The following is a 56,993-nucleotide window of genomic DNA, read 5'->3' as shown; positions in this document are numbered from 1 at the left end:
CCGCCATCTGCCACAGCCGGTCCTGGGCATGGGCATAGCCGAGGCCGAAATAGACATCCTCGTCGCTGGCGCCATAGCTGCCGAAGATATGCGGCACATTGGCATTGTCGCGGACAATCTCAACCGGTGAGGACAGGCCGGGCAGGGCGAGTTCCTTGTCATACTCGGGCAGCGACTGCGCGGCGAGGTAGTAGATCAGCAGGGCGGCGAGAACGCTCAGCAGAATCAGCCCCGCAGCAATGCGCAGAAGCCAGCGGAAAAGATGTCCCATCAGCGGTTGTTTCCCATTGGGTTTTTGTCATTTACACCGGCCGGCAGATTGCGCCCTGCGGCGGCGGTGGTAGGGTTGGCGACAACATATGCGAAGACAGATCAAGGGAAAAGCAGATGGCAAAAATCGCGTTTCTGGGCCTCGGCGTCATGGGCTATCCGATGGCCGGGCACCTGCAGGCCGCGGGCCATGAGGTCACCGTCTACAACCGCACGGAAGCCAAGGCCAAGGCCTGGGCCAAGGAGCACGGCGGCCATTTTGCCGCCACCCCGCGCGCCGCGGCCTCCGGGGCGGAGTTTGTGATGGCCTGCGTGGGCAACGACGATGACCTGCGCTCGGTGTGCTTGGGGGCGGATGGCGCCTTTGCCGGCATGTCCAAGGGGGCGGTGTTTGTCGACCACACCACGGTGTCGGCCAAAGTGACGCGCGAGCTTTACGCAGCAGCGCAGCAGCACGGCGCCGCCTTTGTGGATGCGCCGATTTCCGGCGGCCAGGCCGGCGCGGAGAACGGCGCGCTGTCGGTCATGTGCGGCGGTGATGAGGATGCCTATATGCGCGCTGAGCCGGCGATTGATGCCTATGCCCGCATCTGCCGCCGCATCGGCGAGAGCGGTGCCGGGCAGATGACCAAGATGTGCAACCAGATCGCCATTGCCGGTCTGGTGCAGGGGCTGAGCGAGGCGCTGCATTTCGCCGAAAAGGCGGATCTGGACGGGCGCGCGGTGGTCGAGGTGATCAGCCAGGGCGCGGCGGGCAGCTGGCAGATGGCGAACCGCTATGAAACCATGCTGGACGATCATTTCGAACACGGGTTCGCGGTGGACTGGATGCGCAAGGATCTGGGCATCTGCCTGGATGCCGCGAATGAAACCGGCGCCAGCCTGCCGGTGACGGCGCTGGTCGATCAGTTCTACAAGGATGTGCAGAAGATGGGCGGCGGGCGCTGGGACACCTCGTCGCTGTTCAAGCGGCTGCGCCAGCTGGGCTGAGCAGAAAGAAAAATGGCCTTTCCGGCTGGAAAGGCCATGCCTCCGGCGGGGATATTTCAGGCCAGAAGAAAGCGCGGGTCCTTGCTGGCCTGGACCGCGTCCTCAGGGGATGATGCGGGTGTATTTGGTGCCTTCCAGGGTGGCGCCCACCCGCAGGCCGGCCTGGCCGAAGACGGCGGCGAGCACCGGCGAGGTCAGCGTATTGGTGTCGGCGGTCAGCGAATTGCCCTCGTCGCGGATCACGTATTCCACATCGGCCCCTGCGGCCCAGCCGGAGGAGCGGCGGAAGCCGGCCAGCGCGTCCTCGGTCATGAAGAACAGCACATGGGCATACTGCTGGGCGCCGATCTGCAGGCCTGCGTTGCCCTTGACGGTGGAATAGTAGTCCACGGTCACGCCGTTGATCCGCAGCGCGCCGCGGCCATAGGCGCCGCCAAAGACAAAGCCGGCCTCAGTGACCAGCGGCATCACCAGCATCCCGGTCGACTTTTCGGCCAGGGTGCGGGTGTTGGGGAACTGGCTGTACATCTGGTTCAGCGTCGCGTCGACGCGGGCGTCGATGGTTGCGGCGTTGCTGTTGCCGACGCCGTTGCCGCAGGCGGCGGTGACGCCGGCACCGGCCAGGGCGGCCAGGGCAAAGCCGCGGCGGGTCATGCGGGAAGAGGAAAAACTGCTCATTTCTCAGGTGCCTGTTATGATTTTCTGCAAGGCCGGTTTGGCCCGGCTCTGCGCTTGTGTATACGCGGAAAACCGCTGCCTGTCATCAATAGCAAAGCGGTTATTGGCGGCTTCCCGCTGAATTGATCCGGCGCCGGTGTCAGCCGTTCAGCAGCTTGGCCGCGGCCGGGGCGAAATAGGTCAGGATGCCGTTGCACCCGGACCGCTTGAACGCCATCAGGCTTTCCATCATCACTTTCTCGCCGTCAATCCAGCCGTTCTGCGCCGCGGCCTGGATCATCGCGTATTCGCCGGAGACCTGATAGGCATAAGTCGGCACGCCAAAGGCGGATTTCACACGGTGGCAGATGTCCAGATAGGCGATGCCGGGTTTGACCATCACCATGTCGGCGCCTTCCATCAGGTCGCGCTCGATCAGCCGCAGCGCCTCGTCGCTGTTGGCCGGGTCCATCTGATAGGTCTTCTTGTCGCCCTTCAGCGCACCGGACGCCCCGACCGCATCGCGGAACGGCCCGTAATAGGCAGAGGCGTATTTCGCCGCATAGGAGAGGATCGCGACGTTGTGGTGGCCGGCCTGCTCCAATCCCGCGCGCATCGCACCGATGCGTCCGTCCATCATGTCGGACGGGCCGATGATGTCCGCCCCGGCATCGGCCTGGGCCAGGGTCATCTTGACCAGCGCCTCCACCGTTGCGTCATTGACGATCTCGCCGTCCACCACATAGCCGTCATGGCCGTTGATATTGTAGGGATCCAGCGCCACGTCGGTCATCACCGCAATCTCCGGCGCCGCGTCCTTGATGGCGCGGATCGCGCGGTTGGTCAGGTTGTCCGGGTTCCAGGCCTCGGCGCAGTCCTCGGTCTTGAGCGAAGCGTCGGTATAGGGAAACAGGCAGATGGCCGGGATTCCCAGCGCCTGCGCCTCGGCTGCGGCTGCGGCGATCCTGTCGACCGAGCGGCGCATCACGCCGGGCATCGAGGCGACCGGTTCCTCAACGCCGTCGCCGTCGCGGACAAACACCGGCCAGATGAAGTCGGACGGGGTCAGGGTGTTTTCCTGCACCAGATTGCGGATCGCCTGGCTGGCGCGGGTGCGGCGCAGGCGGGCGGCGGGAAAGGGCGCGACGGTGGGCTTCATGGCGGTCTCTCGTTTTGGCTGGCCCATGGGTGGCATGGAAGCGGCCCCGGGAACAAGGGGCACATTCGCCGCGCCGGAAAACTTGTGCAACCTGCGGGGCTTGCCTGTGCGCGCTTCCCGGTTGATATAGGTCCGGTTGACGATATTCCGGCCCGGAGATCTGCGGGCGCAAGATGGGGGCTGGCGTGGATCTGCTTCACATTATCTATGAGATGATTGAGCTGCGGTCATTCTCCAACCTGTGGTACTGGATTTCGCTGGCGGTGCTGTGGTCCTCAGCCAGCCATTGGATCCTGGGGGTGCCCTATGACATGGTCTACAGGGCGCAGCGCAAGGGCGGCCAGGCGGAACAGGACCTGGAGGATATCGCCCGGGTCAACGTGAACCGGCTGATGTATATCTCCGAAGTGTCGGGGCCTTGGCTGGTGGCGCTGTCCTGTTTCCTGCTGTCCGGTCTGGCGATGCTGGGCTTTGTCTATCTGCTGGAAATCGCCCAGGCGGTGTTTCTGCTCGCCTTCCCGATGGCGGTGGTCGGGGTGATCAGCTATTTCACCGCCCGCCGCATCGCGCAGGAAAAGGCAACGGGTGAGGCGCTGCGCAGGCGCCTGGCCTTTTGCCGCCTGTATATCCAGTTCATCGGCGTCATATCCATTGTGGTCACCGCGTTCTGGGGCATGTATCAGAACCTGACGATCGGAGCATTGTGACAGGCGGCGCGGCAGGCGGCCGGGCAGGTGCCGGGCCGGCGCGCCTGGCGGATTTCTGGAGAGGATAACGCATGGCACAGCGTGCAATCACCATGGGCGGCGCGCCCGAAGGGTTCGACGCCCGGCTGATCCTGAAAGAGGTTCAATCCTCCGGCGCGCCGGTCCTGCATGTGGCGCGCGACGACAAGCGGATGGAGGCGATGCGGGCCGCGCTGGCCTTCTTTGCGCCGGAGATGCCGGTTTTCGTGTTCCCGGGCTGGGACTGCCTGCCCTATGACCGGGTGTCGCCCAACGCAGACATCTCCGCTGCGCGGATGGCCACCCTGGCGGCGCTGGTGCACCAGATGCCCAAGCAGTTCGTGCTGCTGACCACGCTCAACGCCGCCAGCCAGCGGGTGCCTGCGCGCGATGTGCTGCGCGAGGCGGCCTTCACCGCCCGGGTTGACCAGCGGATTGATGAGGACGCGCTGCGCAGCTTCCTGGTCCGCATGGGGTTCACCCAAAGCCCGACGGTGATGGAGCCGGGTGATTATGCCATCCGCGGCGGCATCATCGATATCTTCCCGCCGGGCGAAAGCGGTCCGGTGCGGCTGGACCTGTTCGGCGACGTGCTGGACGGTGCGCGGCGGTTCGATCCGGTGTCGCAGCGCACGACGGAAAAGCTGGAGGTGGTGGAGCTGGCGCCGGTCTCCGAGGTGATTCTGGATGAGGCGGCGATCACCCGGTTCCGGCAGAATTACCGGATTGAATTCGGCGCAGCCGGGACCGACGACCCCCTCTATGAAGCGGTGAGCGCGGGGCGCAAGCATCAGGGGATCGAGCACTGGCTGCCGTTTTTTCATGAGAAGCTGGAGACCCTGTTCGACTACCTGCCGCGGGCCTCGGTGACGCTCGATGACCAGGTGACGCCGGCGCGTCTGGCGCGCTGGGACAGCATCGAGGACCAGTATCAAACCCGCAAGCACGCGATGGCGCAGAAGGGGCGGATCGACACGGTTTACAAACCCGCGCCTCCGGGGCTGCTGTACCTGGACGATGCCGCTTGGGAGGCGGCGGTGGCGGACATGCGCGTGGTGCAGTTCCATCCGCTGCCGCAGGCGTCCGGGCCTGGCACGGTGGATGCGGGCGGGCGCATCGGCCGCAACTTCGCGCCCGAGCGGCAGCAGGAAAACATCAGCCTGTTCGGGGCCTTGGCCGCGCATATTAAAGCGCGGATGCAGGAGGGGCCGGTTTTGGTCGCCTCCTACTCCGAAGGTGCGCGGGAGCGTCTGACCGGGCTGATCGAGGATGAGGGCCTGGCGGAAGCCATTCCGGTGATGGACGGAACCCGCATCGGCAAGTCCGGCCTGCATCTGGCGGTCTGGGCGCTGGAACACGGGTTCGAGGCGCCGGGCCTAACGGTGATCTCCGAACAGGACGTGCTGGGCGACCGGCTGATCCGGGCACCGAAGAAACGCCGCAAGGCGGAGAACTTCCTAACCGAAACCCAATCGCTCACCCCCGGCGATCTGGTGGTGCATGTGGACCACGGCATCGGCCGCTACAAAGGTCTGGAAGTGGTGACGGCCGCGGGTGCGGCGCATGAATGCATCCTGCTGGAATACGCCGAACAGGCCAAGCTGTACCTGCCGGTCGAAAACATCGAGTTGCTGTCCAAATACGGCCATGAGGAAGGCCTGCTGGACCGGCTTGGCGGCGGCGCCTGGCAGGCGAAGAAAGCCAAGCTCAAGGAACGCATCCGCGAGATGGCGGACAAGCTGATCCGCATCGCGGCGGAGCGCGCCCTGCGCAAGGCGCCGGTGATGGACCCGCCGCCCCACGCCTGGGAGGAGTTCTCCGCCCGCTTCCCCTATCAGGAGACCGACGACCAGCTGCGCGCCATCGAGGATGTGATGGAGGATCTGCACTCCGGCCAGCCGATGGACCGGCTGATCTGCGGCGACGTCGGATTTGGCAAGACCGAGGTGGCAATGCGCGCGGCCTTTGTCGCGGCAATGTCCGGGCTGCAGGTGGCCGTGGTCGCGCCGACCACGCTGCTGGCCCGCCAGCACGCTGCCTCCTTCAAGGGCCGGTTCCGCGGATTTCCGTTGGAAGTCAGGCAGCTATCGCGCTTTGTTGCCGCGAAAGAGGCCAGCAAAACCCGCGAGGGGCTGGGCAAGGGGACGGTCGATATCGTGGTCGGCACCCATGCCGTACTGGCCAAGAACATCAAGTTCCAGAACCTCGGCCTGCTGATCATCGACGAGGAGCAGCACTTTGGCGTCGCCCATAAGGAGCGGCTGAAACAGCTGCGCAGCGACATCCATGTGCTGACCCTGACGGCCACGCCGATCCCGCGCACGCTGCAGCTCAGCCTGACGGGCGTGCGGGATCTGTCGATCATCGGCACGCCGCCCGTCGACCGCCTGGCCATCCGCACCTATGTCAGCGAATTCGACAGCGTCACCATCCGCGAGGCGCTCCTGCGCGAGCATTACCGCGGCGGCCAAAGCTTCTATGTGGTGCCGCGGATCACTGACCTGCCGGAGGTCGAGGAGTTCCTGAAAGCGCAGCTGCCGGAGCTGACTTACGTCGTGGCGCACGGCCAGATGGCGGCGGGGGAACTCGACGACCGGATGAACGCCTTCTACGACGGCAAATACGATGTGCTGCTGGCCACCACGATTGTGGAAAGCGGTTTGGATATTCCAACTGCCAACACGATGGTCGTGCACCGCGCCGACATGTTCGGCCTGTCGCAGCTCTATCAGATCCGGGGCCGTGTCGGGCGCTCCAAAACCCGCGCCTATGCCTATCTCACCACCAAGCCGCGCCAGCGCCTGACTCCGGCCGCTGAAAAGCGCCTGAGGGTGCTGGGTTCGCTCGATACGCTGGGCGCGGGCTTTACCTTGGCCTCGCAAGACCTTGATATCCGGGGCGCCGGCAACCTCTTGGGGGAGGAGCAGTCGGGTCAGATGCGGGATGTCGGCTACGAGCTCTACCAGTCGATGCTGGAAGAGGCGATTGCCAAGATCAAGGCGGGTGAGATGGAAGGGCTGTCGGATGCCGACGACCAATGGGCGCCGCAGATCAACCTGGGCGTTCCGGTGCTGATCCCCGAGGACTATGTGCCGGATCTGGACGTGCGCCTGGGCCTTTACCGCCGTTTGTCGTCGCTCTCGACCAAGGTGGAGCTGGAAGGCTTCGCGGCGGAGCTGATCGACCGTTTCGGCAAGCTGCCCAAGGAAGTGAACACGCTGATGCTGGTGGTGCGGATCAAGGCGATGTGCAAACGCGCAGGGATCGCCAAGATGGACGGCGGCCCGAAGGGCGCAACGATCCAGTTCCACAACGACAAATTCGCGTCGCCGCAGGGGCTGGTGGACTTCATCCAAGGCCAAAACGGGCTGGCCAAGGTGAAGGACAACAAGATTGTCGTGCGCCGGGACTGGAAGAAGGACGCCGACAAGATCAAGGGCGCCTTTGCCATTGCCCGCGATCTGGCAGAAAAAGTCGTGGCCGAGAAGAAGAAGGCAAAGGCCGGGTAACGGGTGCCAGGGAAATTCAAATTTCCTTGGCAAATTTCGTTCTCAAGAAATTTTCTCAGCCGCAGCAGTTGTCTGGCGCCATGGCAGCCTGAGCACAGAAGCAGGAGGCGCCCACGGCCCGGTCAGCGCGTGCCAGCGCCAGATCCAGTTTCTGCTTTATGTGTTTTATCTCAATATCTTCTCCGCGGGCCTTCAGGCAGTCGTGCAGGCCCTTGAGGCTCCAGATATTGTCCGGATGCACCGAGGCGCGCGGCAGGCTGCCGTCCAGCCCGAGGTCGGCGCGGTAGACCGCTTCGGCCTCTGCCACCTGTCCCTGCTCAAACAGCAGCGCCCCCAGTGCGTGGCGGGTGGGCTGCATCCAGCCCCAGGGTTCATCGTAAGGCAGGTTGTCATCGAGCTCCGCTGAGCGGCGCAGATGGACAAAGGCCGTGCCGTAATTGCCCTTGCGGTACTCGATCTCGCCGCGCAGCATTTCCGCTGCGATGTCAAGCAGATCCACGACGCGGTTGTTGTGGAGAAGCCGGGTGTCCGGCACCCGGGCCTTGGCCGCTAGGAACTGCTGTTCCTCCGCTTCAGCCTCCGCCACGCGGCCCGTTGCGGCAAAGGCGATGGCGCGGGCGTAATGCGTATTGGCCGTGAGGGTCCGGTACAGTTCCTGGTCCGCAGGCGGCTCCAGCGCCATCGCCTCCTCCCAGCGCCCGAAGCGGACAAGAATATGCGGGTGCATCGCCATGTAGCTCTCGAAGTAATCCGCCATCGGCGGGCTTTCGATCCGCAGCATGTCTTCCGGCGTGGTGTCCAGAATGCCCTGATTGGCCGCAAGTGCAGGTTCGATCTGGCCCAGGAACATCGCGCCGAAAATGACGAAGTGGCAGTTGTGCTGGCGGTAGCCGGTATAGATGTTGAAGGCGCCTTCGCGATGGTAGTATTTGAGGTCTGCCTCAATCGCCTTGAGGTTCCAATGCACCACGCTGTGGTAGTCGCCGCACAGCACGTCGATATGGGTCGGCATATGCACCAGATGGCCCGCATCCGGCACCAGCGTGCGCAGCACGTCGGCAGCCTTCAGCGCCTTTTCCGGCGCCGGCGACATCTCCATCAGATGCACATAAAGATGCAGCAGGCCGGGGTGCTGCATGGCGCCGGGGGCGTTGTCCATCGCCCATTCCAGAACCTCCTGCGCTTCCAGCGTGGCGGCGCCGTCGGCGGGCTTGCCGGCTTTCAGGTCCCACATCTGCCAGGGCGTCAGGTTCAACAGGCTCTCGGCATAGACCGTGCGCAGGTCCAGGTGATCGGGGCAGGCGGCAAAGGCCGCGCGCATCGCATCGGCAAAGGCGTAATCCCAGGCGTGCATGTCCTCCACCGCCTCGCGCTGGGGATAGCGGGCCTGCAGGGCGCGGATCAGCTGCTGTTCCGCCTCAGAGCAGCCCTCGATGCAGGCCTGCGCCGATCGGGCCGCGTCATAGGCCTCCGCCAGCGCCTTGGCGCGGCCCTTATCGTCGCGCAAGGCCCAGGGCAGGTTGTAGTTCGGGCCGGCCGCATAGGCCACGCCCCAATGGGCCATGGCACAATCCGGGTCATGTTCCAACGCGCGCTGGAAACAGGCGATGGCTTCTTCGTGATTGTAGCCATAGGTCCAGATCAGGCCGCGGTCGAACCAGCGCTGCGCCTCGGGCGAGCTGGTGGTCACCGGGCAGGAATAGCAGCCGAGGTCATAATCGTAGCCCATGAAATAACCTCCCCAAATGATTGGAGAGGTTAGGGTTTGGCTTGCGCGCCGGCAAGGCCGTTATTCGGCGGGCAGCCGCGCCTCGGCCTTGGCCATCTGCAGCATCAGCACAAACGCAAGCGCCGCCATGGTCAAGAGGCCCGCGCCCAGCGGCAGCAGGGAGCCGTCGAACAGCAGCCCGACCGGGGCCGCAATGGCCGCGGCCAGAACGGTGGAGATCGCCCCGATCACCGAGGCCGCCATGCCGGCGATATGGCCCATCGGCTCCATTGCGATGGCATTCAGGTTGCCCAGCGTGGTGCCGGCCAGGAAAAACACGCTGGTCTGCCAGGCGATGAACAGGCCGAACAGCAGCCCGCCCGGCAGCGGGGTGGAGCTAAGGAACAGCATGGCGGCAGAGGCAACCATCTGCGCCGCCAGCGACCAGGTCACGATGCGCCGCATCCCGACCCGGACCACGATGGCAGCGTTCAGCAGGCTCGCTGTCCCCGCCATCAGCGCCACAAAGCCAAACCAGAACGGGAAGCTTTCGGCGCGGTCAAAGATCACGTCATAAACCGGCTGCACCATGGTCAGCATGGTGAACAGCATACCCAGGCACAGGGTCTGCACCATGATCGACAGGCGCACGGTGGGATGGCCCAGCATCTCCGTCACCGCGCCCAGCAGCAGAGGCAGGCGGAACGGGCGGCGGTTTTCGCGCGGCAGGGTTTCCGGCAGGCGCAGCCCCATCCACATCACCACGATGACGGCAAAGATGGCGAAGGCCAGAAAGATGCCGCGCCACCCGGAAAACGCGATGATGCCCGCGCCCAGCATCGGCGCGAAGGCGGGCACCAGGGTAAAGATCATCATCGCAATCGACATCAGCCGCGCCATTTCCCGGCCTGCGTACAGGTCGCGCACGATGGCGATGCCGACGATGCGCGGCCCGGCGGCCCCCAGTCCCATCACCACACGCGACGCCAGCAGCAGCTCCAGCGAGTGCGACCGCCAGGCAACGGCGGCGGCAAGGATGTAGAGCACGGCACCGCCGGCAATCACGCGCTTGCGGCCAAAGGCATCGGACAGCGGCCCGGTGAAGAAGGTGCCGATCCCCATGCCCAGCACAAAAGACGTCAGGACCAGCTGCGCTTGGTTCGCGTCGTCCGGGCTCAGCGCCGCGCCGATCTCGGGCAGGGCGGGCAGCATCGCGTCGATTGAAAAGGCAATGGTGGCAAACATCATCGCGATCAGCGCGATGAACTCAGCCTTGGCCATGCCATGGGCGGGGGACTGTGACATCTGAAACCTCTAACAGCTCTTCAGAGGGTTCCGGCGTAATAGGGCCAGTCTGGGAGCCGTCCGGTTCCGCTACCATAAACCAGCCAGCCGTGCCAGCGCCCGGTTGCACAGGATCCTGTGCATAGTTGCGATGCTAAGGACTTTTGCGGCCGCCTATTCGCCGTCTTCTGCCTTCAGCTGCTGCAGGATGTCTTCAATGACCTGCTTCCACAGCTCCGGCGGCTGGGCGCCGGGCACTGCGTGCTGGCTGGCGACAATGAAGGTCGGGACAGAGGTCACGCCCATCTTGCGGGAATGCGCGTCGCGGTCGCGGATCACCTGCACATCGCTGTCGCCCTCCAGCAGGCGGGAGACCACATCCGCGTCCATGCCGGCGTCTTGTGCGATTTCCGCCAGAACGGCGTGGCCGCCAATGTCCCTGGCATCCACGAAATAGGCCTTGAACAAGGCATCCACGACCTGGCTCTGCTTGCCCTCAATCCCGGCCCAATGGATCAGCCGGTGCGCGTCCAGCGTGTTGGGGGTGCGCTTCATGCCCTCGAAATTGATGGTCAGCCCGGCCTTCTCCGCGTGCTCCACCACCGGCGCGTAGGCTTTGATCGCGGCCTCTTTGCCGCCGAACTTGCGTTCCAGGTAGTCGCGCCGGTCCATGCCCTCGCGCGGCATGTCGGGGTTCAGCTGGAACGGGTGCCACTCGATCACGAACGGATGGTCCGGCACTTCGGCCAGCGCCTTGTCCAGATGGGTCTTGCCGATATAGCACCAGGGGCAGATCGGGTCTGACAGGATGTCGAGCTTGACGGCGGGCATTTGGGTCATCCTTTGAACAGGGCGGGCAGGGCGCGGCGCAGCAGTTTGCCGTTGGCGCCGGTGGGCAGCGCGTCCAGGTGGACATAGGCGCGGGGCTGCTTGTAGCGGGCCAGGCGGCGGGATGCAAAGGCCTGCAAGTCTTCCGTCTTCAACTCTTCGGGACCGGTATAGAAGGCGGCGATGACATAGGTGTCTTCCTTCACCTCCACCGCGGCGGCGCCGGCCTGGGTGATGCCCGGATGGGCCGCCAGCGCGGTTTCGACCTCGATCGGGGAAACCCGGTAGCCGCCCGCATTCATCATGTCGTCGCCGCGCCCCAGATAGCGGATCTGCCCGTCTGGCGACATCGCGCCCTGGTCGCCGGTCAGGAACCATTCGCCCTGGTAGCGGGCCGCGGTTTCCTCCGGCGCGTTCAGATAGCCGAGCATCAGCCCGGGGTCGGAACGGTGGATGGCGATGGTGCCTTCCTCGCCCATCGGCACCGGCCCGTCAGCGCCGGTGATTGCCACCCTGCGGCCTGGCTGCGGCCGGCCCAGGGCGCCGTCCTGCGCCGGGTGCGAGGGGGACGCGGAAATGAAGGTTGAGCATTCCGACATGCCAAACGCCTCGTACAGCCCGCGGCCGGTGGCGGCGGCCCAGCTTTCGTAAAGGTGGCGTGAGAGCTTTTCACCTGCGCAAAGCCCGTGCCGCAGGTCCGGCAGGTCCAGCGGGCCGCCGCGCAGCATCTTGCGGTAGACCCCGGGGGCCGCGGCGAAAAGGGTCGCGCGGTGCCGCCGCAGCAGCTCCGGCAGGTCTTCGGGCGGGGTTCCGGGGGCCGGGATCAGCGCCGTCGCGCCGGCGGCCCAAGGGTCCATCAGCCCGGTGCCCAGGGTGTAGGTCCAGTTGAAGGCACCGGCGTGCAGCAGCCGGTCCTGTTCGGTCAGCCCGTACCAGCCGTCCACCATCATTTGCCGTGCCCAAACCGCCCTGTGGGCATGCGCCACGGCGCGCGGATTTCCGCTGGTGCCGGAGGTGTAGACCACGTAAGCCAGCCTGTCCGGCTCTGCGAAGGCATAATCGCAGGGGGCGAGCCGGTGCATCTCCAGCAATCGCGCGGTGCTGATCTGCACCGGGTGACTCGCACAGGCCACTGCCGGATCCCGCAGAACCGCCGCAGGCTTCAGATCCGCGATGATCCGGGCGGTTTCGACCTCCGTCAGCTGGGCCGAGGCAGGCACCGGCACCAGCCCGGCGGCAATGGCGCCGAGATAGGCCACCGGAAACTCAACCGTGTTCCCGAGCCGCATCAGGACAATGTCGCCAGGGGCCAGGCCAGCCGCCAGCAGCCCGGTTCCGGTACCGCGCACCGCCGCTTCCAGCCGGGCAAAGCTCCAGTCATCGCTTCCATCACCGGTCAGAACCGACAGCGCGGTCTTCTCCGCCAGGCGCCCGGCATGGCGCAGCACATGGGCAGCCAGGTTGAAGGGAGACGGGCAGGGCGCGAACGGCCCCTGATCAAAAACAGACAGCATGGCAAATGGCTAGCCTGCGCTGTCCTGCGTTGCAAGGCGCGCAGGTGCGGCTTATAGAGTGCGTATGACTGGCCGTGACCCGAAATCCCTGATCACCATCGCCCGTGCCAACGGCGGCGAAGACGACGCAGAGCCGCTGGATCTGGGCGCCCGGGTGCGGGAGCTGCGCAAGGCGCGGGACTGGACGCTGGAACATGCGGCCAATCAGGCCGGGCTGGCGCGGTCCACCCTGTCCAAAATCGAAAACGGCCAGATGTCACCGACTTACGAGGCGCTGAAGAAGCTGGCCGTGGGCCTGCAGATCTCGGTGCCGCAGCTGTTCACCCCGCCGCAGCGCGATCAGGTGAACGGGCGGATGACGGTGACCAAATCCGGCGACGGATCGGCCCATGCCACCGCCACCTACGAGCATGAGCTGCTGGCCGACGGGCTGACCCGCAAGCAGATGCTGCCCTACCGGGCCCGGGTGCGGGCGCGGTCGATGGAGGAATTCGACGGCTGGGTGCGCCATGACGGCGAGGAATTCCTGTATGTGCTGACCGGCGTGGTCAAGCTGTACACGGAATTCTATGAGCCGATTGAGATGCGCCGCGGCGACAGCGCCTATTACGACGCGGCCATGGGGCACAACGTCATCTCCGTCAGCCCCGAAGATGCCATGATCCTCTGGGTAACATCGCTGGCCTGACGGCCGGGCGCTAGTGCTTGCGCCCGTCCAGCTCTCTCAGCAGGCTTTCGATGTAGAGGAAATCATCCACCTCCTCCCTGGCTTCATTCAAGGTGAGGTGATGGGTTCGGGCCAAGTAGGCAACGAATTTGTCCCGGTCATCCAGTATGGATGGCGCATTGCTGGCTTTCAGGTGCGGAAAGCGCTGTTTGATGCGGGGCATCCTGTCAATCCAGCTGGCAGCTGCTGCTTGTACAGGCATCGGGGGGCACTCCCTGACAAACGGTTTATGATTTTTTGGACCCCCATCGTATCACTTTTCCGGCAAGTTTGTAACGGCCCGCCGGGGCCGCCGGATCACCCCTGCCGGGCTCGGCGGGTTTCTGCCGTCGCGGAGGGCGCGGCAAACAGACGGGTCAGCACAATGTGGCCAATGCCGACCGCAATCAGCTGCATCGCGATGAACATCGGAATGTGGCCCGGATAGATGCCTGCGAAGGTGTCGGTGAAGCCGCGGGCGATGGTCACCGCCGGATTGGCAAAGCTGGTGGAGGACGTGAACCAATAGGCGCCGGTGATGTAAAGGCCAACCAGCGGTGGAACGGCGTCGGGACGCGACCGCAGCCCGCCGAAGATCACGAACAGCAGGCCAAAGGTGGCCAGGATCTCGGAAAACCACTGACCGCTTCCGGTGCGGTGCATGGTGGCGGAGCTTTGCAGAATTGCAAGATCGAACATCGCATGGCAGGCCCAGACGCCCAGGATGCCGCCGGCTGTCTGCGCCAGCATATAGGGGGCCGCCGCGCGCCAGGGATGCTCGCGGCGCAGGGCAAAGGCAAGGGTCACCGCCGGATTGAAATGGGCGCCGGAAACCGGACCCAGGGTGGTGATGATCACATAGAGCATACAGCCGGTGGCCACGGCATTGGCCAGCAGCGCCAGGGCCACGTTACCGTCCGCAAGGGTCTCCGCCATAATGCCGGACCCCACCACACCAACCAGCAGCATCGCGGTGCCCAGGCCCTCGGCCAGAAGTTTCTGCGCGGTCATGCGATCTCTCCAATCCGGTTGAGCTGCTGCGCCAGGTCCGCTGGCGCCATGGTTTCGAACGGCATCTCCAGCAGCGCCTTGGCGCGCTTTTCCAGCGTGGCATAGGCGGCGCGGAAGGCGGCGTCCCAGTCCGGCTGCTGGGACGCTGCGGGGTCTTCGACACCCCAGTGGGCGCGCACCGGCGCGCCGGGCCAGATCGGGCAGGTTTCGCCGGCAGCAGAGGCGCAGACGGTAATCACCACATCCATCTCCGGCGCGTCCTCGGCGGCGAACTCATCCCAGCTTTTGGAGCGGGCGCCGGCGGTGCCGTGGCCCAGTTCCGTGAGCAGCACCAGCGATTGGGGATGCACCTTGCCGGTCGGGTTGGAGCCTGCGGAATACGCGCGCACGCGGCCTGCGCCCAGCGTGTTGAAAATCGACTCCAGCAGGATGGAGCGTGCGGAGTTGCCCGTGCAGAGGACAAGAATGTTCATGGATGAGGACCGTGCTTGAAGGTTAGTAGGAAGATGTCGCGCGGCCGATATCGTCAACCCGGTGCTGAAGCGACAGGCGGTCGAGCGTATCAAATGGCAGCGCCACAAAGGCTTTGATGCGGTTGCGCAGGAGACCAAAGGCCTGCTGGAAGGCAAGGTGGCGTTCGGCGTCGGTGCCGGTGGCCTTAACCGGGTCGGCCAGGCCCCAATGGGCGCTCATCGGCTGGCCGGGCCAGGCCGGGCATTCCTCGTTGGCGGCATGGTCGCAGACGGTGAAGACGAAATCCATCTGCGGCGCCTCCGGGCCGGCAAACTCCTGCAGATCCTTGGCGCGCAGGCCGGCGGTGTCATACCCCTTGGCTTGCAGCAGCGCGGCCGCTTCCGGCCGCGGGCCTGGCGACGGGCGGGTGCCTGCGGAAAACGCCCGGAACTTGCCTTCGCCGGCTTGGTTCAGAATGGCCTCTGCCAGCAGCGACCTGGCGGAATTGCCGGTGCAGATGAACAGCACGTTGAAAGGTCGTCCGGCGGTTGGCACCGGCATCGCCTCATTGCTGGCAGGCGAGCAGATACCGGGCCGGTTCTGGCAGCAGCCGGACAGCAGATCGTCGAACATCCCGCGCAGCCCCGGCAGGTCGGCGGTGTACATCAGCGAGGTGCCGGTCCGGTGCTGGCTGATCAGCCCGGCCTGTTTCAGCACCGACAGATAGGCAGATGCGGTATTGGCCTTGAATGCCAGCGCCGCGGCAATCTCTCCCGCGGGCACGGCATCCGGATAGCGGCGCATCAGCAGGCGGAACAGGGACAGCCGGTTGGGATGCGCAAGGGCGCCGAGCTTATCTGTGATCTCTATTTCCATAATTCGTGAATTACGGAAATAGAAGCCGTCTGTCAACGCCGCTGTCAGTCCTGAGCCTGCGGCGCCCGATGCTCAGTCGGCCTCGTACCACCAGACATCCGGCATGAAACCGGTGCGGTCGCCATAGACCGGCAGCTTGTCCGGAAAGCGCATCTCCTTGATATGGGCGATCCGCCCGACATCGAAGGACCAGAACGGAATGACATAGCGCCCCGCGGTCAGGACCCGGTCCAGCGCCCGCACAGCGGCGGTGAAATCCTCCGGCGCCTTGGCGGTCAGCATCGCGTCGATCATCGCTTCGGCAGCGGGGCTGTCCATCCCCATCAGGTTGCGGCTGCCGGGCTGGGTAATACCGTCGCGGCCCCAGTAATAACGCTGCTCGTTGCCGGGGCTCAGCGACAGCTCCATGCGGTAGCGGGTGAGGTCGAAGTCATAGCCAGTCCCGCGTTCGACATACTGCGCGTTGTCGACAGTTTCGGCGGACAGGGTGATGCCCAGGCGTTCCAGCGCGCGGGCGTAGATCTCTGTCACGGTTTTCATCTCGCCGTCGCCCTGGCGGATCAGCACGGTCAGGTTCAGCGCCTCTCCATCGCCGTTGCGCAGCACGCCATCGGTCACGGTCCAGCCTGCGTCTTCCAGCAATTTCATGGCCTTGCGCAGATTGCCGCGGTTGCGCTTGCTGCCGTCGCCCTGCGGCAGTGTGTAGCCTTCCAGGGTGCCGGGCAGCAGGCTGCCGGCAAAGGGATCCAGCAGTGCCTGGACTTTGCCGCTGGCCGCCCCCGGCTGCATCCCCAGCGCAGAGCCGGAGAAATAGGAGGTGATCCGCGGCTGCACGCCGCCGGTCACGGTGCCGTTGATGTATTCGAAGTTGAACGCCAGCAGCAGCGCCTCGCGCACGCGCCAGTCATCCAGCGGCGCGCGGCGGGTGTTCATCACCAGCCCGGTCATGCCGGAGGGGCGCTGATGCGGGATCTCGCTTTTCACCACATCGCCGCGGGTAACCGCCGGGAAGCTGTAGACACTGTCCCATTTGTCGGCATTGAACTCGCGCACCGCGCTCAGCTCGCCCGCCTTGAAGGCCTCGAACAGCACGGTTTCATCACCGAAGAAGTCGATGCGCATCTCGTCGAAATTCTGGGTGCCGCGCTGCAGGGGCAGGTCCTTGCCCCAGTAATCGGGATTGCGGCGCAGGGTGACAAAGCGGCCCGGCTCATAGGCGCTGACCACATAAGCCCCGGTGCCGATGGGCGCGCCCTCCACCGTATCGCTGCCAAACTCCTTGCCCTCCCACTGCGCCTTTTTCAGGATCGGGCGCATGCCGGCGATCAGGGCCAGCTCGCGGTCCTCGGTGTTGAAGGTCAGGCGCAGGCTGCGCGGGCCGGTCTGTTCGATGCGGTCCACCTTGGTCCAGAAGCCGCGGTAGCGGGGGTGCCCCTGGGTGCCAAGTGTCTCATAGGACCAGATCACATCCTCGATGGTGACCGGACTGCCATCGGAGAATCGCGCCTCCTCCCGCAGGGTGAATTCCACCCAGGAGCGGTCCTCAGGGGTCTCGACCGATTCGGCCAAAAGGCCGTAGAGGGTGAAGGGCTCGTCCCAGGAGCGGCCCATCAGGCTCTCGTAACTCCAGAACCTCAGCTGCCACGGAGAGGTGCCTTTCAGGGCGAACGGGTTCAGCGAGTCAAAGCCGCCGGTGTTGCCGAAGACCACCTTGCCGCCCTTGGGGGCATCGGGGTTGGCATAGGGCAAGGACACAAAATCCGGTGGCAGGGCGGGGTCCCCGTACATAGCTATGCCATGCGCCGATTCTGCCTGAGCGGAATTCGCGGCAAATGCCAAGGTGATTCCGGCCAGTGCCGCGCGAAGATTCAGGAAATTTTCTTTTCGCAGTTTCACAACAATCCCGCTCTGCCCTTATTTTCTTGCTTCCGCACGCTACGTGCGCTTTTTCGTCTTTTCAAACTTTTAGCTTGGACGAAAGCCGGAAATTGCTTATAAAGAGATCACTGCTCGATAGGTTTCTTGCCTGTATGAAACCTGCCTCAATAACTAACGCCCGCCTTGTGCGGGCGTTTTTTTCTTGCGGTATTTCCCGTCCGTTATGGCCGTAAATGCCCCTGCGTTGCGCCGGGGGGCTGCGTAGTCTTACGCGTTTCCTTTGCATCTGCAGCATGGCACAGTGGCGGCAGTTTGATTGAGCCAAAGCGGAGAAGCTGATGTCCTTGCAAGGGAAGACTGCCGTCATCACCGGATCGAATTCAGGTATTGGCCTGGGGGTTGCACGCGAACTGGCGCGGGCAGGGGCCAACGTGGTGCTGAACTCCTTCACCGACCGGGAGGAGGATCACGCGCTGGCCGGCGCGCTGGCCCGAGAATTCAGCGTCCAGGCCCGCTACATCCAGGCCGATATGTCCAACGGCGCCGACTGCCGGGCGCTGATCGAAAAGGCCGGCGCCTGCGATATCCTGATCAACAACGCGGGCATCCAGCATGTGTCGCCGATTGACGAGTTCCCGCAGGACAAGTGGGACGCGATCATCGCGATCAACATGACCTCCAACTTCCACACCATGGCCGCGGCCTTGCCGAAGATGCGGGCGGCGGGCTGGGGGCGGATCGTCAATATCGCCTCGGCGCACGGGCTGACGGCCTCTCCCTATAAATCGGCCTATGTGGCGGCCAAGCATGGCGTGGTCGGCATGACCAAGACCGTGGCGCTGGAAACTGCGGAGGAGCCGATCACCTGCAATGCGATCTGCCCGGGCTATGTGCTGACGCCGCTGGTGGAGGCGCAGATCCCCGACACCATGGAGAAGTACAACATGGGCCGGGAAGAGGTGATCAAGAAGGTCATGCTGGAGCGCCAGCCCAGCCGCGAGTTCGCCACCGTGGAGCAGATGGGCGGCACGGCCGTGTTCCTGTGCTCGGACGCGGCCGCGCAGATCACCGGCACCGCGATCAGCGTCGACGGCGGCTGGACCGCACTGTAACGGCCAAGCTTTAGGGCGGGAGGGGGCCAGCCCCCTCTTGCCCTTTGAAGGGGGCAATTCACCCCCGGGATATTTCCGGCCAGAAGAAAAGGCGGACCGGCTCATGACTGTGAAAATCAATCTGGCCCTGCAAGGCGGAGGTGCGCATGGGGCGTTCACATGGGGGGTGCTGGACCGTCTGCTGGAGGACGAGGGGATCGAGGTGGCCGGGATCACCGGAACCTCTGCCGGTGCGCTCAACGGGGCGGCGTTTAAGGCCGGCATGGTGCAGGGCGGGCGCCAGGGCGCCAAGGCGGCGCTGGATGGCCTGTGGCAGCGCATGGGGGCGGTGGGAGACATGCGGTTTACCCATTGGCTGACCCGGTTTGACGCGGTGGCCTGGGCGAGCGCTTGGGAGGCCGTCCTGCCGTTCACTCCGATGGAGGCGGTGAGCCAGGTGGTCTCCCCCTACCATTATGGCCCGTTTTACGAGAACCCGCTGCGGGAGGTGGTCGAGGCATTCCGGTTCGAGGACGTTTGCGCAGGCGCGGGTCCGGAGCTATTCGTTTGCGCGACCTGCGTGCGCAGCGGCAAGATCCGCATTTTCGAAGGGCAGGAGATCAGCACCGATGCAATCCTCGCCTCCGCCTGCTTGCCGGATCTGTTCCAGGCGGTGGAGATCGAAGACCCGGAAACCGGCCGCATGGAGGCCTATTGGGACGGCGGCTATACCGGCAATCCGGCCCTGTTTCCGCTCTTCAGCGGCGACCTGCCGGGGGATGTGGTGATTGTGAACATCAACCCGCTGGAGCGCGAGGACATCCCGAAGACGCCGCAGCAGATCCGCAACCGGGTGAATGAGATCAGCTTCAACTCCTCGCTGCTGCGGGAGCTGCGGGCGATCAATTTCGTGCAGCGGCTGCTGGCCGACGGCACCATTCAGCGCGGCCGGATGAAACAGGTGCGGGTTCACATGATCGCGGATGACGCCTTGATGACGCAACTGTCGGTCACCACCAAGGTGATTCCGGTGCCGCAGATCCTGGCGCGGCTGAAACAGGCGGGACGGGACGCGGCAGAGGGTTTCCTGACGCGCGACCGGGAAAACCTCGGGGTGCGGTCCTCTGCCGATCTGCCGGCGATGTTCGGTTAGGCGTCTTCTTTTTCGGGCGCCTTGGCCTTCTTGCCGTTTTCCAGCGGTTTCGTTGGGTCCTTGGGGTTGGGGTACACAAGGCCTGCCGAAATCACCAGCTTGGCCGAATCCTCCACCGACATGTCCAGTTCGATCACGTCTTCCTCGGGCACGAACAGCAGGAAGCCCGAGGTCGGGTTCGGAGTGGTCGGAAGGAAAACGCTGACCAGCCCGCCGCTGGTTTCGGCCCGCTTGGCAATCTCGCCCTTGGCGGAGGTGGAGATAAAGCCGATCGCCCAGATACCCTTGCGCGGGTATTGCACCAGACAGGCCTTCTCGAAACTGCGCTCGGACTGGGCAAAGACGGTCTCGGAGATCTGCTTGATCCCGGAATAGACCGTGCGCACCACCGGCATCCGGTCCACCAGGCTTTCGGCGAAATTGATCAGGGAGCGGCCAATCAGGCCTTTGGCGATCCAGCCCACGATGATGGTGAACAACAGAAAGATGATCAGCCCGACACCGCGCAGGTTGATGCCGATATACTGTTCGGGGCGGAAGGTGTGCGGCACCAGTGGCAGCACCACGCTGTCGATCCAGCCCATCACCGACCACAGGAGCCAGATCGTCAGCCCCACCGGCGCGATGACGACGATCCCGGTAAAGAAGGAAGCGCGCAGGCTGGCAAACAGCCCGCGGCGGCGGTGAGGTTCATCGTCGAAAGGCGTTGTCATAGGTCTGCTTTTGCTCAAATTCCGAATGGAACCTATGCACTGTTCGGGGGCGGAGCAATGGGGGCCGCCCCCGAATTCATGTCATCGCGTCAGTTTGTTGAGTTCCTGTGCGATCTTTGCCGCCAGCCGGGCATTGTTGCGCACCAATGCGATATTCGCGGTGAGCGAGCGGCCGTCCGTCAGCTCAAAGATGCGGCTCAGCAGGAAGGGGGTCACATCCTTGCCCGCAATGCCCTGGGCGTCTGCCTCGGACTGGGCCTGGGCGATCACAGGCGCCAGGTCCTCGGCGGCGATCTGGGCGTCTGCCGGGATCGGGTTGGCCACCAGCTGGCCGCCCGGCAGGCCCATCGCCTGACGGGTGGCGTGGGCGCGGGCGATCTGCGCCGCGTCATCCATGCGCAGCGGCGCCTTGAGGTCCGATTGCGCCGACCAGAAGGCCGGGAAGCTGTCCTGCCCGTAGGCGATGACCGGCACGCCCTGGGTTTCCAGCACTTCCAGCGTCTTGGGCACGTCGAGGATCGCCTTGGCGCCAGCGGCCACAACCGTCACCGGGGTCTGCGCAAGCTCCAGCAGGTCGGCGGAGATGTCAAAGGTGGTCTCCGCGCCCTTGTGGACGCCGCCGATGCCGCCGGTGGCAAAGACGGAGATGCCAGCCAGCCGCGCCGCGATCATGGTGGCCGCAACCGTGGTCGCCCCGGTGCCGCCGGTGGCGATGCAGGCGGGCATGTCCGCACGGGAGATCTTGGCAACGCCCTTGGCCTGTCCCAGTGCTTGCAGCTGATCGGGTTCCAGACCCACGTGCAGCACGCCCTCAATCACCGCCATGGTGGCAGGCACGGCACCGGCCTTGCGGATGTCCTGCTCCACCTGTGCGGCAACCTCGACGTTCTGCGGGTAGGGCATGCCGTGGGTGATGATGGTGCTTTCCAGCGCAACAATGGCGCGGCCTTCGGCCTTGGCGGCCTGGACCTCGGACGAATACTGAATGTCGATCACAGCGGGGGTTCTCCTGAAACGTAGGTTGCCGCAGCCTTGAGGGCTGAGGCCAATGCGGATTTGCGGTCTTCGCCCCGTGCCTCGGCAACGATATGGGCGGCCATGAAGGTATCACCTGCGCCGGTCACCCGGGCGACCGTGACGCGGGGCGGGTGCAGGGTGATGGTACCCTTGGCGTCCGCCACGGTGGCAGAGGCACCGCCATCGGTGACCAGCACCCGGGCGGCGCCGCGGTCGAGCATCGCCTGGGCTGCGGTTTCGCTGTCGGTGAACTCCGCCTGGCACAGGATGCCGGCCTCTTCCAGGTTCACATAAAGCGTGCCGCGGGTGCGGGTCAGGAACGGGCGCAGCCGCTCCGCCTTGCCCGGTGACGCAGGCGCCACGCGCAGGTCGGCCTTGGCGAAGGCGGGGCTGGCGACGATATCATCCAGCAGCGACAGCGTCAGGTTGCCGTCCAGCGCCACCTGGCCCGCGTAAGGCGCGTCCTCAGAGCCCAGAGAGCCGTCCGACAGCGGCCGCAGAATCTTGTCGCCGGCCGCCTCCAGCGAGTGCGCGTCGGCAATCGCGGCGATCAGCCCGTTGGCGCCCTCCACCGCCATATAGCGGTCGGTGGGCAGATCCTCGGAACGGTAGATGTGATCGGTGATCAGCCCGAAATGGCCGCAGGCGTGGATCAGCTCGTCCCCTTCGGGGTCGCGGCCCACCGCGGTCAGCAGTGCGGGCTGGACGCCGAACCGGGACAGCGTCATGGCGATGTTCATGGCAACCCCGCCGGGCAGGCGGGTAATGCGGCCGGGCATATCCGAGCCGCGCTGCATTTCCGTGGTGCAGCGGCCGATAATGTCCCAAAGGACCGAGCCGATGCACAGAATGGCGGGGGGCTGTGAGGCAGAGGCTTGTGTCATATTGACCTATTGCCGCCTTTGCCGCACCTCTGCAAGCGGCTTCACTCAGCAGGCACCGCAAAGGTCAGGGCCGCCCAAAGGCTTTCCCATACGTAATCTTTGCCCTCGGGCGCCGGGCGCAGGACAACCGCGTCCAGCAGGTATTGATGGCCCGGCATCACGGGGACAGCGGTTTCGCCCTCGGCATCTGTCAGCCGCGTGGTGATGGTGACACTGCCATCGGGGGCCTTGGCAAAAACCTCGACCTGGGCCTTGGGCCGCGGCTCTCCCTTATAGAGCACCCGGACAGGCAGCCCCCGGGACAGATCATCGGTATAGGGATTGGCCAGGGCAACGATCTCTGTCTCCAGCCCGGTGGCGGTATCTGATCCGCTGCCGTTCCCGATCGCGACCAAAGACTTGGCGTACCGGGTGTATTGCTCGCCAAAGCCCGCCTCCGGCAGCCCGCGCGCCTGATGCTGCGTGCGGATATCGCCGAATCCCTTGTGGTCGATGAAGGCCTGGAACGCCTCCCACGTGTCATAGGTCAGCGTTTGCGGCCGGGTTTGATGGATCAGCACCGCCAGCCCGTCTTGCACCATTTCGGCGGCAAAGGCGGGCATGTCGCCCATTCGTCCCTGATACGGCGCAGCTGCTGCGCCCTGCATCACCTCGAACCGGGCGATCCGGTGGTCCAGATAGGGCTGCTCAGCACCTTTGAACCCCTGGCCGTTGCGCAGCCTTGCCACCACGGTATTTCCCGAAACTTCTTGATATTTTTCCGGCTCAATCCAAAACTCGTGGGATAAACCCGGCCCGGCCGCCAAGGTCAGCCCGGAACAGAGAATTGAGCAGAACAGGCGGTATTGCATGAAAGTGTCCTTGGCTGTCAGGCGCGGCTATTTTTGGCCGCGGACCTTATTTGCGCTGTTGTTCTGCTGGGGTGCAATAGCCGCCGCAAGCGCCCGCGCGCATGAGGTTACCCCGGCGATTGCCGATTTCACTGTGGCGGACGGCCGGATCACCCTGGAATTGCGCCTGAATGCGGAGGCGTTTGTGGCGGGTATCAACCTGGACGGGCTGGCGGACACGAACCAGACCGCGCAGGCCGCCGACTACGACGAGCTGCGCGCGCTCGGCCCGGCGGAGCTGGAACCGATGGTGCGCCTCTTTGCCGAGGACTGGCTGGAAGCCTTCTCCGTTCAGGCGCCGGACCCGGTTTCGCTCAGCCTGTCCCGGATCACCATCCCGGAGACCGGCGACGCCAGCCTGCCGCGCGCCTCCGTTCTGGAGTTCAGCGGCGAGGTGCCGCCCGGGGCCCGCAGCCTGCGCATTGCCTGGCCCGCGGGCTCCGGCGGGGTTGTGCTGCGGCAGAACGGGGTTGCGGAGCCCTATACCGGCTACCTGCAGGGGGGAGAGACCTCCCCGCCCATCCCGCTTGGCGGCGGTGCGGCCAAGACGCCGGTCGAGGCTTTCATGGAATACATCCCCGTCGGCTTTACTCACATCCTGCCCAAGGGGCTGGATCATATCCTGTTTGTGCTGGGCCTGTTCTTCCTCAGCCCGCGGGTGAAACCGCTGCTGCTGCAAGTGAGCGTGTTCACCGTCGCCCATACTATCACCCTGGCGCTGGGCGCGCTGGGCATGGTTTCCGTCAGCGCCGCCATCGTCGAGCCGCTGATTGCCCTGTCGATTGTCTTTGTCGCGGTCGAGAACATCTTTGCCCGCAAGCTGCACAGCTGGCGCACATTCGTGATCTTCGGCTTCGGCCTGTTGCACGGGTTGGGCTTTGCTTCCGTGCTGGGGGCCTTCGGGCTGCCGCAAAACCAGTTCCTGCCCGCGCTCATCGGCTTCAACGTTGGGGTGGAGCTGGGCCAGCTGGCCGTGATCGCTGCCGCCTATCTGGGCGTGCGCCTGTGGTTCGGGCGGCACCCCAAATACCGCGGCCGGGTGGCAATCCCGGCCTCGGTCACCATCGCCATGATCGGCAGCTACTGGTTTGTGGAACGGGTGTTCCTGTAACCACCCGCCAAAGGCTCAGCCCGGATAGCTGAGCCGGCAGCGGGGCTGGTCAGCCCATTGCCCGCATCAGGGTCTTGAGCGCCGCAAGCGGATCTTCCGCGTGCCAGATCTCATCCCCGATGCCGAAGAAGTCGGTATTGGGGGCGATCGAGCGCACCAGATCCTCGGTAAGACCGCCTTCGGCCACCACCGGAACCTCAATCATTTTCGACCACCACTCGAACAGATCGGCCTCCGCCCGCGCGCCGTCGCCCAGGCCGGATGTGCCGACAGGGCCAAAGCTCACGTAATCCGCGCCCGCTTCGCCGGCCACCATGCCGTCATGCTGCGAGGCGCCGCAGAAGCAGCCGACAATCGCATCCGGCCCCAGCGCCTTGCGCGCGGCGCGCACCGATTTCGACGCGTCGGTCAGATGCACGCCGTCCAGGCCCAGCCGTTCGGCCAGGATCTGATGGTCCGAGATCACCAGCGCCACATCGCGTTCCATGGTCACTTCGCGCAGCGCGTCGCCCGCGCGGCTCAGCGTGTCCTGATCGCGGCTGGCCAGATCCAGGCGCACGCAGGCCACGTCCACCTCATCCAGCACCCGCGCCAGAAGAGCGGGGAATTTGCCCAGCTCGAAACTAGGCGGGGAGATCAGGTAGATCTGCGGCTGCTCCGGTGCGTCAGCAGGGCTTCCCATCGTGGTGCTCCATTGTTCAGGCGATTGCAGGGTGTTTAGCCGATTTGCCGCCGGACGCAAGGATTTGCGGCGGTGACGGCCCGCATATTGCGCGCCAAAACCGCGCTGGACCTTGCCCCGCCGCCGCGCGGGCAGTACAGCAGTGCCGATTTTGCCGGAGAACACGATGCCCATCGATACGCCTCAGCCCGCCTTTGTCCTTGTCCGCCCGCAGATGGGCGAGAATATCGGTGCCGCCGCGCGGGCGATGTGGAACTTCGGCCTCGACCGGATGCGGATCGTGGCGCCGCGCGACGGCTGGCCGAACCCCAAGGCGGTGGCGATGTCCTCGGGCGCGGGCCGCCTGCTGGACGAAGCGCAGCTCTGTGCCGACGTGCCGGAGGCGCTGGGCGACTGCACCTATGTGTTTGCCACCACCGCCCGGCAGCGCGGGCTGACCAAACCGGTCTACAGCCCCGAACGCGCCATGCAGATCGCGGCAGAGAAGATCGCCGCAGGCGAGAAGGTCGCGGTGATGTTCGGCCCTGAGCGCGCGGGCCTGGAAAACGAGGATATCGCCAAGGCCAATGCCATCATCTCGGTGCCGGTCAATCCGCTGTATGCCTCGCTGAACCTGGGCCAATGCGTGCTGCTCACGGGCTATGAATGGATGCGCCAGTCCGGCGATGTGGTGCATGAAACCACCGATCTGGGCCGCAAGGGCGACTGGGCCACCGGGGTCGAGGTCGAGAAGCTGGTGGAGCATTACGAGGAGCGGCTGGACGAAGCGGGCTTCTTCTATCCGCCGGAGAAGGCCGAGGGCATGAAGACCAACCTGCGCAACCTGTGGTCCCGGATGCGGATGACCCGCTCCGACGTGCAGATGCTGCACGGGATCATGCGGCAGATGGTCCGCTGGAAAGAGCGGGGCGGCGAGTAAGCCGCTCTGGACCAATTCCGAAACCGCCCCTAGCTTGGCAGCACAGACAAAGAGGCAAGCATGAGCAAGCGCAGCATTTTCGAAGAGGTCGAGGGCGAGAAGACGAACGCGCCCGCGGTGCAGCCGGGGCTGATCGACCGCGGCCGCGGCGGCGCCCGCAAGGCAATCCGCGCCTGGCTGATGGTTCTGTTTGGCCTGGTGGTTGCGATGATCGTGGTGGGCGGTCTGACGCGGCTCACAGACTCCGGCCTGTCGATCACCGAATGGCGCCCTGTGACCGGGGCGATCCCGCCGATGTCCGAGGCGGAATGGCAGTCCGAGTTCGACAAATACAAGCAGATCGACCAGTGGCGCATCGAGAACCAGTGGATGCAACTGTCTGATTTCAAAGAGATCTACTGGTGGGAATGGGGCCACCGTCAGCTGGGCCGGGTGATCGGCCTGATCTGGGCGCTCGGCTTCCTCGGCTTCCTGATGGCGCGCAAGATCCCCGCGGGCTGGACCGGCCGGCTGCTGCTGCCCGGCGTCCTCGGCGGTGTGCAGGGCGCCATCGGCTGGTGGATGGTGGCCTCTGGCGTCACCCAGGGCGAGGGGATGACTGCTGTTGCCTCCTACCGGCTGGCTGTGCATCTGGGGCTGGCGTTTGTGATCCTTGGCTTTATCGCTTGGTACGTGCTGATGCTGGGCCGCGAGGAGCGTGAGCTGATGCAGGCGCGCCGTGCCAAGGAGGCCAAGCTGTTCAGCCTGTCCACGGGATTGATGCACTTTGCCTTCCTGCAGATCCTGCTGGGCGCGCTGGTCGCGGGCATTGACGCGGGCCGCTCCTACACCGACTGGCCGCTGATGGGCGGGCAGGTGATCCCGCCGAACCCCTTCATGATCGAGCCCCTGTGGAAGAACTTCTTTGAGAACCCCGGGCTGGTGCAATTCATTCACCGGGTGGCAGGCTATCTGCTGTTTGCCTTTGCCGTGGTGGCCTGGCTGCGCGGGCGCAGCTCTGCCCACGCGCGCACCCGCTTTGCCTTCAACGCCGTTTTTGCTGCGCTGTCGGTGCAGGTGCTTCTGGGGATCATCACCGTGGTCTATGCCGCGCCGCTGCACGCAGCCATCACCCATCAGCTGGTGGCGGTTGGCGTCTGGGTGCTGATCCTGCGCGCCCGCTTCCTGTCGGCCTATCCCATTGCAACCTCGATCAAGGATCACTGACGCATGAGCGCATTTGACGAACTGATGGCCTTCCAGCGCGAAACCCAGGCGCTGGGGCAGATTGCGGGCCGTCTGGGCTGGGATCAGGAAACCGTGATGCCGCGCGGGGCCGCGCCGCAGCGGGGCGAGGAAATGGCCGCGATCGAGGCGGTGCTGCACGCCCGCCGCAGCGACCCGCGGGTGGCGGAGTGGCTGGAGCAGGCCGAAGCGCCCGATGAAGCCGGTGCCGCGCAGCTGCGCGAGATCCGCCGCAGCTATGAGCGCACCGTCAAGGTGCCTGCCGCTCTGGCCAAGAAGATCGCCCAGGTCACATCGGAGGCGCAGGGCAAATGGGCCGCCGCAAGGGCAGATGAGGATGTCGCAGCCTTCCTGCCGGTGCTGGAGGAAGTGGTGTCCCTGAAGCGCGAGGAAGGCCAGGCGCTGGCTGCGGGCGGGGATGTCTATGACGCCATGGTCGAGGATTACGAGCACGGAATGACCGGGGCAGGGATTGCGGAGATCTTTGACGCCATGCGCCCCGGGCTGGTGGAGCTGCGCGCCAAGGTGCTGGAGAAACCCGCGCCGAAGGGGCTGGAGGGAACCTTTGACGACGCCGCGCAGATGAAGCTGACCCGCAAGATTGCCAAGGTGTTCGGCTATGACATGGCGCATGGCCGGGTCGACAAGGCGGTGCATCCGTTCAGCTCCGGCTCCGGCCTGGACGTGCGGATCACCACGCGGACCAGCGCAACCGATCCGTTCAACTGCTTCTATTCCACCATTCATGAGGTCGGCCACGGCGCCTATGAGCAGAACATCAGCCGCGATTACCTGCTGACGCCGCTGGGCAGCGGCGTGTCGATGGGGGTGCATGAAAGCCAAAGCCGGATCTATGAAAACCAGATCGGCCGCAGCCGCGCCTTTACCGGCTGGCTGTTTGAGGAGATGACAGCCGCCTTTGGCGATTTCGGCATTGCTGATGCGGATGCCTTTTATGCCGCCGTCAACGCGGTGCATAAGGGCTATATCCGGACGGAAGCGGATGAGCTGCAATATAACCTCCATATCATGCTGAGGTTCGGCCTGGAACGCGCGCTGATGAGCGGCGATCTGGCGGTGAAGGATCTGGAAGCGGCCTGGAACGACCGGTTCGAGGCGGATTTCGGGTATGCGGTGGACAAACCCTCCAACGGCTGCCTGCAGGATGTGCATTGGTCGGTCGGGCTGTTCGGCTATTTCCCGACCTACAGCCTGGGCAATGTCTATGCCGGCTGCCTGTACCAGGCGCTGCGCCGGGACGTGCCGGGGCTGGATGCTCAGCTGGCCCAGGGCGACACCACAGGCGCCACCGGCTGGCTGAAGGAGAACCTGCAGCAGCACGGGGGCTTGCGCAGCCCGCGCGGCACCATCGTCCATGCCGCGGGAATGGAACCCGGGCATGAGCCGCTGCTGGGCTATCTGGAAGAGAAGTTCAGCCTGCTCTACGGCCTGTGAGTCCGGCCAGGCCGCCGGGTAACGCCTTTCCCGGGCAGCAGAAATCAGCTGCCCCGGAATTGCCTCATTTCAAGTATACTCTCTAAGACTCCTGGGGGCGGGACCACGAGGGTAGAGCCATGCATACAGCCGTAGCCTATTTGATCTTTGCCAGCTTCGTGCTGGCGCCATCCCTGATCTGAGCCACCAGTCTCAGATCAGCGCCATGCGCTCCGCCCGCTCGGGATCCGGGAAGGGACGGTAAAGGCCGATCTCCGCGGTGGCGATCAGGGCGGTCACGTGTGAGTACAGCTTTTCCACTTCCTCGTCGTGTTCGCCCAGAACCCGGAAGGCCTGATCCAGCTGAGTCATATCCTTGAATTCGATTTCCAGCAGGAAGTCGCGGCAGTTGTCGCTGGCCAAGTTCAGCTTGCGCCGCAGCAGACGCCAGCCGAGCACCACACCGCGTGCCTGCAGATAGTTCATCCATTGCTCAACCGCGCTGGCAAAGCTCAGCGCCTTGGCCTCGTGGTGCAGGTCGATGGAGCAGTGATACAAGTTCATGGGGCATCCCCTTGCTGAGAAAACGAACCTTGACCGCAAGAATGCCCGAAACCCCTTAGGGGGCCGTTAACAAAGCGAACGCCGCCCTGGCAACAGGACGGCGTTCAAATCTTTCAGCTGCGCGGGGCTTATTCCTCGCCGCTGTCCTCCTCTTCGCCGTTTTCGGCGATCCAGGCGACAGAGACCACTTCCTCGCCCTTGCCGGTGTTGAACACCCGCACGCCGCCGGCAGAGCGCGAGCGGAACGAGATGCCATCGACCGGCACCCGGATCGACTGGCCCTTGGAGGTGGCCAGCATGATCTGGTCGTCCAGCTCCACCGGGAAGGAGGCGACAATCTCGCCGCCGCGCATCGCCTTGTCCATCGCGGTCACGCCCATGCCGCCGCGGCCGCGCACCGGGTAGTCGTGCGAAGAGGACAGCTTGCCCGAACCGCCCGCGGTGATGGTCAGGATCAGGTTCTCGGCTGCCGACATCTCTGCATAGAGCTCGGTGGAGAAGTTCGGATCCTCGGGCGCATCCTCGTCCGTGGTTTCCGCATCGTCGGTCAGGCCCGCCATCGCCCGGCGCATTTTGAGGTAGGCGGTGCGCTGCTCCGGCGTGTATTTGGAGTGGCGGATGACCGACATCGACACAACGCTGTCCTCGCCGGTCAGCCTGATGCCGCGGACACCGGTGGATTCGCGCGAGTTGAACACCCGCACGTCGGTGGAGCGGAAGCGGATGGCGCGGCCCGAATTGGTGAACAGCATCACATCGTCATCTTCCGAGCAGATGCGCACATTCACCAGTTTGACGGAGCCGTCCTCCGGCAGTTTCATCGCGATCTTGCCGTTGCGGCGGACGTTGGTGAAGTCCGACAGCCGGTTGCGGCGCACGTCGCCGCCGCTGGTGGCAAACACCACCTGCAGGTTTTCCCATTCCTCGTCCGGCACATCGACCGGCATGATGGCGGCGATGGAGACGCCGGTCGGGATCGGCAGGATGTTGACGATGGCCTTGCCCTTGCCGGTGCGGCCGGACTGCGGCAGGCGCCAGGTCTTCAGCTTGTAGACCATGCCGTCGGTGGTGAAGAACAGAAGCTGGGTGTGGGTGTTGGCCACAAACAGCGTGGTCACCACGTCCTCTTCCTTGGTCTGCATGCCGCTGAGGCCCTTGCCGCCGCGCTTCTGGGCGCGGAAATCGGCCAGCGGGGTGCGCTTGATCCAGCCGCCGGAGGTCACGGTCACCACCATGTCCTCGCGCTCGATCAGGTCCTCGTCCTCCATGTCGCCGGACCAGTCGACGATCTCGGTGCGGCGCGGCACGGCGAAGTTGTCGCGCACTTCGCGCAGCTCGTCGCTGATGATGCCCATGATGCGCTCGCGCGAGGACAGGATTTCCAGATAGTCCTTGATCTTGCCGGCCAGTTCTTCCAGCTCGTCCGTGACTTCTTTCACGCCGATCTGGGTCAGGCGCTGCAGGCGCAGTTCCAGAATCGCGCGGGCCTGGGCTTCGGACAGGTTATAGGTGCCGTCGTCGTTTGCCGTGTGCGTCGGATCGTCGATCAGCGCGATGTATTCGAGGATCGGCTGTGCCGGCCAGCGGCGGGTCATCAGCTTTTCACGCGCTTCAGCGGCGTCCGCGGACTGGCGGATGGTGGTGACGATCTCGTCGATATTGGTCACCGCCACGGCCAGGCCGCACAGGATATGGCTGCGCTCGCGGGCCTTGCGCAGCAGATGCGCCGTGCGCCGGGCCACCACATCTTCGCGGAAGTCGATGAAGGAGGTCAGGAACCGGCGCAGCGTCAGCTGTTCCGGCCGGCCGCCGTTCAGCGCCAGCATGTTGCAGCCGAAATAGGTCTGCATCGGGGTGAAACGGTAGAGCTGGTTCAGCACCACCTCGGGGGTTGCGTCGCGTTTCAGCTCGACCACCACCCGCACGCCGTTGCGGTCGGATTCATCCTGCACGTGGGCGACGCCCTCGATCTTCTTCTCGCGGACCTGCTCGGCGATCTTCTCGATCATCGCGGCCTTGTTCACCTGATAGGGAATCTCGTCCACGACAATGGCATAGCGGTCCTTGCGGATCTCCTCCACGCGGGTCTTGGCGCGGATGATGACGCTGCCGCGGCCTTCAAGATAGGCCTTGCGCGCGCCGGCACGGCCCAGCATCAGCGCGCCGGTCGGGAAGTCGGGGCCGGGGATGTATTCGATCAGCTGCTCGCTGGTCAGGTCCGGATCCTCGATCAGCGCCAGCGTGGCGTCGACCACTTCGCCCAGGTTGTGCGGCGGGATGTTGGTGGCCATGCCGACGGCGATGCCGCCAGCGCCGTTGACCAGCATGTTCGGGAAGCGGGCCGGAAGCACGGTCGGCTCGCGGTCCTTGCCGTCGTAGTTGTCCTGGAAATCGACGGTTTCTTTCTCGATATCCGCAAGCAGTGCCGCGGCGGGCTTGTCCATGCGCACCTCGGTGTAACGCATGGCCGCCGGGTTGTCGCCGTCCATCGAGCCGAAGTTGCCCTGGCCGTCCAGAAGCGGCAGCGACATCGAGAAGTCCTGCGCCATCCGCACCAGCGCGTCATAGATCGCGCTGTCGCCGTGCGGGTGGTATTTACCCATCACGTCGCCGACCGGGCGCGCCGACTTGCGGTAGGCCTTGTCATGGGTGTTGCCGGATTCGTGCATCGCATAGAGAATGCGGCGGTGCACCGGTTTCAGGCCGTCCCGCAGGTCCGGGATGGCGCGGCTGACGATGACCGACATCGCATAGTCGAGATACGAGTTGCGCATCTCGGCTTCGATGGAAACGGTCGGCCCATCATATGCCGGGCGTCCCGGCAGATTTTCTTCCATATTTTCAGGAGTTTCCGGCGTATCGCTCACGTTGGCTGCCCGCTCTTTCTTCTGGGTCTATATCTTGTGTTTGCACCCTATCAGATACCGTATATGCGGCGCAAGCAGGCAGCCGGGAACAGCGGCAACAGGCCGTTCACACATCGGTAACGCACTGTTTTTGAGGAAATTAACCAATACCAGCCTAGCATCATCAGAAGGGGGCCAAGATTGGAGGCTGAAAATGGAGACCAGCGAAACCGAGCTGATGCTGAAAGGATACGGGCTGACCACCGCGGAATTCACCTACCGGATGCCCGATTTCACCCGTGTCCTGAATACATTTGTCTGGCAGGAATACGATCTGGCGCCGGATCATCCGCGGCTGTTCGAGTTCATCGAATTCTGGCAGCGCGAGATTGAGGGTCCACTGCATTCGGTGCGGTTCAATCACCGCAAGATGATCGGCCCTGGTGAATGGCGCAACGTGGTCGGGGAATTCCAGATCCACTAGGCCATCCTGTCCGGACGGCAACACGCAGGCCCGGGAACCGCCGGGCTGTTCCTTGGCTATTGCGGGAGCCAAAGCGCGGCCTTACTCCTATGCGTGTTAAAAAGTCTGGTGCGGCACCGCAGCGCCGGACAGCGCCAAACGGTGGCGGGCAGTCGATAAACAGGCAATACGGCAGGATTTAATGCGCACATATATCTTGGGAAACCAGTTCGAGAACGCACTGGAGGCCACTCTTACCATCCGCGAGAGCCTGTATGGCCGGGACGGCGACGATACCTTTTCAATCTATCATCACGACGAAGGCGCCGGTGTGTATCCCGATCTGTCGGACCGGTTTTTCGGCGGTGCCGGCAATGACACGATCAGTTCGCTCAATTTCGATCTGACGGCGGGCAGCACGCTGCGCGACTACAGCCAGCTCAGCTTTCACGGCGGGGCCGGGTATGACACCGTGTCCTCGCAGATCGACGTGCAGATTACCGGCGGTTTCACCCTGGATCTTTCGCAGATCGAAACGAGCGTTCGGTCGGTCGAACATTGGGATTACGGCATAGATCTGGGCACCAGCACAGGCGACGGCGAATTTGTCATCCGGGCCGGGCGGCAGGACGACACGCTGGATATCCGGCAGTGGGAAGCGGCAGGGGATGCGAGTATCAAGGTTAAGACCCTGGCCGGGAACGATCATGTCAAATATTCCACCGTCGAGGATGTCAGCGATCTGCGTGTGAACACCGGCGGGGGCAATGATTATTTTGAGTTCAACGGGTTCTGGAACATCACCGCTGACCTTCGCGTCTCCACTGGCAGGGGCAAGGATACGGTGGTCATCAACGGAACCACCATCGCTTATCCCGACGGTTTGACGGCGGATATCCGCACCGGTGCCGGCGCCGACACGATCGTTCTGGAAGGGATGCACTCAGAGCGCCTGAATTCGGGTGCGGGCAATGACGATATCTACATCCTGACCGGCAGTTTCAGGAATGCCGCCGACACGATCACGACTGGGGCGGGCAAGGACGAGCTGTTCATCGAGCTGGACGCCTACTCCACCGTTGCGGTGCTGGATGACTTCTCCGCCGAGAACGACGTGTTTGTGTTCGACGCTGACGAGGCCAGCGGAATCATCACCCGCAACACCGATGTAACCTTCGACAGGACGGAGTGGGAGAACGCCAGCGAAGACCGCCTGTATATGAGCAACGCCGAGAACAAGCTGTATTACGGCGACAACGTGCTGGTGGACTTCACCACCGACGTGACACTGAGCGCTGCCAATTTCACCACCGGCGACTGGGAGTACTGAAACCCCCTCAGGCGGAGCAGCTGGCCCCCCCAAGGACGCAGAATTTGGCGCAATGGGGGTGGTTCAGCTGCACCGGGGTTTCGGCTTCGGCCAGGGTGGTGCCCAATTCGAACTCCGGCGCGTAGGGCAGCAGGGTGCAGGCCAGAACGGCGGGTGTCTCTGCGCCCTTGCGCTTGACCACCATCCGCGAGGACGCGCACATTACACTGTCCGGCGACTTGTCGAGGATACCCCAGCAGGCGCTTGTGATTTCAGGGACTTCCACCCGCTCGTCCATCTCCGGAAACAGCACTGTCTGGCCCGGGTCCTGGGCGTCGATGGCGAACCCGTGCTGTTCAAACAGCGCGGCATAGCCCGCACGGGCCTCCGCCTCGCTCTCTCCCCAGACGGTGCGGCCGGCCACCGCCATCCGGAAGCCGTTGTCGCGCAGCCACTCCATGCCTTCGAGTGTCTTGGCAAAGCTGCCTGTGCCGCGTTCCTTGTCATGCAGTTCCGCACTGTGGTGGTCGACGGAGATCCGCAGGGTCAGCTTGTCCCCGAACGCCTCCCGCAGGTCCAGCAGCCCGGCTCTCACTGTCTTGCGCATCATCGGGCGCATGGCGTTGGTCAGGATCAGCACCTCGAAGCCGCGCTCCAGCGCGGCGCGGGCCATCGCGGTCATCTCCGGGTTCATGAAGGGTTCGCCGCCGGTGAAGCCGATTTCCCGGACCGGCCATGCGCGCGCAGCGATCTGATCCAGATAGCTCCGCACCTCGGCCTCGGTCAGATAGACCAGCGCATCGTTGGCCGGGGAGCTGAGGATATAGCAGTTGCTGCATTCGATATTGCACAGCGTGCCGGTGTTGAACCACAGGGTTTCCGGGCGGCTGAGCGGCACAGAGGCGCGGTCCTGACCATCTGCCGTCACGTAAGCGTCTTGAAACTTGCCTAGGTTCGCGACGGGTTTTTGCAGGTCTTTCATGCAGATGTCCTCTGGGGCAGTTCCTTTCGCCGGAAGCTACCTTATACTGGGCAGGAAATGAAAGCAGCCGGGCAGGCACATGACAGGGATGTGAGCGGCGGTGTGCCGCGCTTGCCCCGGCTTAGACAGGAAGAACAATAATGGTTTCGCGTGTCATACCGGTCGATCCGTTTGACCTGGTGATTTTTGGCGGCACCGGCGATCTGGCGCAGCGCAAGATTCTGCCTGCCCTGTTCCGCCGCCATTGCGCCGGGCAGCTGCCGGGCGGCGAGCGGATTATCGGCGCCGCGCGGACCGCCATGAGCAGCGCGGATTACCGCACCGTCGTGGCAGAATCGATCCGCGCGCATGCAGGCCCCAAGGCCTGCGGCGGCGGTGCGCTGGAGGCCTTCCTGGAGCGGATCAGCTATGTCGCGCTGGATGCCTTGGGCGAGGCGGGCTGGCAGCAGCTGTGCAGCGCGCTGGAGGGCACGGAGGAACAGCGGGTCCGGGTGTTCTATTTCTCCGTGGGGCCGGGCCTGTTCGGGCCGCTGGCGGAACGGCTGCACCGCTACGGCCTCGCCACGCCGCAGACCCGGATCGTGGTGGAGAAACCCTTTGGCCATGATCTGGCCTCCGCGCGGGAGCTGAACCGGACGCTGGCCAGCCATTTCGACGAAGGCCAGATCTACCGGATCGACCATTACCTGGGCAAGGAGACGGTGCAGAACCTGATGGCGGTCCGGTTCGGCAATATGCTGTTTGAGCCGTTGTGGAACAGCCAGTATGTCGACCACATCCAGATCACCGTGGCCGAAACCGTCGGTGTGGAGGGGCGCGAGGAGTATTACGAGCGCGCCGGCGCCATGCGCGACATGATGCAGAACCACCTGATGCAGCTTCTGTGCCTGATCGCGATGGAGCCGCCTGCGAAATTCGACCCGGACGCGGTGCGCGACGAAAAGCTCAAGGTGATCCGCGCCCTGGACCCGGTGGAGCCGCATCACATCGTGCGCGGCCAGTATCAGGCGTCGCTGGACCCGGAGGCACCGCATCCGTCCTACCGCGGGCTGGTCGGCAACCCGCGCAGCACCACTGAAAGCTATGTGGCGCTGAAGGCGCATATCAGCAATTGGCGGTGGGCCGGCACGCCGTTCTACCTGCGCACTGGCAAGCGGCTGGTGAACCGGTCCTCGGTCATCAACGTGATGTTCAAGGACGCGCCGCATTCGATCTTCGGGGCCGAGGCGGGCCGCCATGCCAACCACCTGAAGATCCGTTTGCAGCCGAACGAGGGCATCACGCTCAGCGTGACCATCAAAGAGCCGGGGCAGGGCGGGATGCGGCTGGTCGACGTGCCCCTGGACATGAGCTTTGCCGAGGCGCTGGGGCCGGAGGGCGGCGATCCGCCAGATGCCTACGAACGGCTGATTATGGATGTTGTGCGCGGCAACCAGACGTTGTTTATGAGAGGGGACGAGGTGGAGGCCGCCTGGGCCTGGACCGATCCGATAATTGAGGGCTGGAAATCCAGGGGCGATGTGCCTAAACCCTACGTTAGCGGTACCACCGGTCCGGAGGATGCCGATTTGCTTATGCGCCGCGACGGGCGTGAATGGAGGGGGATAAACCCATGAAATTCAACGAATACCCTGACCAGGACATGCTGGCGATCGAAGTCGCGAATGAAATCGCCGGGGATCTGAAAACCCATCTGCTGAATCACGACACGGTGTCTTTCGCGGTTGCCGGCGGCACCACGCCCGGGCTCATCTTTGACGATCTTTGCGCCGCGGACATTGAGTGGGACCGGGTGCATGTGATGGCAACGGACGAACGCTGGGTGCCGCAGGAGCATGGCCGCTCTAACGCGGCGATGATCCGGGCGCGGCTGCTGCAGAACCGGGCCGCTGCGGCGCAGTTCCTGCCGTTCCACGTGCCCGAACGGGAGCCTGAGGAGGTGCTGGCGGAGCTTGAAAGCCGGGTGGTGCCGGAACTGCCGCTGTCGGTATTGCTGCTGGGGATGGGCGAGGACATGCACACCGCCTCGCTGTTTCCCGGGGCAGAGGGGCTGCTGGAGGCGCTGGAGCCGGATGCGCCTGCGCTTACAGTGATGCGCCCAAGCAGCCAGCCCGAAGCGCGGGTCAGCCTGACGGCGCGGGTGCTGGATGGTGCCATTGCCAAGCATCTGGTGATTTTCGGCGAAGCCAAACGGCGGGCGCTTGAACAGGCGATGACGCTGCCGCCGGAAACGGCACCGGTCCAGGCCGTATTGTCCGAGGCGTCCGTGCATTGGGCACCTTGAATTCAGGAAAGTTAACTATGTTCGATGCCTTGAAGACGCTGCATGCCGAAAAATGCGGCGAAAATATTCCTGACCTGTTCGAGAAGAACCCGCAGCGCGCCAGCGCGTTCAGCGTGCGGTTCGAGACGCTGTTGTTCGACTATTCCAAGACCCGGATCACTGAAAAGGTGCGCGAGGGTCTGATTGAACTGTGCGAGGAGCAGGACGTCGCCGGGCGGCGTGCGGCGATGTTCGGCGGCGGCCTGATCAACGAGACCGAACAGCGCGCGGTGCTGCATACCGCTCTGCGCGACCCGGACGGGCCGGACCTGCTGGTTGATGGAGAGGACGTGCGCGCGCCCTTGCGGCACACGCTGGAGCGGATGGAGGATCTGGCGCGCCGGGTGCGCTCCGGCGCGCTGGCCGGGCCTGGCGGTGCCTTTACTGATGTGGTCAACATCGGCATTGGCGGCTCCGATCTGGGGCCGGTGATGGCAACGCTGGCGCTGGCGCCGTATCACGATGGCCCGCGCTGCCATTTCGTGTCAAATGTCGATGGCGCCCACATTCACGACATTCTGCAACGGCTTGATCCCAAAACAACTTTGGTGATTGTCGCCTCCAAGACATTTACCACTGTCGAAACCATGACAAATGCCGCCACGGCGCGGCGCTGGGTGGAGGCAGGCGGCGGCGCGGCGGCGCGCCAGTTTCTGGCGCTGTCGACGTCGGAGGAGGAAACCGCGGCCTTCGGCATCCCGCCGGAGCATGTGTTCGGCTTTGAAGATTGGGTCGGCGGGCGCTACTCAGTCTGGGGCCCGATCGGGCTGAGCCTGATGCTGGCGGTCGGGCCGGAGCATTTCCGGGATTTCCTGGCAGGCGGAAAGTCGATGGACGACCACTTCCGCACGGCCCCCTGGGAGCAGAACATGCCGGCGATGCTGGCGCTGACCGGGATCTGGCACCATCAGGTCTGCGGCTGCCCGACCCGCGCGGTGCTGCCCTATGACCAGCGGCTGCGGCGCCTGCCGGCCTACCTGCAGCAGCTGGAAATGGAATCGAACGGCAAGTCGGTTGCCATGGACGGCACGCCCTTGCCCTACAATTCCGGCCCGGTTGTCTGGGGCGAACCCGGCACCAACGGCCAGCACGCGTTTTACCAGCTGCTGCATCAGGGCACCACGGTTGTGCCTGCCGAGTTTCTGGTTGCCGCCAAGGGCCATGAGCCGGAGCTGGACCAGCACCACCAGCTGCTGGTGGTAAATTGCCTGGCGCAATCCGAGGCGCTGATGCGCGGCCGCAGCCTGGAAGAGGCCTGCGCGCTGATGAAGGCCGCCGGCTATGAAGGCGCAGAGCTGGACCGGCAGGCGCGGCACCGGGTGTTCCCGGGCAACCGGCCCTCCACCACGCTGATCTACCCGCGGCTGACGCCCTATGTGCTGGGCCAGATCATCGCGCTTTATGAGCACCGGGTGTTCGTCGAGGGTGTGATTCTGGGCATCAACTCCTTTGACCAGTGGGGCGTGGAGCTGGGCAAGGAACTGGCCAATTCCCTGCTGCCGCTGCTGCGCGGCGAGGGGTCTGCGGACGGCAAGGACGGGTCAACCCGGGCGCTTCTCAAGTTTGTTCAGGACGCGCAGTAGGGCGCTGAACGGACCCCCGCCCGGAAACCGGGCCAGCGATCTGCCTGAGCGTCCTCAGGCAGATCCGGACCGTGTGCTTCCTTAGGGCATGGTCACGCTGCTGGTGATAGTGTTCACGAATTTTCCGGTCTCGGGATCGGTCAGCGACGTATACGTGCCGCCGCCTTTCGCATCGGCCCATGGGCCGGTGCCGCCGCTCAGAGTCCAGCTTCCGGTCAGCGCGCCGGACTCATCCATGCCTTCGGCGTCCCAGTGCAGCACGACCTTTTCGCCGGCGCTGTCGGTAAAGGCGCAGATGCCGCCGCCCACAACCTGGCCTGAGGCGATCTCAACCGCACCGTAACAGGGGCCTGCCGCGCCGTTCATCGGATGCTCGGCTTCTTCCATTTCCACATTTTCATAGGAGCTGCTGATCTGCATCACCATATGGCCTTCGGCAATCTCACTGACGGAACTGGTCGATATGCCGGTTCCTTCACCCGGCTGATCCCAGGTTGTGCCGGCCAATGCGGCTCCGGCGCTGAATGCGCAAAACAGTGATGCGGTCAAAAAATGTCGTGTCATACTGATACCCTCCCAACCAAGCCGCCTGCACCTTGCAGGCAGGCGGTCCCAGTCTAGCACATTTCGCCCTGCGCCGCGCGGCAGCCATCCCGCAGGCAGGCCCGCACCGGCACGCGGCCCGGCCGGGCGACGGTAACGTTTTGAAATGTATTGGAAAGTTGGAGCGGGTAGCGGGAATCGAACCCGCGCGTTCAGCTTGGGAAGCTGACAGGCTACCATTACATCATACCCGCCTGTGGACAGCAGGATTATGCTGCAGCGCCGAGGAGGTCAAGAGCGCTGCAGCGGAATTATCGCGTCTTTGCGGATCAGCCGCGGCGGCGGCGGCGGCGCCCGCCGGCCCCTTCGCCGTCACCGCCCCCGGTGTTGAAATTCACCTGCGGCAGCGTAACCACGGTTTCCAAAATCGGGAAGGGATCGGCCGAGTTCGGGATCGCCGAGGCGTTCACGAAATGCTCCTGGAAGCGGGGTTCGACGGCGGTTTCGATCTTTTCGATCCGGCGCACGGTTTCCTCGATCTCGCCGCGCGCTTCGGTGTTCAGGAGCGCAATGCGGGCGCCGGTGCCTGCGGCGTTGCCGGCAGAGGTCACCTTGTCCAGCTGGCAATCGGGGATCATGCCCAGCACCATCGCGTGTTTGGCAGAGATATGCGCGCCAAAGGCGCCGGCCAGCACCACGCGGTCCACCTTGTCGACGCCGAACTTGTCCATCAGGAGGCGCGCGCCGGAATAAAGCGCCGCTTTGGCCATCTGAATGGCGCGGATGTCCGGGTTGGTGACGGTGATGGTCGGACCGCCGTCGGCGGAGCCGTCCCACAGCATATAGGCGTTGGTGCGCCCGTCCTGTATGCAGCGGGCGGAGCCGGTCTGCGCAGCGGAGCCGATGAGGCCGGAGGCATCCAGCAAGCCTGCCATGCGCATTTCGGCAATCGCCTCGATGATCCCGGAGCCGCAGATGCCGGTGATGCCGGTGGTGGCAATGGACTCGGAGAATCCGTCCTCGTCCGACCAGACGTCGGAGCCGATCACCCGGAAGCGCGGTTCTTTGGTCTCCGGGTTGATCGCGACCCGCTCAATGGCGCCGGGCGCGGCGCGCTGGCCGCTGGAAATCTGCGCGCCCTCGAACGCGGGGCCGGTGGGGGAGGAGCAGGCCAGAACCTTTTCCTTGTTGCCCAGCAGGATCTCGGCGTTGGTGCCCACATCGACCACCAGCACCAGATCCTCGGATTTGTCAGGGGCTTCCGACAGCGCCACCGCGGCCGCATCGGCGCCCACATGGCCGGCAATGCAAGGCAGCAGGTAGACACGGGCGGCAGGGTGGATGTTCAGCTCCAGCTCGGTTGCGCGCAGTGCCAGCGAATTGGAGGTCGCCAGGGCAAAGGGCGCCTGGCCCAGCTCGAACGGGTCGATGCCAAGGAACAGGTGGTGCATCACCGGATTGCAGACAAAGACCGCGTCCACGATCAGCGCCTTGTCAATGCCCGCTTCAGTCGCGATCTGGGTGAACAGCGCACTCATGCCCTCGCGCACCGCACGGGTCATCTCCTTGTCGCCGCCCTTATTCATCATCGAATAGGACACCCGGCTCATCAGGTCTTCGCCAAAGCGGATCTGCGGGTTCATGATGCCGGAGGAGGCCACGACCTCGCCGGTTTGCAGATCGCAGAGATGGGCGGCGATGGTGGTGGAGCCAAGGTCGACGGCCAGCCCGTAGATCGAGCCCTCGTAGAAGCCGGGCCAGATGTGCATGATCTTGGGCGGGTGGTTTGCGTCGCCCAGATGCACCGCCACGGTCACTTTCCAGCCGCCCTTGCGCAGGGCTGGCTGCAGAACGCTCAGGATATGCAGGTCCGTCTTGACGCCTTTCAAGTTCCACTGGCTGTCCAGCGCCTCGATCAGCCGCTCCATATCGCCGGTGGGCTTGTGCATGTCGGGTTCTTCCACCTCGACATAATAGAGCCGGGTGGAGGGGTTCATGGTGATCTCGCGGGCCTCGGCCCGTTTGCGCACCACCTGGCGGTGGACCTGGCTTTCCGGCGGCACGTCGATCACCACGTCGCCCTGCACGGTGGCCTGGCAGCCCAAGCGGCGGCCGTCGATCAGGCCGCGCTTATCCTTGTAGCGCTGCTCAACCTTGTTCCATTCGCTGAGCGCGCCTTCCTGCACGGTGACGCCGTGTTTGGGGAACTCGCCATAGGAGGGGGTGATCTGGCACTTGGAACAGATGCCGCGGCCGCCGCAGACCGAGTCGAGGTCGACCCCCAGCTGCCGGGCGGCGGTGAGGATCGGCGTGCCCGCGGGGAAACGCCCGCGCTTGCCGGAGGGGGTAAACACAACGAGGGGTTCGTCAGTCATGCCTGTGGCCTTCTCATTCCGCAATTTAGGCGGAGCATATGGGCTTTTGCGGCAAGCGAAAGGCAAGGGGCGGCATTTTCCCGCCTGCCGGCGGCATTTTTGTGAATTGATGACTTTGGGATGCGGATTTGCGGCGTCGTGCCGTCAGGCGGGCTGCTGCCGTTCAACCTCTTCCAGCCACGCCAGAATCTGCGCCCGGCTGCCGTCCAGCCGCGGCGCAGGGGGCCGGGTTGCGGGATCGGGCAGGCCGCTCATCTTGATCGGATTGCCAGCTGACAAATATTCGGGGCGGCCATTCTCGTCCAGCACATCCACAACCATGTTGCGGGCCAGGATCTGCGGATCCTTAAGCACCTGATCGACAGTCTGGATCGGCCCGGTGGGAATGCCAGCCTCGGTCAGCAGCGCGATCCAATGCGCTTTTGTTTCCTCCAGGGTCACCGCCTCGATCAGCCGTTTCAGCAGGCGGGCGTTGTCGCAGCGGGCGGGATTGGAGGCAAAGCGCGCGTCCCCGGCCAGCGGCAGCTGCAGCACATCGCACAGGCGGGCAAACAGCGCGTCATTGCCGGCCGCAATCACAAACAGCCCGTCGGAGGCGTGAAAGGTCTCAAACGGGGTGATCGAGGGGTGGCGCGCGCCAGAGGGCTGCGGCGCTTCGCCGGTCACCGAGGTGATGGCAATGGCGTGCTCCAGCAGCGCCAGCTGGCTGTCGAGCATGGCCACGTCGACGAATTTGCCTTCGCCGGTTTTCTGGACGTCCAGAAGCGCCGCCAGAATGCCATGGCCCAGAAACATGCCGGCCACGATGTCGCCGATCGAGGCGCCGACCCGCACCGGCTCGCGGTTCTTTTCGCCGGTGATCGACATCACCCCGCCGCGGGCCTGGACCACCATGTCATAGGCCGGTTTCAGGGCATCCGGCCCGCTGTGGCCAAAGCCGGATACCGCGCCGTAGATCAGCCGCGGGTACTGCGCGTGCAGCGCGTCCCAGCCGTAGCCCAGCCGCTGCATCACCCCGGGGCGGAAGTTTTCCAGCAGCACATCGGCCTGTGCCAGCAGACGCTCGAATATGGCGCGGTCGTCCGGGGCCTTCAGATCCAGCGCGATGCTTTCCTTGCCGTGGTTGATGGTGGCGAAATAGGCGCTTTCGCCGTCCTTGAACGGCGGGAAGGTGCGGGTATCGTCACCGCCGCCGGGACGCTCCACCTTGATGACCCGGGCGCCCAGATCGGACAGGATCATGGAGCAGTAGGGGCCGGCCAGCACATGGGTGAGGTCCAGGATGGTGATGTTGTCCAACGGTCGGGGCATGGGGGATCCTGTTCGCGGTTCGGTGCAGCACAGTCCTAACGTTCCTGTGAAACAGAACCTTGATGCAAGTCAGGAAAAGCCGGGTTTTCTGCACTGCGGGAATTCTTGCCCTCTGCCTCTTTCCCCCCGGGCGGTTCTGTGCCATAGGGTCACCGCCAAACGGGGTTATGCATGGGGATGACAAATGCAGATTCGTGAGGCTCTCACCTTTGATGATGTTCTTTTGGTGCCGGGCGCGTCCAGCGTGCTGCCCAGCACCGCCGACACCCGCACCCGGGTGACGCGGTCGGTGTCGCTGAACATCCCGCTGCTCAGCTCGGCGATGGACACGGTGACCGAATCCCGCATGGCGATTGCGATGGCGCAGGCCGGCGGCATGGGGGTGATCCACAAGAACCTGAACACCGAAGAGCAGGCCCGCGAAGTGCGCCGGGTGAAGCGCTTTGTCTCCGGCATCGTCTATAACCCCATCACGCTGACCTCAGACCAGACGCTGGCCGACGCCAAGGCCCTGCAGGAGCGCTACCGGGTGACCGGCTTCCCGGTGGTGGACGAGGCCGGCCGCGTTGTCGGCATCGTCACCAACCGCGACATGCGCTTTGCCTCTGATGACAGCACGCCGGTTTCGGTGATGATGACCTCTGACAATCTGGCGATGCTGCAGGAGCCCGCCGATCTGGAAGAGGCCAAGTCGCTGATGAAGGCGCGCCGGATCGAAAAGCTGCTGGTCTCCGACAAAAACCGCAAGCTGACCGGTCTGCTGACCCTCAAGGACACGGAACAGGCGGTTCTGCATCCCACCGCCTGCAAGGATGAACTGGGCCGCCTGCGTGTGGCGGCGGCCAGCTCGGTTGGCGACAGCGGCTTTGAGCGCTCCGAGGCGCTAATCGACGCGGGCGTGGACATCGTCGTGGTGGACACCGCGCACGGTCATTCCGCGGGCGTGATCGACGCGGTGACACGGATCAAGGCGCAATACAGCAATGTGCAGGTGATTGCCGGCAACGTAGCCACCGCGGAAGCGACCCGCGCGCTGATTGACGCGGGCGCGGATGCGGTCAAGGTCGGCATCGGCCCGGGGTCGATCTGCACCACCCGCATGGTGGCAGGTGTCGGCGTGCCGCAGCTGACCGCGATCATGGATTGCGCAGGCGCTGCCGGCGATATTCCGGTGATTGCCGATGGCGGCATCAAGTTCTCCGGCGATTTTGCCAAGGCGATTGCGGCAGGCGCCTCCTGCGCGATGGTCGGCTCGATGATTGCGGGCACCGATGAGTCCCCCGGCGAGGTGATCCTGTATCAGGGCCGCTCGTTCAAATCCTACCGCGGCATGGGCTCGATGGGGGCAATGGCGCGCGGCTCTGCCGACCGCTATTTCCAGAAGGACGCCGCCAGCGACAAGCTGGTGCCGGAAGGGATCGAAGGCCAGGTGCCGTACAAGGGCGGTGCCGGGCCGGTGGTGCATCAGCTGGTGGGCGGCCTGCGCGCGGCGATGGGCTATACCGGCTGTGCCACCGTGGATGAGATGCGCAAGAACTGCAACTTTGTCCGCATCACCGGTGCCGGTCTGAAGGAAAGCCACGTGCATGACGTGCAGATCACCCGCGAAGCGCCGAACTACCGGGCGGGCTAAGCTGATGATGGCCGCATGTGATACCGGGGCAGGGGCATGACCCCCGCCGCCCGCCTGCAGGCGGCCATTGAAATCCTCGACCAGGTGCTGGCGGGGGAGCCTGCGGAAAAGGCGCTGACCTCCTGGGGCCGGCGCAGCCGCTTTGCCGGCTCCAAGGACCGCGCCGCGGTGCGTGACCATGTGTTCACCGCGCTGCGCTGCTTGCGCTCCCATGCCGCCCAGGGCGGCGCGCGCAGCGGGCGCGGGCTGATCCTGGGCGCGCTGCGGGATGCCGGGCAGGACCCGGATGAGGTCTTTACCGGCCAGGGCCACGCCCCCGCGCCGCTGACCGGGGCGGAACGCCAGCTGCCGCCGCCGCCTGAAGGGGCTGAGGCGCTGGATATTCCCGATTGGCTGTGGCCCGCGTTCAGCGCCAGCCTTGGCGCCGAGGCGGAAGCCGCCGCGCAGGCCCTGCGCCGCCGTGCGCCGGTGCATCTGCGGGTGAACACCGCCCGGGGCACCTTGCAGCAGGCGCAGGAGGCCTTGGCCGCGGACGGCATTGCCACCCGGCCGCATCCCGCGGCTGCCGCCGCGCTGGAAGTCAGCGAAGGCGCCCGCAAGCTGCGCAACGCCAAGGCCTATGCGGACGGCCTGGTGGAGCTGCAGGACGCCGCCAGCCAGGCGGTGGTCGAGCAGCTGCCGCTGGCGGACGGCATGTCCGTTCTCGATTACTGTGCCGGCGGCGGCGGCAAGAGCCTTGCTATGGCGGCCCGCGCCCGGATCCGGCTGCACGCCCATGACGCCGATCCCAAGCGGATGAAGGACCTGCCGGAGCGCGCTGCGCGGGCAGGCGCCAGTGTGACGCTTCTCTCCCCCGCGGATGCTGCTCGCACGGGTCCGTTTGACCTGGTGCTGTGCGATGTGCCCTGTTCCGGGTCCGGATCCTGGCGGCGGGCGCCCGAGGGTAAATGGCGGCTGACGCCGGAGGGCTTGCGCGCCTTGCAGGAAACCCAGTTGGAAATCTTGCGCACGGCGGCCGGTCTGACGGCGCCGGGCGGCACGCTGGCCTATGCGACATGCTCCATGCTCCAAGCGGAAAACACCCAGCAAGTTCAAACCTTTATCGGAGAAAATCCTGAGTGGTCCCTGGCGGCGGAGCAAAGCTGGCAGGTGCAGGATGGCACCGATGGGTTCTATGTTGCCGTGTTGACGCGCGCAAAGGCTGGTTGATAGGGTCGCGGCCGGGAAACCCTTTGTTTTTCTTAACGTGGTTTTAACCAAAGCCGCCGCGTTATGGCGTCACCAAGCACTGACCATGGATGGAGCCGTAATGTCCGGTCGCCAAGACACTTCCGTTCCGGAACTGCGCGTTTACGCGCCTGAGCATGCCCGGCTGGCCGCCACGCTGCTGCTGGCCGTGATGCTGATGTCCGGCCCCTGGCTGTTTGCGCTGCCCGACTGGATGAGCCGCGGCTTCGTCATGGTGGGGCTGACACTGGCGGCGGTGGCGGGCCTCATGGTGGTGCAGAGCCGGATGCGGCTGAACGCGCGGGCGATGGCGGCGGAGCTGCTGACCGGCTTTATCGAAAAAGATGCCACTCCCAGCTTTGTCACCGATGACGACGGGGTGATCCATGCCTGCAACGGCGCCGCGGTAAAGCGGTTCCAGGACGGCAGCCGGGACACCCTGCCGGGCACATTGCGGTCGATCCTGGCGAACCCGTCTGCCGTGCTCTACCGGCTGCAGAGCCGCGCCCGTGTCGATGGCGCCGCGCGGGAGGATATCGTGACCCGGCGCGGCCATGTCCGGCTGGCGGTGCATCAGATGACGGGCGGCAGTTTCCTGTGGCGGGTTGAGGATATTCTGGAGCGCGGCGGCAACGGCCGCGGCGCGGAGTCTATACCGGTGCCGATGATCACCGTTGGCCGCACCGGCGCGGTCCTGTTCATGAACGAGGCAGCCCGCAGCCTGATCGGCGAACGGGTGAAATCGACTGACCGCCTGTTCCCGGCGCTGCCGGTTCTGCCGGGGCGGATCAACACGCTCAGCACCAAAAACGGCCCGGTGCAGGTTCTGGTCAGCGAAAACAACCGCAATCAGGGCCGCAGCGAATTGTTCATGATGGAAGTGGACGAAAGCGGGCTGGACGCGGCGCAGGCCGGACTCGAGGCCTTGCCGGTTCCGTTCCTCAAGGTGGCGCCCACCGGCGAGATCCTGACCACCAACCGGATGGCGCTGCGCCTGCTGGGGGTGGAGAGCTGCGCCAATCTGAAACTCGGCCAGCTGATGGAAGGCCTTGGCCGACCGATGTCCGACTGGCTGCGCGATACCGCTGACGGGCTGGCGCCGAACAAATCCGAATTCCTGCGCCTGTCCCGCTCGGACAAGGAGGTCTTTGTCCAGGTCACCCTGACCCGCGTGGTCGAAGAGGGCACCCCGGTGCTGATTGCGGTGCTGAACGACGCGACCGAGCTGAAGACGCTGGAAGCGCAGTTCGTGCAAAGCCAGAAGATGCAGGCGATCGGCCAGCTGGCAGGCGGGGTGGCACATGACTTCAACAACCTGCTGACGGCGATTTCCGGCCATTGCGACCTGCTGCTGCTGCGCCACGATCAGGGCGATCAGGACTATGGCGATCTGATCCAGATCCATGAGAATGCCAACCGCGCGGCCTCGCTGGTCAGCCAGCTTCTGGCGTTCTCGCGCAAGCAGACGCTGCAGCCGGAGATCCTGGATGTGCGCGACACGCTGTCGGATCTGACCCATCTGCTGAACCGCCTGGTCGGCGAGAAGGTCACCCTGACCCTCAGCCACGATCCGGTGATGAAATCCATCCGCGCCGACAAGCGGCAGCTGGAACAGGTGCTGATGAACCTGGTGGTGAACGCGCGCGATGCGATGCCGCAGGGCGGCGAGATCCGGGTGGAGACCGAGGTTCTGTCGCTGGACAAGCCGCTGGAGCGGGACCGCGCCACCATGCCCGCCGGCGATTGGGTGACCGTGAAGGTCTCCGACGAGGGTGTCGGGATTGCGCCGGACAAGCTGCAGAAGGTGTTCGAACCCTTCTACACCACCAAGCGCACGGGCGAGGGCACCGGACTGGGCCTGTCCACGGCCTATGGCATCATCAAGCAGACCGGCGGCTATATCTTCGTCGACTCGGTTCAGGGTCACGGCACCCAGTTCACCCTGTTCTTTCCGGTCTTCAAGCAGCAGGCGGATGCGCTGGCCGTGGAAAAGCCTGCGGTGGCGGAGGACAAGACCGCGGCCAACCAGCATGGCGAGGGCGTGGTGCTGCTGGTCGAGGACGAGGCGCCGGTGCGGGCCTTTGCCTCGCGCGCACTGCGGATGCGCGGCTATACCGTGCTGGAGGCGGAATCGGCCGAGGATGCGCTGCGCACGCTGGAAGATCCCGGCCTGACAGTGGATGTCTTTGTCACCGACGTGGTGATGCCCGGTATGGATGGTCCCAGCTGGGTGCGCGAAGCGCTGAAGGAGCGGCCCGATACCCGTGTGGTCTTTGTCTCCGGCTATGCCGAAGGCGCCTTTGGCGAGGCGCAGCCGGAGGTGCCGAACTCGGTGTTCCTGCCCAAGCCCTTCTCGCTGAACCAGCTGACCGAGACGGTGCACGCCCAGCTGCATTAAGCCCCGGGCGGCAGCTTCAAAGACCCAAGCCGCCGGACCCGGCGGCTTTGCCGTGTCAGCGGACCGGGATCGACTGGTACAGTTCGAACTCCGCCGCCCGTTTGCGCCGCAGGCGGGCCCCGGCCTCCGGGCTGAGCGGCAGATCCGCTGCGGGGCTGACGTTCTTGCGCTCCAGATGCAGTTCCGTGTCCAGGCGCTGTTCGAGAAATGTTTTCAGCGCGTTCCGGTCCTCATAGCGGAACAGATGGCTGACCTTGCAGCCGTTCGGCTGCGCTTCCAGAAACTTCGCCTGGCTGCCGACATTGGCATAGGCGGGCGGGTTGCCCTTGCAGCAGGCGTTCAGAAAGTCTTCGAAACTGATGTCCTTGGTGGAATTGGGCTGACCGTCCAGCGCAGGCCGCTGGCGGTAGCGGTACCAGCTGCCCAGCCAGCTGACCGGCTCCCGCATCACCGCGGCAACCTCCAGCTCGGCCCCGCAGACCTTTTCATACATCGGCCGGATCCAGCGGTTATAGCGGTAAAGCGGCGCGTGCTTCAGCTCCGGCGGGTCGGAGATCACCAGATCGGCCCGGTCGCGCAACGCGGCCTGAAAGGCGGTGGTGCCAGTTTTGGGAACGGACAGAAGCGCCAGCCGTTCCTTGAAAAATATCATCATTCCGTTAACTGCCCGGTAAAATTTATTGCTCTGCCTTAACCATAAATCTTTCTTTAACACCCCGGCCCTGAACTGGGTACATCAGTTTTTCTGTTGCAATGTTCTCTTTTTGATCTCATAAGGAACAAGAGGTGAACAAAGCAGTGATTGCCGCACGCCCCGGTGTGTGACAGATAGAAAGGGACAAGGGACTATGGCGGATCTTTTGACCATGAAAAATAAAATTAGCGGTGACAAGCAAAAGGCGCTCGACAGCGCGCTTGCCCAGATTGAGCGGCAGTTCGGCAAGGGCTCCATCATGAAGCTGGGCGATGGCACGGCCCTGCAGGAGATCGAGGCCAGCTCGACCGGCTCCCTGGGGCTGGACATCGCGCTGGGGATCGGCGGCTTGCCGATGGGCCGGATCATTGAAATCTACGGCCCCGAAAGCTCGGGCAAGACCACGCTGACGCTGCATTGCATTGCAGAGCAGCAGAAGAAGGGCGGCGTTTGTGCCTTTGTCGACGCGGAACATGCGCTGGACCCGCAGTATGCGGCCAAGCTGGGCGTCGACCTGGATGAGCTGCTGATCTCGCAGCCCGACACCGGCGAACAGGCGCTGGAAATCACCGATACGCTGGTGCGCTCCGGCGCGGTCAACATGGTGATCGTCGACTCGGTGGCGGCACTGACCCCGAAGTCGGAGCTTGAGGGCGACATGGGAGACAGCAGCGTCGGCGTGCAGGCCCGCCTGATGAGCCAGGCGATGCGCAAGCTGACCGGCTCCATCAGCCGCTCCAAATGCATGGTGATCTTCATCAACCAGATCCGCATGAAGATCGGCGTGATGTTCGGCAGCCCGGAAACCACCACCGGCGGCAACGCGCTGAAATTCTATTCCTCCGTCCGGCTGGACATCCGCCGCATCGGCGCGATCAAGGACCGGGACGAGGTGGTCGGCAACTCCACCCGCGTCAAGGTGGTGAAGAACAAGGTGGCGCCGCCGTTCAAGCAGGTTGAATTCGACATCATGTATGGCGAGGGCATCTCCAAGATGGGCGAGCTGCTGGACCTGGGCGTGGCGGCCGGTGTCGTCAACAAGTCCGGCGCCTGGTTCTCCTACGGGGATGAGCGCATCGGGCAGGGGCGCGAGAACGCGAAGGTGTTCCTGCGCGAAAACCCCGCCATTGCCTATGACATCGAGGACAAGATCCGCGCCTCGCACGGGCTGGAATTCGAACGCCCGGATCTGGACGGCGCCGACGATATCCTAGAGGCCTAAGCGCCGGATAATCTGATCAAATCTGAGGATCACGGGGGCGCGGCGCAGGCTGCGCCCTTTTTCATCGGTGCCGCCGCTTCCCGCTGTAGACAGTGCCCCGGCAGGCGGGTAAACCTGCCCGGAACGCTTGTTTTTAAGCCCGCAAGAGATCCCGCACATGCCGACGCTCAACGATATCCGCTCTACCTTCCTGACCTACTTTGCCAAACAGGGGCACGAGGTTGTCGACTCCAGCCCGCTGGTGCCGCGCAACGACCCCACGCTGATGTTCACCAACTCCGGCATGGTGCAGTTCAAAAACTGCTTCACCGGGGTGGAAACCCGTGAGTACAAGCGCGCGACGTCGTCGCAGAAATGCGTCCGGGCCGGCGGCAAGCACAACGACCTCGACAACGTGGGCTATACCGCGCGCCACCACACGTTTTTTGAGATGCTCGGCAACTTCTCCTTTGGCGACTACTTCAAGGAGGAGGCGATCCCCTTTGCCTGGGAGCTGATCACCAAGGAATTCGATATTCCGAAGGACCGGCTCTACACCACCGTCTATCACACCGATGACGAAGCCTTTGACATCTGGAAGAAAATGGGCGTGCCGGAGGAGCGGATCATCCGCATCGCGACCTCCGACAACTTCTGGCAGATGGGCGACACCGGCCCCTGCGGCCCCTGCACCGAGATCTTCTATGACCACGGCGACCACATCTGGGGCGGCCCTCCGGGCTCGCCGGAGGAAGACGGCGACCGCTTCATCGAGATCTGGAACCTTGTCTTCATGCAGAACGAGAGGTTCGCGGACGGCACGATGGTCGATCTGGACATGCAGTCCATCGACACCGGCATGGGGCTGGAGCGGATTGCGGCGCTGCTGCAGGGCACCCACGACAACTATGAAACCGATCTGTTCAAGGCCCTGATCGAGGCGTCCGCGAACGTGACGAACACCGACCCGTTCGGGGATCAGAATGTGCATCACCGGGTGATCGCCGATCACCTGCGGTCGTGTTCCTTCCTGATCGCCGAGGGCGTGCTGCCCTCGAACGAAGGCCGCGGCTATGTTCTGCGCCGGATCATGCGCCGCGCGATGCGCCATGCCTCGCTGCTGGGCGCCACCGATCCGGTGATGCACAAGCTGGTGCCGTCGCTGGTGCAGAAGATGGGCGCCGCCTATCCGGAGCTTGGCCAGGGCCAGGCGCTGATCGAAGAGACCTTCGAGCAGGAGGAAACCCGTTTCCTGCGCACACTGGACCGCGGCCTGAAGCTGCTGGATGAAGCCTCAGCCGATCTGAGCAACGGCGACGTCTTGCCGGGCGAGACAGCGTTCAAGCTCTATGACACTTACGGCTTCCCGCTCGACCTGACCCAGGACGCCCTGCGCGCCAAGGAGATCGAGGTCGACACAGATGGCTTTGACGCCGCGATGAAGGCGCAGAAGGAGCAATCCCGCGCTGGCGGCATCGGGCTGGGCGAAGCGGCGGATGTGAAAGTCTACTTCGATATTGTCGACGCGGCCGGCACCACCGACTTCCTGGGCTATGAGACTGAAAAGGCCGAGGGCCAGATCGTCGCCATCGTCAAGGACGGGGCGCAGCTGCAATCCGCTGCCAAGGGCGACACGGTTCAGATCATCCTGAACCAGACGCCGTTTTATGGTGAAAGCGGCGGCCAGGTGGGCGACAGCGGTGTGCTGACCGTTGAGGGAGGCGCGGCCCGCATCACTGACACCAAAAAGGTGGAGGGCCTGTTCCTGCACATTGCCGAAGTGACTGAGGGCAAGGTTGCCGTCGGGCAGGGCGCGGCGATGGAAGTGGACCACGACCGCCGCAGCAAGATCCGGGCCAACCATTCGGCCACTCACCTGCTGCACGAGGCGCTGCGCAACGCGCTGGGGGATCATGTGGCGCAGAAGGGCTCTCTGAATGCGGCGGACCGCCTGCGGTTCGACTTCAGCCACAACAAGGCGATGAACGCGGAGGAACTGGCCAAGGTCGGCGCGGAGGTGAATGATTTCATCCGCCAGAACACGCCGGTCTCCACCCGGATCATGACCCCGGATGATGCGCGCGAGCTGGGCGCTCAGGCGCTGTTCGGCGAGAAATACGGTGACGAGGTCCGCGTTGTCTCCATGGGCCGCGCAGCCACAGGCAAGGGCCATGACGGCGACACCTATTCGATCGAGCTGTGCGGCGGCACCCATGTGAAGCAGACCGGCGACATCGGCACTTTTGTCATCCTAGGCGACAGCGCGTCCTCTGCCGGCGTGCGCCGGATCGAGGCGCTGACCGGTGCGGCGGCGGTGGAGCATCTGGAGCGCGAAGCGGGCCGGATGGCCGAGGTCGCAGCGGCCCTTAAGGCGCAGCCTGCGGAGGTTCTGGACCGTCTCAAGGCGATGATGGATGAGCGCAAGGCGCTGCAGAACGAGATTTCCAACCTCAAGCAGCAGATCGCCATGGGCGGCGGTTCCGGCGGCGGCGCCGAGGCCAAGGACGTGAATGGCAAGAAGTTCCTGGCCCAGGCGCTCAAGGGCGTATCCGGCAAGGACCTGCGCGGCCTGATCGACAAGCATAAGCAGAACATCGGCTCTGGCGTGATCCTGCTGATCGCCGAAGAAGACGGCAAGGTGGCCGTGGCCGCCGGCGTGACCGACGATCTGACCGGTGAAGTCTCTGCCGTGGACGTGCTGAAGGCCGCGGTTCCGGCCGTGGGCGGCAAGGGCGGCGGCGGCCGTCCGGATATGGCCCAGGGCGGCGGCAAGGACTTCTCCGGTGCCGAGGAGGCGATCAAGGCCGCGGAGGCCGTGCTGGCGGGCTGACCATTTGGTCAAAAAACACTTGGTCTTTCCGGCAAACGGCCTAAGCTGCCGGAAAGATCATTAACCTGGGAGGCTCCGATGCCCGCGCTTTGGATTGCACATGTGACCGTCACAGACGCCGATGCCTATGGCAAATATGCCGAACTGGCAGGCCCGGCTATCGCCAAGCATGGCGGCGAGTTCATTGCCCGCGGCGGCCGGTTCGTGCAGCTGGAGGGCAAGGAGCGCCCGCGCAACGTCGTTGCCAAATTTCCCAGCGTTGAAGCGGCGGTCGACTGCTATCACAGTGCCGAATACCAGGAGGCGCTGGATCATGCGCGCGGTGCTTCGGAGCGTGAGCTGATGGTGGTGGAAACCTCCGAGTAATGGTCACCGCCTTTGCGGAGATGCTGAAATGCCATGCGGCCCCGGGCCGGGTGGCATGGATCGGTCTGCGTCCCGGGCGGCGGGGAGACGTTAAGACGCCCGGCAGCGCCGAAGTGTCCCTAGACGGCTTGGCCGGCGATCACGCCAAGGCTGGCAAGCGCGCCGTAACCCTGATCCAGGCGGAACACTTGCCGGTTATCGCGGCCCTTGCCGGCATGGACGTGGTGAAGCCGGAGCAGTTGCGGCGAAACCTTGTGATTTCAGGCATCAACCTTGCAGCGCTTCGCAAAGCGGCGCTGCGGGTTGGCAATGCGGTGCTGCAGGTCACCGGGCCTTGTCCGCCATGTTCGAGGATGGAGGAAGTGCTGGGCCGCGGCGGATACAACGCGATGCGCGGGCATGGCGGCTGGTACGCAGAAGTGCTGGAACCGGGCAGGGTCGTCTTAGGCGATAGCGTTACGCTTCTGACAGACGCAGAATGAAAAACGGCGGCAGATCTCTCTGCCGCCGTTTTCATGTTCGTCAGGCGCTTGCCTTGGCCATCCGCTTGCGTTCATGCGGGTCCAGGTAGCGCTTGCGCAGGCGCACGCTGTTCGGCGTCACCTCGACCAGCTCATCGTCGTTGATGTACGCGATGGCCTCTTCCAGCGACAGCGTCATCGGAGTGGTCAGGCGGACCGCGTCGTCGGTGCCGGAGGCCCGCACGTTGGTCAGTTTCTTGCCTTTCAGCGGGTTCACTTCCAGGTCGTTGTCGCGCGAATGCTCACCGATGATCATGCCGGTGTAGATGTCTGCCTGGGCGCCGATCATCATCTTGCCGCGCTCTTCCAGGTTCCACAGCGCGTACGCCACCGACTGGCCGTTCTCCATCGAGATCAGCACGCCGGCGCGGCGGCCCGGGATGGCACCCTTGTGCGGTGCCCAGCCGTGGAACACGCGGTTCAGCACGCCGGTGCCGCGGGTGTCGGTCAGGAACTCGCCGTGATAGCCGATGAGGCCGCGCGAGGGGACATGGGCGATGATGCGGGTCTTGCCTGCGCCTGCGGGCTTCATCTCGACCAGTTCACCCTTGCGGGCGCCGGTCAGCTTTTCGATCACCGCGCCGGAGTATTCGTCGTCCACGTCAATGGTGGCTTCCTCGATCGGCTCCATGCGGACGCCGTCGACTTCCTTCATGATCACCTGCGGGCGGGAGATCGACAGCTCGAAGCCTTCGCGGCGCATGTTCTCGATCAGAACGCCCATCTGCAGTTCGCCGCGGCCGGAAACCTCGAACGCCTCACCGCCGGGGGTGTCCTGGATCTTGATGGCGACGTTGCTTTCGGCCTCTTTCATCAGGCGGTCGCGGATGACGCGGGACTGCACCTTCTTGCCGTCGCGGCCCGCCAGCGGGCTGTCGTTGATGCCGAAGGTCACGGTGATGGTCGGCGGGTCGATCGGCTGCGCGTCCAGCGGTTCATCCACGGCGAGTGCGCAGATGGTGTCTGCCACGGTGGCCTTGGACATGCCGGCGATGGAGACGATGTCGCCTGCCTGGGCTTCTTCGATGTCCTGCTGGGCCAGGCCGCGGAAGGCCTGAATTCGGGTCACGCGGAACTGTTCGATCTTCTGGCCGATGCGGGAAATCGCCTGCACGGTGGCGCCGACCTTGAGCTTGCCGGACTCAACCCGGCCGGTCAGCAGGCGGCCTACGAAGGGGTCGCTGCCCAGGGTGGTGGCCAGCATCCGGAAATCTTCGTCCTGGCGCTTGATCTGCTTGGGTTCCGGAACGTGGTTCACGATGAGGTTGAACAGCGCGTGCAGGTCCTTGCGCGGGCCGTCCAGCTCTGCATCGGCCCAGCCGGAGCGGCCGGAAGCATACATATGCGGGAAGTCCAGCTGGTCCTCGGTCGCGTCGAGCGAGGCAAACAGGTCAAAGCACTCGTCCAGCGCGCGGTCGGGCTCGGCGTCGGGCTTGTCGACCTTGTTCAGCACCACGATCGGGCGCAGGCCCAGGGCCAGCGCCTTGGAGGTCACGAATTTGGTCTGCGGCATCGGGCCTTCGGCGGCGTCCACCAGCAGCACCACGCCGTCGACCATCGACAGGATGCGCTCCACCTCGCCGCCGAAATCGGCGTGGCCGGGGGTGTCGACGATGTTGATGCGGGTGCCGTTCCACTCGACCGAGGTCGGTTTGGCAAAAATGGTGATGCCGCGCTCGCGCTCCAGATCGTTGCTGTCCATGGCGCGTTCCGCCACAGCTTGATTTTCGCGGAAGGCGCCGGACTGTTTCAGCAGCTCGTCGACCAGGGTGGTTTTGCCGTGGTCAACGTGAGCAATGATTGCGATGTTGCGCATATCCATGACGTTCGCCTTTGTAAGGAAGTTGGGCCGCGCATAGCCCGAACCCCGCGCAAAGGCCAGAGGAAAACAGCTATCCGGCGCCTTCTATAGCGGATCAGTGGCCGGAGGACTTGGAAAACAGGTGGATGACGATGATGCCGGACATGATCAGCAGCATGCCGATCACCGCAGGCAGATCCAGTTTCTGGCCGAAGACGACGAAGGCGATCACCGCAATCAGCAGGATGCCGAGACCGGACCAGATGGCATAGACGACGCCCACCGGCATGAATTTAAGCGTCAGCCCCATCATGTAGAAGGAAAAGGCATAAGCCACCAGAACGATCAGCGACGGCCCCAGCCGGGAGAACTGCTGGCTGGCCTGCAGCGCCGTGGTGCCGATCGTTTCCGCCGCTACGGCGATGATCAGGTAGAAATAATGTACCGGCATTTCCGCCTCCGTTCTGCGCGCTCGCCCCCGCGGCGGCGGGCCTGTTTCTCCGCTACCGCATCCGCCGCGTTCAAGGAAGTCCCGATGCGTCGCCGGCTGCCGCTTTTCCGCCTGCTAAGGCGGTGAACAGGGGACTGTGCGCAGAAACACTGGACTGTGATTTGGGGATTTCTTAGGGGATTGTCCCAATAATTCAGTGGTCGCGAAAACACTGATCCGATTCCCAAATGAGAGCGGGGGACTGCCACATGTGCCGCTGGGCTGCCTATTCGGGGGCCGATGTGTTCCTGGAAGACATCATTTCAATACCCGCGCATTCCCTGATTGCCCAAAGCCAGAAAGCGGCAGAATGCAAGACGGCCACCAATGGCGACGGGTTCGGCATTGCCTGGTACGGCCAGCGCCCGGAGCCGGGCCTGTACCGCGATGTGTATCCGGCCTGGTCGGACTGCAATCTCCGGGCGCTGGTCCGGCAGGTCAAATCGGGGCTGTTCCTGGCGCATGTGCGGGCCTCGACGGGGTCGGCAACCAGCCGCAACAACTGCCATCCTTTCACCGCGGGCCGGTGGAGTTTCATGCACAACGGTCAGGTCGGCGGCTTTGAGAAGTTCCGCCGCCACGCTGATATGTGCATCCCGGATGAGCTTTATGAGCACCGCAAAGGGGCGACCGACAGCGAGGTGCTGTTTCTGCTCGCCTTGCAGCAAGGCCTTGATGCGGATCCGAAGACGGCGCTGGAGCGGGCGGTTGCGCGGATGGAGGCCTTGTCCCGCGCACGGGGCGCCACGCCGCATATGCGCCTATCCGTGGCGATGTCGGATGGCGAGAGGCTGTATGCCGCGCGCTATTCCTCGGACAGCGTTGCGCCCTCGGTCTATTACCGCTG

Annotated in this window: 49 protein-coding genes and 1 tRNA gene (2 of these 50 running past the window's edge); 23 read left to right on the top strand and 27 right to left on the bottom strand. The window is 64.5% G+C overall.

The features are described 5' to 3' along the window. On the bottom strand, positions 1–271 hold the 5' portion of the coding sequence (locus B2P87_RS14915; protein WP_141890252.1) for a penicillin acylase family protein. Its footprint begins 2,204 nt before the window's first position; only the first 271 of its 2,475 coding nucleotides appear in the window; its start codon is at positions 269–271; its stop codon lies off the left edge, out of view. Positions 272–387: 116 nt separating this feature from the next. Here B2P87_RS14915 and B2P87_RS14910 point away from each other — a divergent pair, with 116 nt between their 5' ends. After that, positions 388–1,260, top strand: coding sequence for an NAD(P)-dependent oxidoreductase (locus B2P87_RS14910; protein ID WP_141890253.1), 873 nt, complete (start codon positions 388–390; stop codon positions 1,258–1,260). Between the two features lie 102 nt (positions 1,261–1,362). Here the strand turns inward: B2P87_RS14910 and B2P87_RS14905 are convergent, their stop codons facing one another. Next, positions 1,363–1,938, bottom strand: coding sequence for a YSC84-related protein (locus tag B2P87_RS14905; protein WP_058286811.1), 576 nt, complete (start codon positions 1,936–1,938; stop codon positions 1,363–1,365). Positions 1,939–2,077: 139 nt separating this feature from the next. Next, entirely contained in the window at positions 2,078–3,076 is a 999-nt protein-coding gene (gene hemB / locus B2P87_RS14900; protein WP_141890254.1) for a porphobilinogen synthase, read from the bottom strand. 185 nt (positions 3,077–3,261) lie between these two features. On the opposite strand from hemB, the gene B2P87_RS14895 reads away from it, so the two are divergent. Both B2P87_RS14895 and mfd read left to right on the top strand, forming a co-directional pair. Then, the gene (locus B2P87_RS14895) at positions 3,262–3,783 is read left to right on the top strand and encodes a component of SufBCD complex (RefSeq protein ID WP_141890255.1); all 522 of its coding nucleotides are present in this window, start codon (positions 3,262–3,264) and stop codon (positions 3,781–3,783) included. A 71-nt stretch (positions 3,784–3,854) separates the two neighbouring features. Next, entirely contained in the window at positions 3,855–7,310 is a 3,456-nt protein-coding gene (mfd, locus tag B2P87_RS14890) for a transcription-repair coupling factor (RefSeq protein ID WP_141890256.1), read from the top strand. 55 nt (positions 7,311–7,365) lie between these two features. Here mfd and B2P87_RS14885 read toward each other — a convergent pair whose 3' ends face one another. The 4 genes from B2P87_RS14885 to B2P87_RS14870 all read right to left on the bottom strand — a co-directional run bounded on the left by B2P87_RS14885 (position 7,366) and on the right by B2P87_RS14870 (position 12,644). Then, the gene (locus B2P87_RS14885; protein WP_141890257.1) at positions 7,366–9,039 is read right to left on the bottom strand and encodes a tetratricopeptide repeat protein; all 1,674 of its coding nucleotides are present in this window, start codon (positions 9,037–9,039) and stop codon (positions 7,366–7,368) included. A gap of 60 nt (positions 9,040–9,099) precedes the next feature. Continuing rightward, on the bottom strand, positions 9,100–10,323 hold the full coding sequence (locus B2P87_RS14880; RefSeq protein ID WP_141890258.1) for a multidrug effflux MFS transporter: 1,224 nt from the start codon (positions 10,321–10,323) through the stop codon (positions 9,100–9,102). 153 nt (positions 10,324–10,476) lie between these two features. After that, positions 10,477–11,142, bottom strand: coding sequence for a DsbA family oxidoreductase (locus tag B2P87_RS14875; protein WP_141890259.1), 666 nt, complete (start codon positions 11,140–11,142; stop codon positions 10,477–10,479). Next, the gene (locus tag B2P87_RS14870) at positions 11,139–12,644 is read right to left on the bottom strand and encodes a class I adenylate-forming enzyme family protein (RefSeq protein ID WP_141890260.1); all 1,506 of its coding nucleotides are present in this window, start codon (positions 12,642–12,644) and stop codon (positions 11,139–11,141) included. The genes B2P87_RS14875 and B2P87_RS14870 overlap by 4 nt, the downstream gene beginning before the upstream one ends. Positions 12,645–12,708: 64 nt before the next feature. On the opposite strand from B2P87_RS14870, the gene B2P87_RS14865 reads away from it, so the two are divergent. Further along, entirely contained in the window at positions 12,709–13,332 is a 624-nt protein-coding gene (locus tag B2P87_RS14865; protein WP_058286818.1) for a helix-turn-helix domain-containing protein, read from the top strand. 10 nt (positions 13,333–13,342) lie between these two features. On the opposite strand, the gene B2P87_RS14860 is transcribed toward B2P87_RS14865, so the two are convergent. The 5 genes from B2P87_RS14860 to B2P87_RS14840 all read right to left on the bottom strand — a co-directional run bounded on the left by B2P87_RS14860 (position 13,343) and on the right by B2P87_RS14840 (position 17,580). After that, positions 13,343–13,534 carry a hypothetical protein gene (locus B2P87_RS14860; RefSeq protein WP_375543688.1) on the bottom strand — a complete coding sequence of 64 codons (192 nt, stop codon included), beginning with the start codon at positions 13,532–13,534 and terminating at the stop codon, positions 13,343–13,345. 134 nt (positions 13,535–13,668) lie between these two features. Further along, positions 13,669–14,361, bottom strand: coding sequence for an aquaporin (locus B2P87_RS14855; RefSeq protein ID WP_141890261.1), 693 nt, complete (start codon positions 14,359–14,361; stop codon positions 13,669–13,671). Continuing rightward, positions 14,358–14,834: an arsenate reductase ArsC gene (locus B2P87_RS14850; RefSeq protein WP_141890262.1), complete on the bottom strand. Its 477-nt coding sequence runs from the start codon at positions 14,832–14,834 to the stop codon at positions 14,358–14,360. Before B2P87_RS14850 ends, B2P87_RS14855 begins: the two co-directional genes overlap by 4 nt. A 22-nt stretch (positions 14,835–14,856) precedes the next feature. After that, positions 14,857–15,690, bottom strand: a complete 834-nt coding sequence (locus tag B2P87_RS14845) for a helix-turn-helix domain-containing protein (RefSeq protein WP_141890263.1) — start codon at positions 15,688–15,690, stop codon at positions 14,857–14,859. A gap of 72 nt (positions 15,691–15,762) precedes the next feature. After that, positions 15,763–17,580, bottom strand: a complete 1,818-nt coding sequence (locus B2P87_RS14840) for an extracellular solute-binding protein (RefSeq protein WP_141892069.1) — start codon at positions 17,578–17,580, stop codon at positions 15,763–15,765. A gap of 326 nt (positions 17,581–17,906) precedes the next feature. Between B2P87_RS14840 and B2P87_RS14835 the strand changes: the two genes are divergently transcribed. Together B2P87_RS14835 and B2P87_RS14830 are read left to right on the top strand one after the other, a co-directional pair. Further along, positions 17,907–18,680 (top strand): 3-hydroxybutyrate dehydrogenase, encoded by a 774-nt coding sequence (locus tag B2P87_RS14835; RefSeq protein ID WP_141890264.1) that lies wholly within the window; start codon positions 17,907–17,909, stop codon positions 18,678–18,680. Between the two features lie 103 nt (positions 18,681–18,783). Next, entirely contained in the window at positions 18,784–19,812 is a 1,029-nt protein-coding gene (locus B2P87_RS14830; RefSeq protein WP_141890265.1) for a patatin-like phospholipase family protein, read from the top strand. Here the strand turns inward: B2P87_RS14830 and B2P87_RS14825 are convergent. The 4 genes from B2P87_RS14825 to B2P87_RS14810 all read right to left on the bottom strand — a co-directional run bounded on the left by B2P87_RS14825 (position 19,809) and on the right by B2P87_RS14810 (position 23,277). Next, entirely contained in the window at positions 19,809–20,525 is a 717-nt protein-coding gene (locus B2P87_RS14825) for a DUF502 domain-containing protein (RefSeq protein ID WP_141890266.1), read from the bottom strand. The genes B2P87_RS14830 and B2P87_RS14825 overlap by 4 nt on opposite strands. An 81-nt stretch (positions 20,526–20,606) precedes the next feature. Then, a complete protein-coding gene (locus tag B2P87_RS14820; protein WP_141890267.1) occupies positions 20,607–21,521 on the bottom strand; it encodes a pseudouridine-5'-phosphate glycosidase in 915 nt (304 codons plus the stop codon). Next, positions 21,518–22,426, bottom strand: a complete 909-nt coding sequence (locus B2P87_RS14815; protein WP_141890268.1) for a PfkB family carbohydrate kinase — start codon at positions 22,424–22,426, stop codon at positions 21,518–21,520. The genes B2P87_RS14820 and B2P87_RS14815 overlap by 4 nt, the downstream gene beginning before the upstream one ends. Before the next feature lie 41 nt (positions 22,427–22,467). After that, positions 22,468–23,277 (bottom strand): DUF4198 domain-containing protein, encoded by an 810-nt coding sequence (locus B2P87_RS14810; RefSeq protein WP_141890269.1) that lies wholly within the window; start codon positions 23,275–23,277, stop codon positions 22,468–22,470. On the opposite strand from B2P87_RS14810, the gene B2P87_RS14805 reads away from it, so the two are divergent. Continuing rightward, a complete protein-coding gene (locus B2P87_RS14805) occupies positions 23,276–24,427 on the top strand; it encodes a HupE/UreJ family protein (protein WP_141890270.1) in 1,152 nt (383 codons plus the stop codon). The genes B2P87_RS14810 and B2P87_RS14805 overlap by 2 nt on opposite strands. Before the next feature lie 49 nt (positions 24,428–24,476). On the opposite strand, the gene B2P87_RS14800 is transcribed toward B2P87_RS14805, so the two are convergent. Continuing rightward, positions 24,477–25,109, bottom strand: a complete 633-nt coding sequence (locus B2P87_RS14800) for a thiamine phosphate synthase (protein WP_141890271.1) — start codon at positions 25,107–25,109, stop codon at positions 24,477–24,479. Between the two features lie 166 nt (positions 25,110–25,275). Between B2P87_RS14800 and B2P87_RS14795 the strand changes: the two genes are divergently transcribed. The 3 genes from B2P87_RS14795 to B2P87_RS14785 are packed head-to-tail and all read left to right on the top strand — an operon-like array spanning position 25,276 to position 28,707. Continuing rightward, the gene (locus B2P87_RS14795) at positions 25,276–26,028 is read left to right on the top strand and encodes an RNA methyltransferase (RefSeq protein ID WP_141890272.1); all 753 of its coding nucleotides are present in this window, start codon (positions 25,276–25,278) and stop codon (positions 26,026–26,028) included. Positions 26,029–26,088: 60 nt separating this feature from the next. After that, positions 26,089–27,234 (top strand): heme A synthase, encoded by a 1,146-nt coding sequence (gene ctaA, locus B2P87_RS14790; protein ID WP_141890273.1) that lies wholly within the window; start codon positions 26,089–26,091, stop codon positions 27,232–27,234. Positions 27,235–27,237: 3 nt separating this feature from the next. After that, positions 27,238–28,707 (top strand): carboxypeptidase M32, encoded by a 1,470-nt coding sequence (locus B2P87_RS14785; RefSeq protein WP_141890274.1) that lies wholly within the window; start codon positions 27,238–27,240, stop codon positions 28,705–28,707. Between the two features lie 192 nt (positions 28,708–28,899). On the opposite strand, the gene B2P87_RS14780 is transcribed toward B2P87_RS14785, so the two are convergent. Both B2P87_RS14780 and gyrA read right to left on the bottom strand, forming a co-directional pair. Beyond that, positions 28,900–29,250 carry a DUF6614 family protein gene (locus B2P87_RS14780; protein ID WP_058286833.1) on the bottom strand — a complete coding sequence of 117 codons (351 nt, stop codon included), beginning with the start codon at positions 29,248–29,250 and terminating at the stop codon, positions 28,900–28,902. A 128-nt stretch (positions 29,251–29,378) separates the two neighbouring features. Further along, positions 29,379–32,087 (bottom strand): DNA gyrase subunit A, encoded by a 2,709-nt coding sequence (gene gyrA / locus B2P87_RS14775; protein ID WP_244940802.1) that lies wholly within the window; start codon positions 32,085–32,087, stop codon positions 29,379–29,381. A gap of 223 nt (positions 32,088–32,310) precedes the next feature. Between gyrA and B2P87_RS14770 the strand changes: the two genes are divergently transcribed. Both B2P87_RS14770 and B2P87_RS14765 read left to right on the top strand, forming a co-directional pair. Continuing rightward, the gene (locus B2P87_RS14770) at positions 32,311–32,580 is read left to right on the top strand and encodes an usg protein (RefSeq protein WP_058286835.1); all 270 of its coding nucleotides are present in this window, start codon (positions 32,311–32,313) and stop codon (positions 32,578–32,580) included. A 181-nt stretch (positions 32,581–32,761) separates the two neighbouring features. After that, positions 32,762–33,889 carry a hypothetical protein gene (locus B2P87_RS14765; protein WP_141890276.1) on the top strand — a complete coding sequence of 376 codons (1,128 nt, stop codon included), beginning with the start codon at positions 32,762–32,764 and terminating at the stop codon, positions 33,887–33,889. Between the two features lie 7 nt (positions 33,890–33,896). Here the strand turns inward: B2P87_RS14765 and B2P87_RS14760 are convergent, their stop codons facing one another. Beyond that, complete coding sequence (locus tag B2P87_RS14760) at positions 33,897–34,850, bottom strand: radical SAM protein (RefSeq protein WP_141890277.1); 954 nt, start codon at positions 34,848–34,850, stop codon at positions 33,897–33,899. Positions 34,851–34,990: 140 nt separating this feature from the next. On the opposite strand from B2P87_RS14760, the gene zwf reads away from it, so the two are divergent. The 3 genes from zwf to pgi are packed head-to-tail and all read left to right on the top strand — an operon-like array spanning position 34,991 to position 38,756. Further along, positions 34,991–36,466 carry a glucose-6-phosphate dehydrogenase gene (gene zwf, locus B2P87_RS14755; RefSeq protein WP_141890278.1) on the top strand — a complete coding sequence of 492 codons (1,476 nt, stop codon included), beginning with the start codon at positions 34,991–34,993 and terminating at the stop codon, positions 36,464–36,466. Further along, the gene (pgl, locus tag B2P87_RS14750; protein WP_141890279.1) at positions 36,463–37,134 is read left to right on the top strand and encodes a 6-phosphogluconolactonase; all 672 of its coding nucleotides are present in this window, start codon (positions 36,463–36,465) and stop codon (positions 37,132–37,134) included. The genes zwf and pgl overlap by 4 nt, the downstream gene beginning before the upstream one ends. Before the next feature lie 17 nt (positions 37,135–37,151). Continuing rightward, a complete protein-coding gene (gene pgi, locus B2P87_RS14745; RefSeq protein ID WP_141890280.1) occupies positions 37,152–38,756 on the top strand; it encodes a glucose-6-phosphate isomerase in 1,605 nt (534 codons plus the stop codon). Positions 38,757–38,837: 81 nt separating this feature from the next. Here pgi and B2P87_RS14740 read toward each other — a convergent pair whose 3' ends face one another. The 4 genes from B2P87_RS14740 to B2P87_RS14725 all read right to left on the bottom strand — a co-directional run bounded on the left by B2P87_RS14740 (position 38,838) and on the right by B2P87_RS14725 (position 42,985). Further along, the gene (locus tag B2P87_RS14740; RefSeq protein ID WP_244940803.1) at positions 38,838–39,263 is read right to left on the bottom strand and encodes a hypothetical protein; all 426 of its coding nucleotides are present in this window, start codon (positions 39,261–39,263) and stop codon (positions 38,838–38,840) included. Between the two features lie 216 nt (positions 39,264–39,479). After that, a tRNA-Gly gene (locus tag B2P87_RS14735) sits at positions 39,480–39,553 on the bottom strand. A gap of 75 nt (positions 39,554–39,628) precedes the next feature. Beyond that, positions 39,629–41,674, bottom strand: a complete 2,046-nt coding sequence (locus B2P87_RS14730) for an ASKHA domain-containing protein (protein ID WP_141890282.1) — start codon at positions 41,672–41,674, stop codon at positions 39,629–39,631. Positions 41,675–41,818: 144 nt separating this feature from the next. Next, positions 41,819–42,985 (bottom strand): CaiB/BaiF CoA transferase family protein, encoded by a 1,167-nt coding sequence (locus tag B2P87_RS14725; RefSeq protein ID WP_141890283.1) that lies wholly within the window; start codon positions 42,983–42,985, stop codon positions 41,819–41,821. A 184-nt stretch (positions 42,986–43,169) separates the two neighbouring features. Between B2P87_RS14725 and guaB the strand changes: the two genes are divergently transcribed. The 3 genes from guaB to B2P87_RS14710 all read left to right on the top strand — a co-directional run bounded on the left by guaB (position 43,170) and on the right by B2P87_RS14710 (position 48,243). Continuing rightward, the gene (gene guaB / locus B2P87_RS14720; protein WP_141890284.1) at positions 43,170–44,618 is read left to right on the top strand and encodes an IMP dehydrogenase; all 1,449 of its coding nucleotides are present in this window, start codon (positions 43,170–43,172) and stop codon (positions 44,616–44,618) included. Positions 44,619–44,654: 36 nt separating this feature from the next. Then, positions 44,655–45,827 carry an RsmB/NOP family class I SAM-dependent RNA methyltransferase gene (locus B2P87_RS14715; RefSeq protein ID WP_141890285.1) on the top strand — a complete coding sequence of 391 codons (1,173 nt, stop codon included), beginning with the start codon at positions 44,655–44,657 and terminating at the stop codon, positions 45,825–45,827. 100 nt (positions 45,828–45,927) lie between these two features. Further along, entirely contained in the window at positions 45,928–48,243 is a 2,316-nt protein-coding gene (locus tag B2P87_RS14710) for an ATP-binding protein (protein ID WP_141890286.1), read from the top strand. Positions 48,244–48,298: 55 nt separating this feature from the next. Here B2P87_RS14710 and B2P87_RS14705 read toward each other — a convergent pair whose 3' ends face one another. Next, on the bottom strand, positions 48,299–48,898 hold the full coding sequence (locus tag B2P87_RS14705; protein ID WP_141890287.1) for a gamma-glutamyl kinase: 600 nt from the start codon (positions 48,896–48,898) through the stop codon (positions 48,299–48,301). Positions 48,899–49,091: 193 nt separating this feature from the next. Between B2P87_RS14705 and recA the strand changes: the two genes are divergently transcribed. The 4 genes from recA to B2P87_RS14685 all read left to right on the top strand — a co-directional run bounded on the left by recA (position 49,092) and on the right by B2P87_RS14685 (position 53,816). Next, entirely contained in the window at positions 49,092–50,159 is a 1,068-nt protein-coding gene (gene recA / locus B2P87_RS14700) for a recombinase RecA (RefSeq protein WP_058286848.1), read from the top strand. Positions 50,160–50,316: 157 nt separating this feature from the next. Then, on the top strand, positions 50,317–52,968 hold the full coding sequence (gene alaS, locus B2P87_RS14695; RefSeq protein ID WP_141890288.1) for an alanine--tRNA ligase: 2,652 nt from the start codon (positions 50,317–50,319) through the stop codon (positions 52,966–52,968). 78 nt (positions 52,969–53,046) lie between these two features. Next, positions 53,047–53,334 (top strand): DUF1330 domain-containing protein, encoded by a 288-nt coding sequence (locus B2P87_RS14690; protein WP_141890289.1) that lies wholly within the window; start codon positions 53,047–53,049, stop codon positions 53,332–53,334. Next, a complete protein-coding gene (locus B2P87_RS14685; RefSeq protein ID WP_141890290.1) occupies positions 53,334–53,816 on the top strand; it encodes an MOSC domain-containing protein in 483 nt (160 codons plus the stop codon). Before B2P87_RS14690 ends, B2P87_RS14685 begins: the two co-directional genes overlap by 1 nt. Positions 53,817–53,856: 40 nt before the next feature. Here B2P87_RS14685 and typA read toward each other — a convergent pair whose 3' ends face one another. Beyond that, entirely contained in the window at positions 53,857–55,677 is a 1,821-nt protein-coding gene (typA, locus tag B2P87_RS14680; RefSeq protein WP_058286852.1) for a translational GTPase TypA, read from the bottom strand. Positions 55,678–55,771: 94 nt separating this feature from the next. Further along, on the bottom strand, positions 55,772–56,107 hold the full coding sequence (locus B2P87_RS14675; protein WP_058286853.1) for a DMT family transporter: 336 nt from the start codon (positions 56,105–56,107) through the stop codon (positions 55,772–55,774). A gap of 248 nt (positions 56,108–56,355) precedes the next feature. Between B2P87_RS14675 and B2P87_RS14670 the strand changes: the two genes are divergently transcribed. Then, on the top strand, positions 56,356–56,993 hold the 5' portion of the coding sequence (locus tag B2P87_RS14670) for a class II glutamine amidotransferase (RefSeq protein ID WP_058286854.1). The gene runs 145 nt beyond the window's last position; 638 of the gene's 783 nt are visible here — the first part of the coding sequence; the start codon lies at positions 56,356–56,358; its stop codon lies off the right edge, out of view.

The organism is Leisingera sp. UBA4491, assembly GCF_002388965.1.
GTDB classification, from domain to species: domain Bacteria; phylum Pseudomonadota; class Alphaproteobacteria; order Rhodobacterales; family Rhodobacteraceae; genus Leisingera; species Leisingera aquaemixtae.
This window is presented reverse-complemented; position numbering and strand designations above follow the sequence as displayed.

Excerpts from the sequence above, each read along its gene's own strand:
- B2P87_RS14910 (WP_141890253.1), top strand. The coding sequence starts at position 388 with ATGGCAAAAATCGCGTTTCTGGGCCTCGGCGTCATGGGCTATCCGATG.
- B2P87_RS14905 (WP_058286811.1), bottom strand. The coding sequence starts at position 1,938 with ATGAGCAGTTTTTCCTCTTCCCGCATGACCCGCCGCGGCTTTGCCCTG.
- hemB (WP_141890254.1), bottom strand. The coding sequence starts at position 3,076 with ATGAAGCCCACCGTCGCGCCCTTTCCCGCCGCCCGCCTGCGCCGCACC.
- mfd (WP_141890256.1), top strand. The coding sequence starts at position 3,855 with ATGGCACAGCGTGCAATCACCATGGGCGGCGCGCCCGAAGGGTTCGAC.
- B2P87_RS14885 (WP_141890257.1), bottom strand. The coding sequence starts at position 9,039 with ATGGGCTACGATTATGACCTCGGCTGCTATTCCTGCCCGGTGACCACC.
- B2P87_RS14880 (WP_141890258.1), bottom strand. The coding sequence starts at position 10,323 with ATGTCACAGTCCCCCGCCCATGGCATGGCCAAGGCTGAGTTCATCGCG.
- B2P87_RS14875 (WP_141890259.1), bottom strand. The coding sequence starts at position 11,142 with ATGACCCAAATGCCCGCCGTCAAGCTCGACATCCTGTCAGACCCGATC.
- B2P87_RS14870 (WP_141890260.1), bottom strand. The coding sequence starts at position 12,644 with ATGCTGTCTGTTTTTGATCAGGGGCCGTTCGCGCCCTGCCCGTCTCCC.
- B2P87_RS14865 (WP_058286818.1), top strand. The coding sequence starts at position 12,709 with ATGACTGGCCGTGACCCGAAATCCCTGATCACCATCGCCCGTGCCAAC.
- B2P87_RS14860 (WP_375543688.1), bottom strand. The coding sequence starts at position 13,534 with ATGCCCCGCATCAAACAGCGCTTTCCGCACCTGAAAGCCAGCAATGCG.
- B2P87_RS14855 (WP_141890261.1), bottom strand. The coding sequence starts at position 14,361 with ATGACCGCGCAGAAACTTCTGGCCGAGGGCCTGGGCACCGCGATGCTG.
- B2P87_RS14850 (WP_141890262.1), bottom strand. The coding sequence starts at position 14,834 with ATGAACATTCTTGTCCTCTGCACGGGCAACTCCGCACGCTCCATCCTG.
- B2P87_RS14845 (WP_141890263.1), bottom strand. The coding sequence starts at position 15,690 with ATGGAAATAGAGATCACAGATAAGCTCGGCGCCCTTGCGCATCCCAAC.
- B2P87_RS14835 (WP_141890264.1), top strand. The coding sequence starts at position 17,907 with ATGTCCTTGCAAGGGAAGACTGCCGTCATCACCGGATCGAATTCAGGT.
- B2P87_RS14830 (WP_141890265.1), top strand. The coding sequence starts at position 18,784 with ATGACTGTGAAAATCAATCTGGCCCTGCAAGGCGGAGGTGCGCATGGG.
- B2P87_RS14825 (WP_141890266.1), bottom strand. The coding sequence starts at position 20,525 with ATGACAACGCCTTTCGACGATGAACCTCACCGCCGCCGCGGGCTGTTT.
- B2P87_RS14815 (WP_141890268.1), bottom strand. The coding sequence starts at position 22,426 with ATGACACAAGCCTCTGCCTCACAGCCCCCCGCCATTCTGTGCATCGGC.
- B2P87_RS14805 (WP_141890270.1), top strand. The coding sequence starts at position 23,276 with ATGAAAGTGTCCTTGGCTGTCAGGCGCGGCTATTTTTGGCCGCGGACC.
- B2P87_RS14810 (WP_141890269.1), bottom strand. The coding sequence starts at position 23,277 with ATGCAATACCGCCTGTTCTGCTCAATTCTCTGTTCCGGGCTGACCTTG.
- B2P87_RS14800 (WP_141890271.1), bottom strand. The coding sequence starts at position 25,109 with ATGGGAAGCCCTGCTGACGCACCGGAGCAGCCGCAGATCTACCTGATC.
- B2P87_RS14795 (WP_141890272.1), top strand. The coding sequence starts at position 25,276 with ATGCCCATCGATACGCCTCAGCCCGCCTTTGTCCTTGTCCGCCCGCAG.
- ctaA (WP_141890273.1), top strand. The coding sequence starts at position 26,089 with ATGAGCAAGCGCAGCATTTTCGAAGAGGTCGAGGGCGAGAAGACGAAC.
- B2P87_RS14785 (WP_141890274.1), top strand. The coding sequence starts at position 27,238 with ATGAGCGCATTTGACGAACTGATGGCCTTCCAGCGCGAAACCCAGGCG.
- B2P87_RS14780 (WP_058286833.1), bottom strand. The coding sequence starts at position 29,250 with ATGAACTTGTATCACTGCTCCATCGACCTGCACCACGAGGCCAAGGCG.
- gyrA (WP_244940802.1), bottom strand. The coding sequence starts at position 32,087 with ATGGAAGAAAATCTGCCGGGACGCCCGGCATATGATGGGCCGACCGTT.
- B2P87_RS14770 (WP_058286835.1), top strand. The coding sequence starts at position 32,311 with ATGGAGACCAGCGAAACCGAGCTGATGCTGAAAGGATACGGGCTGACC.
- B2P87_RS14765 (WP_141890276.1), top strand. The coding sequence starts at position 32,762 with ATGCGCACATATATCTTGGGAAACCAGTTCGAGAACGCACTGGAGGCC.
- B2P87_RS14760 (WP_141890277.1), bottom strand. The coding sequence starts at position 34,850 with ATGAAAGACCTGCAAAAACCCGTCGCGAACCTAGGCAAGTTTCAAGAC.
- zwf (WP_141890278.1), top strand. The coding sequence starts at position 34,991 with ATGGTTTCGCGTGTCATACCGGTCGATCCGTTTGACCTGGTGATTTTT.
- pgl (WP_141890279.1), top strand. The coding sequence starts at position 36,463 with ATGAAATTCAACGAATACCCTGACCAGGACATGCTGGCGATCGAAGTC.
- pgi (WP_141890280.1), top strand. The coding sequence starts at position 37,152 with ATGTTCGATGCCTTGAAGACGCTGCATGCCGAAAAATGCGGCGAAAAT.
- B2P87_RS14730 (WP_141890282.1), bottom strand. The coding sequence starts at position 41,674 with ATGACTGACGAACCCCTCGTTGTGTTTACCCCCTCCGGCAAGCGCGGG.
- B2P87_RS14725 (WP_141890283.1), bottom strand. The coding sequence starts at position 42,985 with ATGCCCCGACCGTTGGACAACATCACCATCCTGGACCTCACCCATGTG.
- guaB (WP_141890284.1), top strand. The coding sequence starts at position 43,170 with ATGCAGATTCGTGAGGCTCTCACCTTTGATGATGTTCTTTTGGTGCCG.
- B2P87_RS14715 (WP_141890285.1), top strand. The coding sequence starts at position 44,655 with ATGACCCCCGCCGCCCGCCTGCAGGCGGCCATTGAAATCCTCGACCAG.
- B2P87_RS14710 (WP_141890286.1), top strand. The coding sequence starts at position 45,928 with ATGTCCGGTCGCCAAGACACTTCCGTTCCGGAACTGCGCGTTTACGCG.
- B2P87_RS14705 (WP_141890287.1), bottom strand. The coding sequence starts at position 48,898 with ATGATGATATTTTTCAAGGAACGGCTGGCGCTTCTGTCCGTTCCCAAA.
- recA (WP_058286848.1), top strand. The coding sequence starts at position 49,092 with ATGGCGGATCTTTTGACCATGAAAAATAAAATTAGCGGTGACAAGCAA.
- alaS (WP_141890288.1), top strand. The coding sequence starts at position 50,317 with ATGCCGACGCTCAACGATATCCGCTCTACCTTCCTGACCTACTTTGCC.
- B2P87_RS14690 (WP_141890289.1), top strand. The coding sequence starts at position 53,047 with ATGCCCGCGCTTTGGATTGCACATGTGACCGTCACAGACGCCGATGCC.
- B2P87_RS14685 (WP_141890290.1), top strand. The coding sequence starts at position 53,334 with ATGGTCACCGCCTTTGCGGAGATGCTGAAATGCCATGCGGCCCCGGGC.
- typA (WP_058286852.1), bottom strand. The coding sequence starts at position 55,677 with ATGGATATGCGCAACATCGCAATCATTGCTCACGTTGACCACGGCAAA.
- B2P87_RS14675 (WP_058286853.1), bottom strand. The coding sequence starts at position 56,107 with ATGCCGGTACATTATTTCTACCTGATCATCGCCGTAGCGGCGGAAACG.